General features: G+C 39.0%; 57 protein-coding genes and 1 pseudogene (1 of these 58 running past the window's edge). 30 read left to right on the forward strand and 28 right to left on the reverse strand.

The genetic code is table 11. From position 1 onward, the window contains the following. From KV40_RS32090 to KV40_RS10580, 4 genes and pseudogenes are all read right to left on the reverse strand, one after another. A pseudogene (locus KV40_RS32090) lies at positions 1-1027 on the reverse strand (hypothetical protein); the annotation flags it as partial. A 39-nt stretch (positions 1028-1066) separates the two neighbouring features. Further along, positions 1067-2071: a hypothetical protein gene (locus KV40_RS10570; RefSeq protein WP_216595594.1), complete on the reverse strand. Its 1005-nt coding sequence runs from the start codon at positions 2069-2071 to the stop codon at positions 1067-1069. 182 nt (positions 2072-2253) lie between these two features. After that, the gene (locus KV40_RS10575; protein ID WP_036480914.1) at positions 2254-2784 is read right to left on the reverse strand and encodes a COP23 domain-containing protein; all 531 of its coding nucleotides are present in this window, start codon (positions 2782-2784) and stop codon (positions 2254-2256) included. Between the two features lie 135 nt (positions 2785-2919). Then, the gene (locus tag KV40_RS10580) at positions 2920-3519 is read right to left on the reverse strand and encodes a DUF1517 domain-containing protein (RefSeq protein ID WP_036480915.1); all 600 of its coding nucleotides are present in this window, start codon (positions 3517-3519) and stop codon (positions 2920-2922) included. A gap of 97 nt (positions 3520-3616) precedes the next feature. On the opposite strand from KV40_RS10580, the gene KV40_RS10585 reads away from it, so the two are divergent. From KV40_RS10585 to nadC, 3 genes are all read left to right on the forward strand, one after another. After that, positions 3617-4819, forward strand: coding sequence for a glycosyltransferase family 4 protein (locus KV40_RS10585; protein WP_036480917.1), 1203 nt, complete (start codon positions 3617-3619; stop codon positions 4817-4819). Between the two features lie 131 nt (positions 4820-4950). Beyond that, the gene (locus KV40_RS10590) at positions 4951-5421 is read left to right on the forward strand and encodes a thiol-disulfide oxidoreductase DCC family protein (protein ID WP_036480919.1); all 471 of its coding nucleotides are present in this window, start codon (positions 4951-4953) and stop codon (positions 5419-5421) included. Between the two features lie 36 nt (positions 5422-5457). Beyond that, complete coding sequence (gene nadC, locus KV40_RS10595) at positions 5458-6327, forward strand: carboxylating nicotinate-nucleotide diphosphorylase (protein ID WP_036480921.1); 870 nt, start codon at positions 5458-5460, stop codon at positions 6325-6327. On the opposite strand, the gene KV40_RS10600 is transcribed toward nadC, so the two are convergent. Further along, complete coding sequence (locus KV40_RS10600; protein WP_036480923.1) at positions 6287-6580, reverse strand: hypothetical protein; 294 nt, start codon at positions 6578-6580, stop codon at positions 6287-6289. The two genes, nadC and KV40_RS10600, sit on opposite strands and share 41 nt — an antisense overlap. A gap of 142 nt (positions 6581-6722) precedes the next feature. On the opposite strand from KV40_RS10600, the gene KV40_RS10605 reads away from it, so the two are divergent. Next, positions 6723-7298, forward strand: a complete 576-nt coding sequence (locus tag KV40_RS10605) for a Uma2 family endonuclease (protein WP_036480924.1) — start codon at positions 6723-6725, stop codon at positions 7296-7298. Positions 7299-7332: 34 nt separating this feature from the next. On the opposite strand, the gene KV40_RS10610 is transcribed toward KV40_RS10605, so the two are convergent. After that, entirely contained in the window at positions 7333-7815 is a 483-nt protein-coding gene (locus tag KV40_RS10610; protein ID WP_036480926.1) for a CYTH domain-containing protein, read from the reverse strand. A 147-nt stretch (positions 7816-7962) separates the two neighbouring features. Between KV40_RS10610 and KV40_RS10615 the strand changes: the two genes are divergently transcribed. From KV40_RS10615 to KV40_RS10630, 4 genes are all read left to right on the forward strand, one after another. After that, positions 7963-8301 carry a P-II family nitrogen regulator gene (locus KV40_RS10615; protein ID WP_036480928.1) on the forward strand — a complete coding sequence of 113 codons (339 nt, stop codon included), beginning with the start codon at positions 7963-7965 and terminating at the stop codon, positions 8299-8301. Between the two features lie 50 nt (positions 8302-8351). Continuing rightward, the gene (locus KV40_RS10620) at positions 8352-8906 is read left to right on the forward strand and encodes a sterol desaturase family protein (protein WP_253274226.1); all 555 of its coding nucleotides are present in this window, start codon (positions 8352-8354) and stop codon (positions 8904-8906) included. A 76-nt stretch (positions 8907-8982) separates the two neighbouring features. Continuing rightward, complete coding sequence (locus KV40_RS10625; RefSeq protein ID WP_036480930.1) at positions 8983-9591, forward strand: Crp/Fnr family transcriptional regulator; 609 nt, start codon at positions 8983-8985, stop codon at positions 9589-9591. Between the two features lie 130 nt (positions 9592-9721). Further along, complete coding sequence (locus KV40_RS10630; protein WP_036480932.1) at positions 9722-10261, forward strand: DUF3122 domain-containing protein; 540 nt, start codon at positions 9722-9724, stop codon at positions 10259-10261. 9 nt (positions 10262-10270) lie between these two features. On the opposite strand, the gene KV40_RS10635 is transcribed toward KV40_RS10630, so the two are convergent. Continuing rightward, positions 10271-10789 carry a GrpB family protein gene (locus KV40_RS10635; RefSeq protein ID WP_036480937.1) on the reverse strand — a complete coding sequence of 173 codons (519 nt, stop codon included), beginning with the start codon at positions 10787-10789 and terminating at the stop codon, positions 10271-10273. A gap of 163 nt (positions 10790-10952) precedes the next feature. Between KV40_RS10635 and KV40_RS10640 the strand changes: the two genes are divergently transcribed. From KV40_RS10640 to KV40_RS10690, 11 genes are all read left to right on the forward strand, one after another. After that, entirely contained in the window at positions 10953-11495 is a 543-nt protein-coding gene (locus KV40_RS10640; RefSeq protein WP_036480939.1) for a DUF411 domain-containing protein, read from the forward strand. A 1-nt stretch (position 11496) separates the two neighbouring features. Continuing rightward, positions 11497-12957, forward strand: coding sequence for a multicopper oxidase family protein (locus KV40_RS10645; RefSeq protein WP_036480941.1), 1461 nt, complete (start codon positions 11497-11499; stop codon positions 12955-12957). 59 nt (positions 12958-13016) lie between these two features. Beyond that, complete coding sequence (locus KV40_RS10650; RefSeq protein ID WP_036480943.1) at positions 13017-13286, forward strand: type II toxin-antitoxin system Phd/YefM family antitoxin; 270 nt, start codon at positions 13017-13019, stop codon at positions 13284-13286. Positions 13287-13362: 76 nt separating this feature from the next. Then, positions 13363-13647 carry a type II toxin-antitoxin system VapC family toxin gene (locus tag KV40_RS10655; protein WP_052055538.1) on the forward strand — a complete coding sequence of 95 codons (285 nt, stop codon included), beginning with the start codon at positions 13363-13365 and terminating at the stop codon, positions 13645-13647. A gap of 123 nt (positions 13648-13770) precedes the next feature. After that, a complete protein-coding gene (locus KV40_RS10660; RefSeq protein ID WP_036480945.1) occupies positions 13771-14577 on the forward strand; it encodes a glutaredoxin in 807 nt (268 codons plus the stop codon). A gap of 142 nt (positions 14578-14719) precedes the next feature. Beyond that, positions 14720-16039 (forward strand): hypothetical protein, encoded by a 1320-nt coding sequence (locus tag KV40_RS10665; RefSeq protein ID WP_216595595.1) that lies wholly within the window; start codon positions 14720-14722, stop codon positions 16037-16039. A 21-nt stretch (positions 16040-16060) separates the two neighbouring features. Further along, a complete protein-coding gene (locus tag KV40_RS10670; RefSeq protein ID WP_036480947.1) occupies positions 16061-16855 on the forward strand; it encodes a transporter in 795 nt (264 codons plus the stop codon). A gap of 159 nt (positions 16856-17014) precedes the next feature. Then, positions 17015-17455, forward strand: coding sequence for a heavy metal-responsive transcriptional regulator (locus KV40_RS10675; protein ID WP_036481252.1), 441 nt, complete (start codon positions 17015-17017; stop codon positions 17453-17455). Positions 17456-17505: 50 nt separating this feature from the next. Then, on the forward strand, positions 17506-17853 hold the full coding sequence (locus KV40_RS10680) for a hypothetical protein (RefSeq protein WP_036480949.1): 348 nt from the start codon (positions 17506-17508) through the stop codon (positions 17851-17853). A 52-nt stretch (positions 17854-17905) separates the two neighbouring features. After that, positions 17906-18196, forward strand: a complete 291-nt coding sequence (locus tag KV40_RS10685; RefSeq protein WP_036480951.1) for a hypothetical protein — start codon at positions 17906-17908, stop codon at positions 18194-18196. Positions 18197-18397: 201 nt separating this feature from the next. After that, on the forward strand, positions 18398-19633 hold the full coding sequence (locus KV40_RS10690; protein WP_036480953.1) for a permease: 1236 nt from the start codon (positions 18398-18400) through the stop codon (positions 19631-19633). Positions 19634-19648: 15 nt separating this feature from the next. On the opposite strand, the gene rdgB is transcribed toward KV40_RS10690, so the two are convergent. The 3 genes from rdgB to KV40_RS10705 all read right to left on the reverse strand — a co-directional run bounded on the left by rdgB (position 19649) and on the right by KV40_RS10705 (position 22222). Then, complete coding sequence (rdgB, locus tag KV40_RS10695; protein ID WP_036480954.1) at positions 19649-20218, reverse strand: RdgB/HAM1 family non-canonical purine NTP pyrophosphatase; 570 nt, start codon at positions 20216-20218, stop codon at positions 19649-19651. Between the two features lie 61 nt (positions 20219-20279). Continuing rightward, on the reverse strand, positions 20280-21743 hold the full coding sequence (locus tag KV40_RS10700) for a phosphoglucomutase/phosphomannomutase family protein (protein ID WP_036480956.1): 1464 nt from the start codon (positions 21741-21743) through the stop codon (positions 20280-20282). 131 nt (positions 21744-21874) lie between these two features. Further along, positions 21875-22222, reverse strand: a complete 348-nt coding sequence (locus KV40_RS10705; protein ID WP_036480958.1) for a hypothetical protein — start codon at positions 22220-22222, stop codon at positions 21875-21877. A gap of 240 nt (positions 22223-22462) precedes the next feature. Between KV40_RS10705 and KV40_RS10710 the strand changes: the two genes are divergently transcribed. Further along, the gene (locus KV40_RS10710) at positions 22463-23290 is read left to right on the forward strand and encodes a photosystem II manganese-stabilizing polypeptide (protein ID WP_036480960.1); all 828 of its coding nucleotides are present in this window, start codon (positions 22463-22465) and stop codon (positions 23288-23290) included. A gap of 179 nt (positions 23291-23469) precedes the next feature. Here KV40_RS10710 and KV40_RS10715 read toward each other — a convergent pair whose 3' ends face one another. The 3 genes from KV40_RS10715 to KV40_RS10725 all read right to left on the reverse strand — a co-directional run bounded on the left by KV40_RS10715 (position 23470) and on the right by KV40_RS10725 (position 26836). After that, entirely contained in the window at positions 23470-24090 is a 621-nt protein-coding gene (locus KV40_RS10715; protein ID WP_036480962.1) for a heme-copper oxidase subunit III, read from the reverse strand. Between the two features lie 74 nt (positions 24091-24164). Further along, complete coding sequence (gene ctaD, locus KV40_RS10720; RefSeq protein WP_036480964.1) at positions 24165-25847, reverse strand: cytochrome c oxidase subunit I; 1683 nt, start codon at positions 25845-25847, stop codon at positions 24165-24167. Positions 25848-25879: 32 nt separating this feature from the next. Further along, positions 25880-26836, reverse strand: coding sequence for a cytochrome c oxidase subunit II (locus tag KV40_RS10725; RefSeq protein WP_036480966.1), 957 nt, complete (start codon positions 26834-26836; stop codon positions 25880-25882). Positions 26837-27324: 488 nt separating this feature from the next. Between KV40_RS10725 and KV40_RS10730 the strand changes: the two genes are divergently transcribed. Both KV40_RS10730 and KV40_RS10735 read left to right on the forward strand, forming a co-directional pair. Next, a complete protein-coding gene (locus tag KV40_RS10730; protein WP_036480968.1) occupies positions 27325-28266 on the forward strand; it encodes a heme A synthase in 942 nt (313 codons plus the stop codon). A gap of 178 nt (positions 28267-28444) precedes the next feature. Then, complete coding sequence (locus KV40_RS10735; RefSeq protein ID WP_036480970.1) at positions 28445-29356, forward strand: heme o synthase; 912 nt, start codon at positions 28445-28447, stop codon at positions 29354-29356. Between the two features lie 229 nt (positions 29357-29585). On the opposite strand, the gene petE is transcribed toward KV40_RS10735, so the two are convergent. Then, positions 29586-29945, reverse strand: a complete 360-nt coding sequence (gene petE / locus KV40_RS10740; protein WP_036480972.1) for a plastocyanin — start codon at positions 29943-29945, stop codon at positions 29586-29588. 250 nt (positions 29946-30195) lie between these two features. Between petE and petJ the strand changes: the two genes are divergently transcribed. The 5 genes from petJ to KV40_RS10765 all read left to right on the forward strand — a co-directional run bounded on the left by petJ (position 30196) and on the right by KV40_RS10765 (position 33250). After that, positions 30196-30531: a cytochrome c6 PetJ gene (petJ, locus tag KV40_RS10745; RefSeq protein WP_216595596.1), complete on the forward strand. Its 336-nt coding sequence runs from the start codon at positions 30196-30198 to the stop codon at positions 30529-30531. A gap of 131 nt (positions 30532-30662) precedes the next feature. After that, positions 30663-30887 carry a hypothetical protein gene (locus KV40_RS36680; protein ID WP_081942827.1) on the forward strand — a complete coding sequence of 75 codons (225 nt, stop codon included), beginning with the start codon at positions 30663-30665 and terminating at the stop codon, positions 30885-30887. Positions 30888-31067: 180 nt separating this feature from the next. After that, entirely contained in the window at positions 31068-32246 is a 1179-nt protein-coding gene (locus KV40_RS10755) for a hypothetical protein (protein ID WP_156114011.1), read from the forward strand. A gap of 47 nt (positions 32247-32293) precedes the next feature. Next, the gene (locus tag KV40_RS10760) at positions 32294-32863 is read left to right on the forward strand and encodes a TIGR04376 family protein (RefSeq protein WP_036480976.1); all 570 of its coding nucleotides are present in this window, start codon (positions 32294-32296) and stop codon (positions 32861-32863) included. A 153-nt stretch (positions 32864-33016) separates the two neighbouring features. Next, complete coding sequence (locus KV40_RS10765; protein WP_036481257.1) at positions 33017-33250, forward strand: photosystem II protein, Psb35-related; 234 nt, start codon at positions 33017-33019, stop codon at positions 33248-33250. Between the two features lie 130 nt (positions 33251-33380). Here KV40_RS10765 and KV40_RS10770 read toward each other — a convergent pair whose 3' ends face one another. Continuing rightward, positions 33381-34100, reverse strand: coding sequence for a heme oxygenase (biliverdin-producing) (locus KV40_RS10770; RefSeq protein ID WP_036480978.1), 720 nt, complete (start codon positions 34098-34100; stop codon positions 33381-33383). Positions 34101-34630: 530 nt separating this feature from the next. Between KV40_RS10770 and KV40_RS10775 the strand changes: the two genes are divergently transcribed. Continuing rightward, positions 34631-35371 carry a response regulator transcription factor gene (locus KV40_RS10775; RefSeq protein WP_036480980.1) on the forward strand — a complete coding sequence of 247 codons (741 nt, stop codon included), beginning with the start codon at positions 34631-34633 and terminating at the stop codon, positions 35369-35371. Positions 35372-35396: 25 nt separating this feature from the next. Here KV40_RS10775 and KV40_RS10780 read toward each other — a convergent pair whose 3' ends face one another. The 7 genes from KV40_RS10780 to thyX all read right to left on the reverse strand — a co-directional run bounded on the left by KV40_RS10780 (position 35397) and on the right by thyX (position 50290). After that, a complete protein-coding gene (locus tag KV40_RS10780) occupies positions 35397-36653 on the reverse strand; it encodes an FGGY-family carbohydrate kinase (protein WP_036480982.1) in 1257 nt (418 codons plus the stop codon). Positions 36654-36721: 68 nt separating this feature from the next. After that, complete coding sequence (locus KV40_RS10785; protein ID WP_036480984.1) at positions 36722-39319, reverse strand: CHAT domain-containing protein; 2598 nt, start codon at positions 39317-39319, stop codon at positions 36722-36724. A 75-nt stretch (positions 39320-39394) separates the two neighbouring features. Then, on the reverse strand, positions 39395-42373 hold the full coding sequence (locus tag KV40_RS10790) for a filamentous hemagglutinin N-terminal domain-containing protein (RefSeq protein WP_172657270.1): 2979 nt from the start codon (positions 42371-42373) through the stop codon (positions 39395-39397). Between the two features lie 331 nt (positions 42374-42704). After that, the gene (locus tag KV40_RS10795) at positions 42705-43997 is read right to left on the reverse strand and encodes an NF038122 family metalloprotease (protein ID WP_172657271.1); all 1293 of its coding nucleotides are present in this window, start codon (positions 43995-43997) and stop codon (positions 42705-42707) included. A 969-nt stretch (positions 43998-44966) separates the two neighbouring features. Continuing rightward, on the reverse strand, positions 44967-47609 hold the full coding sequence (locus KV40_RS10800) for a glycoside hydrolase family 10 protein (protein ID WP_036480988.1): 2643 nt from the start codon (positions 47607-47609) through the stop codon (positions 44967-44969). 208 nt (positions 47610-47817) lie between these two features. Beyond that, complete coding sequence (locus KV40_RS10805; protein ID WP_036480990.1) at positions 47818-49545, reverse strand: ABC transporter ATP-binding protein; 1728 nt, start codon at positions 49543-49545, stop codon at positions 47818-47820. Between the two features lie 37 nt (positions 49546-49582). Next, positions 49583-50290: an FAD-dependent thymidylate synthase gene (gene thyX, locus KV40_RS10810; RefSeq protein WP_036480993.1), complete on the reverse strand. Its 708-nt coding sequence runs from the start codon at positions 50288-50290 to the stop codon at positions 49583-49585. Between the two features lie 105 nt (positions 50291-50395). Here thyX and KV40_RS10815 point away from each other — a divergent pair, with 105 nt between their 5' ends. Further along, positions 50396-51061 carry an HAD family hydrolase gene (locus tag KV40_RS10815; RefSeq protein ID WP_036480995.1) on the forward strand — a complete coding sequence of 222 codons (666 nt, stop codon included), beginning with the start codon at positions 50396-50398 and terminating at the stop codon, positions 51059-51061. A gap of 76 nt (positions 51062-51137) precedes the next feature. On the opposite strand, the gene KV40_RS10820 is transcribed toward KV40_RS10815, so the two are convergent. From KV40_RS10820 to KV40_RS10845, 6 genes are all read right to left on the reverse strand, one after another. Further along, positions 51138-52124 (reverse strand): DUF1194 domain-containing protein, encoded by a 987-nt coding sequence (locus KV40_RS10820; RefSeq protein WP_036480997.1) that lies wholly within the window; start codon positions 52122-52124, stop codon positions 51138-51140. A gap of 345 nt (positions 52125-52469) precedes the next feature. Beyond that, a complete protein-coding gene (locus KV40_RS10825) occupies positions 52470-53699 on the reverse strand; it encodes a hypothetical protein (protein WP_036480998.1) in 1230 nt (409 codons plus the stop codon). Between the two features lie 278 nt (positions 53700-53977). Then, entirely contained in the window at positions 53978-55234 is a 1257-nt protein-coding gene (locus KV40_RS10830) for a cadherin-like domain-containing protein (protein WP_036481000.1), read from the reverse strand. A gap of 630 nt (positions 55235-55864) precedes the next feature. After that, positions 55865-56665 (reverse strand): aminotransferase class IV, encoded by an 801-nt coding sequence (locus KV40_RS10835; RefSeq protein ID WP_036481001.1) that lies wholly within the window; start codon positions 56663-56665, stop codon positions 55865-55867. Positions 56666-56668: 3 nt separating this feature from the next. Next, positions 56669-56875: a type II toxin-antitoxin system HicA family toxin gene (locus KV40_RS10840; protein WP_036481003.1), complete on the reverse strand. Its 207-nt coding sequence runs from the start codon at positions 56873-56875 to the stop codon at positions 56669-56671. Beyond that, positions 56872-57075: a type II toxin-antitoxin system HicB family antitoxin gene (locus KV40_RS10845; protein ID WP_036481005.1), complete on the reverse strand. Its 204-nt coding sequence runs from the start codon at positions 57073-57075 to the stop codon at positions 56872-56874. The genes KV40_RS10840 and KV40_RS10845 overlap by 4 nt, the downstream gene beginning before the upstream one ends. Positions 57076-57571: 496 nt before the next feature. On the opposite strand from KV40_RS10845, the gene KV40_RS10850 reads away from it, so the two are divergent. Further along, positions 57572-57671: the 5' portion of an aldo/keto reductase gene (locus KV40_RS10850; RefSeq protein ID WP_036481266.1), read on the forward strand. It continues 944 nt past the right edge of the window; 100 of the gene's 1044 nt are visible here — the first part of the coding sequence; it begins with the start codon at positions 57572-57574; its stop codon lies beyond the right edge, outside the window.

A 57671-nucleotide genomic window follows, 5' to 3' on the forward strand; every position in this document is an offset into this window, starting at 1 on the left:
CAGGGGTTTCGGGAGTCTCAGTTACAGGAGTCTCGGAAGTTCCAGGAGTTTCAGTTACAGGGGTTTCGGGAGTCTCAGTTACAGGAGTCTCGGAAGTTCCAGGAGTTTCAGTTACAGGGGTCTCGGGAGTTCCAGTTCCAGGAGTCTCAGTTACAGGGGTTTCGGGAGTTTTAGTTCCAGGAGTCTCGGGAGTCTCAGTTATAGGGGTTTCTGTTACAGGGGTTTCAGGAGTCTCAGTTACAGGAGTCTCGGGAGTTCCAGGGGTTTTAGTTCCAGGGGTTTCGGGAGTCTCAGTTACAGGAGTCTCAGTTGCAGGAGTTTCAGTTACAGGGGTCTCGGGAGTCTCAGTTACAGGAGTCTCGGAAGTTCCAGGAGTTTCAGTTACAGGGGTCTCGGGAGTTCCAGTTCCAGGAGTCTCAGTTACAGGAGTCTCAGTTGCAGGAGTTTCAGTTACAGGGGTTTCGGGTGTTTCAGTTACAGGAGTTTCGGGAGTCTCGGGAGTTACAGGAGTCTCGGAAGTTCCAGGAGTCTCAGTTACAGGAGTCTCGGGAGTCTCAGTTACAGGAGTTTCAGTTACAGGAGTCTCGGGAGTTTCAGTTACAGGGGTTTCGGGAGTTTCAGTTACAGGAGTTCCAGGGGTTTCAGTTACAGGAGTCTCGGGAGTTCCAGGGATTTCGGAAGTTCCAGGAGTTTCAGTTACAGGGGTTTCGGGTGTTTCAGTTACAGGAGTCTCGGGAGTTTCAGTTACAGGGGTCTCGGGAGTCTCAGTTACAGGAGTCTCGGGAGTTACAGGAGTCTCGGCTACGTCTGGGGTGTCGCCACTACCGATGTTGTCTTGCTCTTGAGGAGTGCCTGAGGTGTCGCCTCCTGAATTCGTTTCAGGGGTATTTGGTTCGGGTACTATTTCACCTGGATTGGGAAGCGTAACATCCGACATATTGCCCGATTGAGAACGAACTGGAGCGATCGCAATTAAAGACCAATTAAGAAATATGCTGATATTTAAAAGTAGCCGAAATAACTTCATATTTTTTTACTTTATTAAAAAATAAAATTACCTTAAAACTTAATACGAGAAAGAATATCCCACGCCAATTACAAATCTAGCTCCGTCTCCTGCCGAACCCGTGATATCTGTAACGGCAGGTACTATTACTATTGGCAACTTTTTGAACGGAACTATTGAAGTTCCAACAGTTAAATCCTGACCCGTCCATTCGGTCACGATGTTGATTGGCTCGATCGCTCTAACAGCAATGCTGCTAAACACACCTACAGTTTCATCTCCATTTTCGATATCAGATTCCGAACGAAATTGTCCGCCACCAACGCCAATAGATGTGTAAATTTCACTAAATGGCTTAGTTACATCTTGACGCAGAGCAAATCTTTTAGTAACAACTCCATAGACAGAAGAACCACCGTCCGTATTCCCCCAGGTTGTCGCTCCCTGAACTCCAGCTGCCACAGCAAAATTACTGGGTAAGCGACGATGTAGCTTGAGATTAAACGTACCATCGCGAAAAGGCGCACTGACATCGACCAGACTGACTCCAACTTGTAAGCCAATGTTTTCGCGAGGATTTCCCAATCCAAAACTCAAACCAATTACTCCATCCGATTCGCTGCGAAAACGCGCTCTTTGTTGAAACCCTACACCAATACCAACACTTCTCCAAGAAGCACCATATCCCGAAGGATTAATGATGGTAACGCTAGGAGATGACCGATAATTCCTGTTAGAAAAAGTAGGAACGCGCAAAGGTATTCTTTGTGGTTCAAACTGCTCTTCTCCTTCTGATGGTTGACGGCGTAAAGCTGGTACTCCTTCGCTATTATTATTCTCGGTTTCTTGTGGCTCGGCAGCTATTTTCATACCTATTAATACAGGAAAATTGCGCTGTAATTGTCGGTTGTTATGGCGATCGCCTAAATCCAGGTTATTTACTCTTAACTCTCGGAGATTTTGGTTTATTGCTTGAGCTTGAGCTGACTGATTCAAGGCTAAAATAAATTCAACACCAGCAACTAATAAACAAACTCCTCCTAGCAATATTTTTTTATATGTCATTCATTTCGATCTCGAACAGATTTTTTTATTCGCCTGACTATAAAAAGCGAATGTGAATGTTATTTATAGCCAATAGTTTTGACTCTGGAATATTCTTTATTGCCCGATATAAATTATTTATTTGCGATTGCCGAAGGCAGCGCGCAAAGCGCGATTGCCAGAAAAACTATTAGAAGTGTCAACTACCAGGGCCACCAGCTAGGCTGATAGGGAGTATCAATACTACTGTAAACACCTCTAACTCTACCGAGAGCGACACATTCTAAGGGATCGCGATTGTCGAGAACGCAGGGAGCGTCATAGTTAGGATTGATGCTAAATAATTCTTCGCTGTCATCAGAGGAACAGGTTGCGTCTTTTTCTGATACCGCACAAACCAATGAGCGATCTCCTTGTAGCTCGGTTTTCAGATAATATTCTTGTTTTTGCTCTGCTTGTTGTCGATTAATTTCTTGAAGCTTAGTTGCCGTTTGTTGACAGACTTCGGTGGCTGACTGGTCTGGTAATAGATATTCTTGATGCCAGCTAATTATTGGAGTAAGCTTGACATTTCCAGGAGTAAAAGCGAACATAGTAGGCGTTTCAATCTCCGTGGCACATACAAAGATAGTGTCGCTAGTATTTTGACTGTAGCTTTCTTTCGCCTGTATGGATGTTGTACTCAGAGCGATCGCGCCAGTAACAATTGCCAGGTAAAGATGTTTATTATTCATCACACTGTAAGTGTTGGTATTTTTTGTAGATTTCTGTCTAGGTATTTTTGACGAAACTACACTGTATATTGTTCATTATTTCACTAAATTTGTGAAGCTAATACAAACTATTAAATTTTGTAGTTTAATTTAACACTAAAGTGGTACTAATTCGGGAAAATTAACCAATAACTGTTCGTCATTGAGTTCGTCTCCTAACTTTGCAGGAGAAAAATGAATTTGAATTGCTCTCAATTTTTCTTGGTAGTGAAGGTCGATTAAGGCTTTGAGCCCGTATTCTAAGGCTTCAATGTCTGCTAGATTAGTTTCCAGGTCGGCTACTTCTCCTTCGTAAGCTACAACCAATATGACTACTAAGTTTTTCGTTACTGGTAATGATAGAGGTTCATCTGCTTGTAGTTGAGTAAAATCTACTTCACTAAGATATCTTTGCCCAGAGTCGGTAAATAACTCGTTAATGTAGTCAGCAGCATCTCCTTCATTCCAGAAAACATCTCCTTCATTGCCCGCAGCTTGCCAATAAGTATTCATTTGTAAAAGATTTTGACAAACTGTTACTAATCCTTCACCTAAAACTTCCAAATCTCCATCGGCATCTACTGTTTCTCTAGCAACTTGATTGAAAACCCCTAGCAATGGTGCAATTTCTTGTCCTGCCAGATGAATAAACAGACGAGAAACGACAAAGCGGGTTTTGCCGCTAAAATGATTGAAGCGATCGCGCCAGGAACTCATACTTTTACGAAAAATCGAACACTACTAATTTCTTATCATAGTTGGCAGATTTTAATTATTTAAAATAATTTGGTCGTAAATAGTAAATTTTTCGGTTATGCGTATCTTATTTCTCCATCCCAACTTTCCCGCACAGTTTCGTCATTTAGCTGCCGCTCTAGCCAAAGAAGGCAAACATCAAATCGTGTTTGGCACCAATCGCCGCGAAGGACAAATGCAAGGAGTCGTTAAGGCAATTTACGAAAAGTCTCGTAATGTCCGACCAGAAACCCATCATTACGTAAGACCTTTAGAAAGTGCGGTTTTAGAAGCGCAAGGTGTATATCGCATCGCTCAAAAACTCAAAGACGAAGGATTTATTCCCGATATTGTTTACGGTCATTCGGGATGGGGACCGACATTATTTATGAAAGATATTTTTCCCCAAACCAAACTACTTTGCTATTTTGAATGGTTTTATCGCGCACATGGTTCCGATGCCAGTTTTGACCCTAGCGATCCGATAAATGCCGATGATGAAGCACGAATTAGAATTAAAAATGCTCCCATATTAATAGATTTATATAGTTGCGATCGCGGATTGTCCCCTACTAATTGGCAGCGTTTGCAGTTTCCCGTTGAATATCACAGCAAGATAAAAGTACATCATGACGGTATCGATATTCAATATTTTCAACCACAGCCTGGAGCAAAATTAGTTTTACCGCGAATTAATTTAGACCTATCGGCAGTAGATGAAGTTATTACCTATGTAGCCAGAGGCATGGAACCCTATCGCGGTTTTCCCCAACTAATTGAGACTATTGCGATTTTGCAAGCAAAAAGACCCCAATGTCATTTTGTTATTGTCGGGCAAGATCGAGTCGCCTACGGTAAGTCTTTGCCCGATGATAAAACCTATAAAGAGGCGATGCTAGAAAAATTTCCTTTAGATCTTAGTCGGGTACATTTTACAGGATTACTACCGTATGGAGAATACTTACAGGTATTACAAGCTTCTTCAGTTCACGTATATTTAACCCGTCCTTTTGTCCTGTCTTGGTCGATGTTGGAAGCTTTATCTGCTGGATGTTTAATCGTGGCTTCCGATACCGCACCAGTAACAGAAGTTATTGAAGATGGAGTTAATGGTTTACTCGTCGATTTCTTTTCTCCATCACAAATTAGCGATCGCGTTATCGAAGCTTTGGATAATCTTACTAAAATGGCAAAAATCCGCGCTGCTGCCCGACAAACCATCGTCGATCGCTATGATATTAATAAGCTACTTCCCCAACACTTGGAATGGATGAAAAAATAAAGGAAGAAGAGAGAAGAAGATTTTTAGCTCGATCTAATTTCAATAAACTTATTTCTTATTTTTTCTTAAATAAACTTTATACAAACGCTACGATTAATAAAGAGAGCAAAATATATACTCAAATTTTTTTAATGACAGCTTCTAAAACTAAATCGGAACTAAAAGATATTTCTAATCCACAATGGAAAATTAAACTTTTATATGACGGTCAATGTCCGTTGTGTATGCGTGAGGTTAATTTTTTACGCCAACGCGATGCAGGGAGAGGGATTATTAAATTTGTCGATATTGCCGATCTCGACTACGATCCAGAAGCTAACGAAGGTGTCGATTTTGCTACGGCAATGGGAAGAATACATGCTGTTTTACCAGACGGTATGGTTATTAGAGATCTAGAAGTGTTTCGGCGCGTTTATGAAGAATTGGGGATTGGTTGGGTGTACGCTGCGACCAAACTGCCTATAATTGGTAAGATTGCTGATTGGATTTACGGTATATGGGCTAATTGGCGGCTAAAATTGACAGGCAGACCAGATTTATCAACTATCATTGCCGAACGCGAACAACAGCAGTGTCAGTCTGAAAGATGTCGCTTGGACTAACTCGTACGGACGTTTCGCGAAACGTCTTCTACTTTTATGAAAAACTCTACTGCGGTACTGCCATCATTTTTATTGCTCGATCGCACTCTTGAAGATTGGCTGCGAGAAGATATTGGACGGGGCGATCGCACTACCCAAAGTTTGCTAAATTCCAATGAAAATCGGCAAGCTTACTGGATTGCTAAAGAAGCGGGTATCATTGCTGGATTACCCATAGCAGCAAGAGTTTTTCAGATACTCGATAAAGATATTAAGTTTAAACCTTTAGTCGCAGAAGGACAGTATTGCGATCGCCAGCAGAAGTTGGCTATTATTGAAGGCTCTTTAGCTGGATTGTTAATGGGGGAAAGAGTAGCAATAAATTTAGCAATGTCTTTAAGCGGTATTGCTACTTTAACCAATAAATTCGTTACCGAAATTGAAGATTTACCAACACAGCTAGCCGATACTCGTAAGACTACCCCAGGATTGAGAATATTAGAAAAATATGCTACTCAGGTAGGCGGTGCAATCAACCAGAGAATGGGTTTGGATGACGGCGTAATGATTAAGGATAATCATATCGTTGCCGCAGGAGGAATAGCCCAAGCGATCGCCCAAATTCGTCCTCGCGTCCCTTATTCTTTAAAAATTGAAGTAGAAACCGAAACTCTAGCGCAGGTAGAAGAAGCCTTAGAACACGGTGCGGATTTGATTATGCTGGACAATATGACTGTAGAGATGATGCAACAGTCAGTAAGATTAATTAAACAGAAAAGCGATCGCGTTAAGAGCGAAGCTTCGGGTAACATTACTTTAGATAATATCCGCGACGTTGCTGAAACAGGAGTTGATTATATATCTAGCAGTGCGCCTATTACTCGTTCTAGCTGGTTGGATTTAAGCATGAAAATGGTTGCCTCCTAAATTTCCCAACAATGGGGAACTTTTCTATAAGTGCCATATATTTATTAATTTGAGCTTTGATGCGTTCTAGTTCTTTATAGCGAACGCCAATAACTCGCATATATTCTTGTTCAAAAGCATTTAATTCTGCTTGAAAAGTCGCCAGATTTAACTCTTTTTCGGCTAGTTCTGTTTCTAATGTTGCTAGTTCTAGCTTTTTCTTTTCCAGTTCTTCTTGTTCTGGTGTAAGTTTGTGTACAATTCCATGTTCCATAATCTGTAGAGACTAAAAATGCAGTGTCTCCACAATCTTAATTTCCAAACCTACCTGTAGACTTCCGTAGAATCTGCTAAGAGAATAGATCTTGCTTCGATCTTTTAAAATACAAATAAATAGTTTTTGGGGAATAAATCCCATGACTGCGATTACAGTTAACTTCAACTCCATCATCGACATTAGCGAGGAACAGTTCTATCAACTGTGTATTCATAATCCCGATACCAAATTTGAACGTAATGCCGATGGAGAAATTATTGTCATGTCACCTCCTGGCGGAGAAACAGGAAAACGAAACGCTAAATTAATTGCCAAATTCATTGTTTGGAACGAACGAACTAAGTTAGGAGAGGTGTTTGATTCGTCAACAGGTTACAAACTACCCAACGGTGCCAATCGTTCTCCCGATGTTTCTTGGATTGAACGAGAACGCTGGAATAGTCTTACCTCAGAACAAAAACAAAAGTTTATTCCTCTCGCACCTGATTTTGCATTAGAATTAATGTCTCCTAGCGATTATTTAGTTAATACGCAAGCAAAAATGAGTGAGTATCTCGCTAATGGAGTTAGGCTAAGTTGGTTGATTAATCCTGAAGCCAAACAGGTAGAAATCTATCGCTTAGAGCAAGATGTAGAGTTATTAAATTCGCCTCAGACTTTATCTGGTGAAGATATTTTACCTGACTTTGTATTAGATTTATCTAATATTTTTTAACTTATCGGTGCAACGTTTCAAGTCGCATACATATTTACATTATGTTCTGTTTTTCTTGCCATTGACTATAGGGATGTTTGGCTAAATTTGCATTAAAGTATTTAGGGTCGTCTACTTCGCGATCGATCCAGTCTGGTAAGTCTATAGTTTGTTGTTCGTCTAGCAGTTCTACTTCAGCAATAACCAACCCTTCATTTTCGCCAGCAAATTCATCTACTTCCCAGACAACATCATCTACAGGTATTTTATATCTAGTTTTTTTAATTAACGGGCGATCGCACAAAGTATCAAGAATTTCAATTGCATCTTGATAGGGGATGGAATATTCAAACTCGGCTCTCGAAATCCCCTCACGAGGTCCTTTAATAGTTATAAAGCCGCGATCGCCAACAGTTCTAACTCTAACGGTTTGTTTGCCCGTAGTAGAAATATAGCCTTGAGAATATGGAACTCCTTCAGATAGCTTACGCCAATCATTCCCTTTAACTAAAAATTTACGTTCGATTTCTTGCGGCATTGTTAATATTTAAAAATACAAAACTAAAAAACACTATAGGCTAAAAAATAGAAAAGTTAAATAATTAATACATATAATCGAATTTTATTATTATTTTAATAAACTTTGGTAAGAGAATAACAGCAATAATATATAAGGAAAAGGCAATTGAAAAAAGTAGCGGCAATAATTCATTCACATAAACTTGACGACGTTAAACTAGCTTTAGTTAGTGCGGGAGTTATCGGTATGACTATGTCTGAAGTCAAAAGTTTTGGTCGTCAGAAAGGACTGACAACTCGTTACCGAGGTCAAGAATATCAGTCTGAATTTATTACTAAAATTAAAATAGAAGTAGTAGTAGAAGACGAACAAGTAGATTTAGTCGTGCGAGAAATTTCTTCGGCAGGGCGTACTGGTGCTATTGGAGATGGTAAAATTTTTGTTTCTCCAGTTGCCGAAATTATTAGAATTAGAACTAAAGAAACTGGAACTGCGGCAATTTAACTTAATAGTAATAATAATTTAAATTGCTTTTAAATAGGTCTTAACTTGAAGTGACTAAGCTAGCGTCTGTATTTGAGGTGTTAGCTGTGATTTTACTTAAAACTTTTTCTGTTGCTCTATCAATATTATTAATAGGAGACTTTTTATCGACCTTTTTGTACCACGTTCCCGAACACGTTTTTGGCAAATTTCATAGTATTGTTCATCATGGCAAAAATCGTAGCTTTATTCATTATGCGGTATTAACCAAAAACCCATTAGTGCTTATAGATGGTTTTTTAGGCGCGTTACCTTATTTTGTTTTTCTTCCTTTTAGCTGGCAAATATCTCCAATTGGTTCGTTATTAGGAATAATTTTAGGTGAGCTACACGTAATTTGGCGACACGTTTCAATTATTAATTGGCAAACCCCTAAAGCGATCGCCATAGCCTGTAAACTGTTGTTTATTACTACTCCCGAACAACATTGGCTGCATCATCAAGATGCTAACTTAGCTTATGGTGATATTTTTACTTTCTACGATCGCCCCGCTAGAGTTTGGATGAAATTTTTGCTAACTATTAAACGAAAATACTATCGGCATTCTAAGATATCCAAAGCTTAACCAAAAGATTGAGTTTTGTTTACCTTGATTACTTAAGCTCGATTGATAGAGGTAACTGCGAAACAACACAACTATCATGCTTCTATCAGAGAAACTTGTCTCAGATCGTTATTTCAAAGCTAAAAAACAAGATCTGCTCCTCCAGCTATACGAGAAGGGTGAGGAAGTACCTCTTTCAGATACTGGAATTTGGCAAGTTTATCGCGGCGTAGTTCAATTGAGTAGAATTAGCCACAGAGGTAAAGAAGTAATTTTGGGATGGGCAACTGTTAATTCAGCTTTCAGTAGCTTGGGATACGAGAACCAGATCTATCGTGCTGTTGCGCTTAGCAATGTCTATGTTCGATATTACACACCCCAAGAGATCGGAAAAAACCCTCTTTTGTCCCGTCAGTTATTAGCTCAGTTAAGCGATCGCCTGATTAAATCTGAGGAGTTGCTGGCGATCGTTGGTTTGAGAAAAGTAGAAGATCGTTTGTGGGAATTATTATGTCTTCTCAAACAAGAAATAGGACAAGCTGTAGCTGAAGGTACGCGCATCCAAATTCGTTTTACCCATCAAAATTTAGCAGATATTATCTGTACTACTAGAGTAACTATTACCAGAGTTTTAGGCGAAATTTTAGATAAAGGCTGGATCGATATCGATGGCGATCGCCATATTGTCGTTAAGTCTAAACAATAGAAAAAGGCAAGAGCCAAGAAGCAAGACGCAAGAGGCAAGATAAATTTTCTCATGAATCATTTGGGATTGCTATATTTTTAATTAAAGGTGCAAATCGTACCTTTTTTTATTATCAAAATGACCGTAATTTATGTCGGTGTATTTATTGAAAGCAATTAAATTTTGTTTGGTTCGACTCAAAAAAGTTTTTCTTGCAATTGGACTGGCGTTATTAATTTCTGTTACTGCTTCAATGTTTTGTCTGCCAGCAAACGCAGTCTTGAGACAACACCACGAAACGCCTGGAGTATTGCGCTATCACGCCCAAGATTCGCTGAAAGACAAACAGGGTAATGCTTGGCAAGTAGTCTTGTTTCCCGACAAACAGGCAGCAACTAAATATTATTTACGTTTGGTTGGCTTTCCTGGGTTGGTAAAATTCGCTCATCCGCGATCGCTAGAAATTATTACTTCTGAAGGTAAAGTTTTAACGGCAACCGATGCTTATGCTAATTCTGCTCCCGCTAACAATGTCGGTCAATACGACGTAACCGAGATAATATCGCAGTTTCCCCAAAAAGGCAGTTTAAAATTAGTCATTACTCTCCAAAGCGATCGCGATTTGTCTTTAAAAATTTCCCAACAGATATTAACTGAGTGGCAACTGTTAGCTAAAGAAATTGAAAGTTAATTATTTAGTTTAGCGATCGCCATACCATTTAACTGCCTTTTTTTCGATATCTTTAATAAATCTATCTTTGCCATCCATATATCCTTCTATGTCTTCAGGATATTTTTGGGCTAGTTTACGCTTGAGAGCGCTGTATTCCCAAGCAACTTGAGGATAGGCGATAAGATAATCTCGAAATGCTAAATGTCGCTTTACTTCTGGCGAGTTTACTTCAAAAATATGAACATGATGGGTTCTAATGCCCAATAAATTATGCTTGCGGAAATAGCGACGATTTTTTATACCAAATTCTCCCATCGCTTCATATCCCAACGCTTCCATTTCCGTATTACGTTCATCTACTAAAGCAAGATCGCTAACTTCTACCAAAAAATCGATAATCGGTTTGGCGTAAATTGTAGAAATAGCGGTGCTGCCAATATGGTGAATGGTAATAATGTTTTCACCAATAGCTTTAGCTATCTGCTTTGACTCAACTTTAAAAGCATTTTTCCATTGAGGGTTATGGGGAACGACTTCTACTTTCATAAGTCGAAAAAATATCGATTGAGAATTGTTGGGCGATCGCCAGAGTGTTTTTAGACTCAAGTATATATTACAGATATTCGATCGCTCGGTTGACTCTCTAGTTGGCTATAGAGTTTAAGATAGACATTTAATTTGGTAAAAAATTACTTAGAGAGCAAATAATATGTCAAAACTTTGGAAAAAGCGATCGCTATTAACAATATTAGGAATTGCTTTAATAGCAACCTTGGGAACGGGTTATTTTTCTGCTGAAAGTAATGCCAATAGCAATACAGGCGATCGCGTCAACGTTTGGGATCGAGAAACAGTATCAGATTATCGGGGAACATTAGATATGACCGTATATCGTAGCCCTAACTGTGGTTGCTGCGGAATATGGGTCGAACATGCCCAAAAACACGATTTTAAAGTTAAAGATATCAAAACTGAAGACATGGAAGCTATTAAGCAAAAATACGGCGTACCTCCCCAGCTAGCTTCATGTCATACGACTATTATCGACGGCTATGTGATGGAGGGACATATTCCTGCTGACGACATCAAACGTTTTCTCGCTGCCCAACCCGATGCAGTAGGTTTAGCCGTACCTGGAATGCCTTTGGGAACACCAGGAATGGAAGCAGGAGATAAAAAACAACCCTTTCAAGTACTGTCGTTTAACGAAAGGGGTGAAGTGCAAGTATTTAAAGAATATCAATCTTATTGATATGGTTAATATAGATCGCCGTCGGTTCGTTATTTTAGGTGTTGCTGGTGCGGGAACAGCTTGGTTGAGCAACTGGTTGTTAAGAGGAACTTCTAATAGTTCAATCTCACAAGCCTCAGACAGTCTGCCACCAGTGTATCAAAGCAGTAACGGACTCTTGGAACTAAACCTGGAAGCCAGGGAATATCCCATCGATTTAAATGGAAAGCAAGCATATTTGTTGGCTTATAATGGGCAAGTTCCCGCACCCCGTTTGGAAGCTAAACCAGGAGACAAAGTTCGCATTCACTTTACTAATAATCTGACTCAACCAACTAATATTCACTTTCACGGGTTGCACATTCCCATTACGGGTAATGCAGATAATGTCTTTTTAAAAATAGAACCAGGTAATAAACATACTTACGAGTTTCAAATTCCTGCCAATCATCCAGCAGGAACCTTTTGGTATCATCCTCATTTACATGGTTTGGTAGCCGAACAGCTATTTGGTGGGTTGGCAGGTTTATTTGTCGTGCGTGGCGAACTAGACAACATTCCCGAAATAAAAGCCGCACAAGAAGAGTTCTTAGTCCTGCAAGACTTTGCATTAGACAATGATGGCAGTTTGATGGGATCGATGCACATGTCTTTGATGTCAGGTAGAGAAGGCGACATCATTATAGTTAATGGCTCGATCGAGCCTACTATTTCATCATCAGCCAAAAGATTGCTACGGTTGCGAATTCTTAATGCTTCTCCCTCCCGTTTTTATCGGCTGGCATTAGAAAAACATTCTTTTTATCAAATTGCTACTGATGGGGGTGCATTAAATAAGCCAGTAGAACTTAGTGAATTACTACTCACACCAGGACAAAGAGCCGAAGTTTTAGTAAAAGGAGACAAACCAGGACAATATCGCTTGCTTAATCTACCTTACGATCGCGGCAGTATGGGCATGATGGGTGGTGGTATGATGGGCGGCGGTATGATGGGTAATAACGATTCCGACGAACCGATCGCTCTGGCAACAATCGACTACAAGTCTTTAATTTCAACTACTCTACCTACTAAACTTAATTCCATTGCTAAATTACCAGAACCAGAGGTATTAAGACGCTTTGAACTCAATCATGGCATGAATCCCACTGTAGGCATGGCATTTCTAATTAATGGTAAGCCATACGAGCGCGATCGCACCGATACTCAAGTCAAACTTAATACCATCGAAGATTGGGAAATTGCTAATACAGGAGTAATGGATCATCCCTTTCACATTCACGGTAATGCTTTTCAAGTTATCAGTCGCAACGGCAAACCCGAATCATTACTTGCCTGGCGAGATACAGTACTGGTTAAAAGAGGCGAAACCGTCCGTATCCGCATACCTTTTAATGATTTTGCGGGTAAAACTGTATATCACTGTCACGTTCTCGACCACGAAGATTTAGGCATGATGGGCAATTTAGCGATCGAAGCTTAAGCAAATACCAATTATGTCGCTGATGTTAAACTTAGTTTACAAACTTAGTTTAATGTTTTATGAACGAACCAATTAACATTCATGAGGCTAAAACTCAACTATCAAAACTATTGTCACGAGTGGCTTTAGGAGAAGAATTTACTATTGCCAATCGTGGTGTACCCGTTGCCAAGCTTGTTCCTTATCATCCATCTAAAGACGAAAGCGAAAAGCCTACGGCATGGCTGACGCTACGTGTACCAGGAAGGCTGACTAATCAAATTTATATCAGTGATGACTTTAATGAATTAGATAAAGAAATGATGGGATTATTTTACGGGGAAGAATAAATGAGGTTGTTGTTAGATACTTGTTGCTGGTTATGGTGGTTAGGCGATACTCAAAAACTCAGCCAACAACAGCTAGATGCCCTTATCAGTAGTGACTCTTTGGAAACTAAGTATCAAAGTTAGCAATGGTAAACTAACTATACCTCAACCTCTTAATAAATTAGTAGAAAGAGAATGTCCTCAAGATAATATCAAAATTATAGATATTAAGCCGATTCATGCAATTGATGCTGGCTCTCTTCCACTACATCACAAAGATCCTTTCGATCGCATGATTATTACACAGGCAATCATTGAAAATCTAACTATTGTGACTTCAGATACTATATTTCATAAATACGATGTTTCTGTCTTGTTTTAGTGCGTTAGTAGTAATAACTTCAAATATCTTAGTAAATTTAGTCCGACAAAACGCTTGACTCTATAGTCAACTATAGACTCTAAACTATATTTATCACCAATCAAAACCGTTCTAAGTAAAGCTATGGCTAATTTAGATACTTTAAACGCGCAAAAAGTTAGACTATATCGAATGTTGACCCCCGAACACGAATGTCCCTGGGGAGTAAAAGCAGTTAATTTACTTCAAGATAAAGAAATTGAATTTGAAGACCACAAACTGCGATCTCGTGAAGAAATAGATTCGTTTAAAGCCAAACACAATGTAAAGACCACACCGCAGATATTTTTTGGTGAGGAGAGAATTGGCGGTTATACAGACTTGGCTGACAAATTAGATGTAGAAGTAGAAAGTGATGAAGAAGAAACTTCCTACGTTCCCGTTATTGCCGTATTTTCTACCGCAGGACTGTTGGCTTTAGCTACTACGATGGGCATAACGGGGTTTATGGGTTACTCTCTTTCCCTGCTAGCATCTCTCAAACTAATGGATATCGAATCTTTTGCCCAAGGGTTTGAGAAATACGATTTAATTACCAAAAGAATCAGACCCTATGCCAAAGTATATCCTTTTGCCGAACTGGCGATTGGACTGGGCTTTTTATCAGGCGTAGCACCCTTGGTAACGGGAATAGCTTCTCTAGCAATTGGTGTTAGTGGCGGAATTTCGGTATTTAAAGCAGTCTATATCGATAAGTTAGACCTTAACTGTGCCTGTGTCGGTGGAGGTTCGAGAACGCCATTGGGCATTGTTAGCTTTGCTGAAAATGCGATTATGGCAATTATGGGTGCCGTACTTATTTTTTCTACCACTACGGGAGAAGCAGAATCGGTAAAACACAAAGAAGTCGAACCAAACGCTATTGTTCGCTTGCAGGATGCAAATAATTAAATACCTAAAATTATCGTTATGATTAGAAGCGATCGCCAGTAACAATGCGATCGCTTTGCTCGATCTTTAATCTCTAGTTTTGCTGGAGAATTCTCTACGATCTGTTTTAAAACTCTAAAAAATAGTTGGTTTACTTCTGTATATGCCTAGTTATTTCCTCAATAAAATTGCTAGTAGTGCGATCGCACTATCTTTTTTAGCTACGGGTTTGTTGCCAGCAGTAGCACAATCATCTCACGAACATCACAATATGCAAATGCCGACACGATCGGTTAGGAATTTGCCACCCCTACCAAGCAATCTACCCAAATGGATGAATAATAAGGACAAAAACCACATTTATCGCAAGCGGGGCAAGTATAACGATGATATTTACAATGTTCGTCCTCTGGCTTTAGATTTAAATGCGGTGGCTGTTGGTCATGCTTTTGCTTATGAAGATTTGGTAACTGGTAAAGCCCAAGAATTAGAGACTAAAACCTTTGAGAAGATAGATGGCGTTCTCAAAAATCCTCCTCCCTTTATGCCCGATGAAGCAAATATTTCTCCTACTTTCGGTCGCAAATATGGCGTACTAGAACAGGTATTTGACTGGGCGCATATTCTTCACTTTCAAACAGTGGATGTGTTGGCAAATACGGAAATGACCGATATAGAAAAAGAGGCGGAGATCGAAGCACTCTATCAGTTTTATCTCGACAACGTACCTTATGCCATTACGGGGTTGCCGATGAATATGGGTTATCTCGATTCTCAACCTTACTCCAAAGAATTTCGCGAACAATATCCTAAAGTTAACGGGTTATTTTGGGGTTATCACTGGTTGCAAGGCTCGATGTATGACTTGCTATATGGCAAAACTTTAAAGGAACAACAACAAGCCTATAAATCAATGGGCAAACAGTATCACCAGGTAGAACTATATCGCACAGATCGCCTTTTTATGCCTATGTTTGCCGAGGTTAGTCCGCGTTTTGCCCAACGTTTTCCCGAAATTGCCAATACTTTCGACAATCTCCATATGCTGCACGACATGGTAAACGATGTCTTAGCTTCGGAATGGATGAGCGAGAAACAGCAAGAAGAACAAATTCAACGAGCGATTTGGCTAGTAATGGCTGCCAATCACGAAGGCATGGAAGCTGGCAAAACCTACGGTAACAATAAACTACACGACCATCGTTTTATGGCAGGGATGCCTGGAATGGGCTGGATGGGAGATATTAAAGGTTTTGAACATCAGATGAATCACGGGCAAGAAACCCCTGAGATGATGAACCATGAAGATAATTCTGAGATGAACCACCAGATGAATCACGGGCAAGAAACTCCTGAGATGATGAACCATCAAATGAATCATGAAGATAATTCTGAGATGAATCACCAGATGAATCACGGGCAAGATGATTCCCAGATGATGCAGCATCAAATGACTCCTGCTAAAGACTCAACCCAAAATTAATTACCAAACAATTTGACTTTAATGCCTAGAATAGAATTTTCTTTCTTAGTCTTGCTAGGTGCGATCGCTGCTACCATGTCTGTAGCAGATCGCTCTCTGGCAGTGGATCACAATAATCTTGATGCCAATCGCCCTCTCGATTTTGATGATGCCGACTCCATTGGTTTTCGCGAACAGGCTTTAGATTTGGGTGCAGCTTTGACTATTCCTGAAGGTGAATCTGTAGGAGGTGAATTTGAAATCGAGTATCTCTACGGTTTTGCGCCCAATACCCATCTTAATATTGGGATCGATCCTAGTATTGAAGAAGATAGTGATGAGACAGAATTTAGTATTGGCGATCTATCTGTAGGAGTGTTACATAACTTCAACCGCGAATACAATAATACTCCTGCTTTTGCCCTGCGGGGTGATGCAGCTTTTCCCACAGGAAATGATTCAGAAGGTGTAGATTTTCGCCTGCGAGGAATTGCCAGCAAAACTGTAGGACAGTATAATCGCCTCCATCTCAATTTAGATGCTAATCTTGCTACCGCTACTGAAGATGGCGATCGCTCTTTTGTTCCTGGAGTAATTTTGGGTTATTCCCGACCCATAGGCTATTCGACAAATTTTACCCGTACTTTTTTAGCGCAAGCAGGAGTAAGAGGTAGCGAAGCAGAAGACGATGGTGCAGTAGTTACATTAGGAGTGGGTTTACGCCAACAGATAGGCTATCAAAGTGTTCTCGATTTTGGCATCTTGGGTGACATCGCAGGGGAAGAGGGCGAAACAAATGAGTTACGTTTGGTAGCTGGTTATTCTTTTGCTTTTTAAACTCGTAATTCTTGCCAAGCCTGAGATAAAACTTATTCGATCGAAGTAAATCTCGAAGTTTTTGTTCCAACAGATTAATGTTTATTACACTACTTATACTCTCAAGTAAACTTGAGGGTTTAGTTTAAAATGATGGTAGAAGAAAATACTAAAGTAATCATGAACGAAGCAACTTTTCTGAAAATTGGCGAACTAGCCAAGCAGACGGGTTTAGCAGTGGGAACCCTTCGTTACTACAGCGATTTAGGACTTCTACAACCAGTGCAAAGAGGGGACAATGGATATCGTTACTACAGTCATGATGCCAGTCAACAAGTAGAATTTATTAAAAAAGCTCAAACTCTGGGGTTTACTCTTGAAGAAATCAAGCAAATTTTAGATGTAAGAGATAGAGGAGAAAAACCCTGTAGCTTAGTACAAAGCTTATTAAATAACAAAATAAAGCAGTTAGAAATTCAAATAAAGCAAATGACTTTGTTTAAAGCCGAATTAGAAGAATATCGCAGTGCTTGGACAAATAACCCCAGTCCCGAATCAAAGCCTCAAGAAGTTTGTCCTCTAATTTCTAGTGTATCTTTGCATTCTGCATCACTAAACTAATTCCACTTACCTAAAATGGCTTTTAGTAGTTTTCAATTCGAGGTTAAAAAATGAGTTTTCAGTCTTTAATTGCTCACAATGGAGTCAATCATCAACAATCCAGTCCAACAGAAAAAACCAAACAGTCGCCTACTGAAGCTCAACACGACGATATTAAACATAATTCCAACGATTCTCAAACTGTTACACCTGGCTCAAATTCTGCATCCGAAAAACAGGTTTTAGAAACTCCAGAAACTAAGCTCGACACAGAAAGAAAAACAGAATCTTTAACGTCTACAGAAACATCAAATTTAGACGCTGCAACTTTAGTTACAGGATTTGGAGAGTCTATCTTTACTTTATTAATCGCTAGTCCTTTTTTACTAATCGGATTAAAAAAATGGCTGCATAAATAGCAGAACAAGCGTAAGAAAAAATCGTAAATTTTGTATAAATAAATTATTTTTCATGGCAATTAATAAAGCTCGTTTGCGCCATTTTCACTACATATTGGCTCCACTTATGTTTGTGCCAATATTTTTGACGGCAATTACTGGCTCGCTATTTCAAATAGCAGTAATTACGGGTAAAAGTGACGACTTTCTCTGGCTTTTAGAATTACATAGAGGCAAGTTCGGCAGCATAAATTTAGAATTTGTTTATCCTTTGTTAAATGCTTTTGGAGTTTTGTTTTTAGCTATTACGGGAATTGCAATGTGGTTGCAAATAAATAAAAAAGCTAGAAATTTACGCAAATAAATGGTGGTTAGTTAAGCAACATTTTTGTTCGCAGCGAAATTCATATTAAGGCTTTCACTGTTTTTGTGTAACTATTTCCTAGAGCTTTGGTAAAGATTGACAAAGATTTGGGCAATAGTTAGACATTCCCTTGACTCTATAGTTAGCTATAGAGTTTATGTTGGTTTTGATAGATAATCACAATCGAATTAGTTATTTCTAATGAACGATAGCGGATTTTTAAGTACTTACAGCGAAGCAGTTCTAACTTCTCTAAGCTTTTTCTGGAAAGCGTTGTGGGCGTTTATTCTCGGCTATATTGTCAGTAGCGCAATTCAAGTTTTTGTCACTCGCGAACGCATGAAACAGACGATGGGAGAAGCGGGTAAAAAAAGTATTGCTTTAGGTACGTTCTTTGGTTTTATCTCTAGTTCCTGTAGCTTTGCGGCATTAGCTACTACCAAGTCTTTATTTAAAAAAGGTGCGGGGTTCGTTCCTGCTTTGGCTTTTCTGTTAGCTTCGACTAATTTAGTAATCGAATTAGGCTTTATTATTGCTATTTTTCTTGGCTGGCAATTTGTAGTTGGTGAATATTTAGGTGGTTTGATACTAATTATTCTGACTTGGCAAATTGTGCGTTTTACTCGTCCTAAAGAATTAATTAGAAAAGTTCGCAGAAAGTTAAACGACGAAGAAGGAAAAGAGAAGAATGATAAAGATATTCCCGACTGGAAAGAGAGAATTACCAGCAAGCAAGCATGGAAGCAAGTAGCACGTCATTACTTTATGGAATGGGGTATGGTGTGGAAAGATGTTACTTTTGGCTTTACTATTGCGGGAGTTATTGCCGCTTTTGTTCCTACCGCTTTTTTTCAAACTTTATTTATCGGTTCGGGACAAAATAGTAACCCAGGTTTTTTCGCAATTTTAGAACATACTATTGTTGGTCCTGTAGCTGCTTTTTTTACCTTTATCGGTTCGATGGGTAATATTCCCTTAGCCTCTATTCTCTATAGCAACGGGGTCAGTTTTGCAGGGGTAATGGCATTTATTTTTAGCGATCTGGTAGTTTTTCCAGTAATTCGCGTTAATGCTAAATATTATGGCTGGAAGCTAGCATTATATATTCTCGGTGTCTTTTTAGCAGCATTGATAGCGACGGCGATTATCATGCACTACGGATTTGCTTTGTTTGGCTTATTACCGCAAAATAGTGGCGGACAAAGCGCGGCGCAGACAGAGCGTTTTGCTATTGACTATACTTTTTGGCTCAATCTTATTTTCTTAGTGATAACGGGGATTTTAACCTGGTTGCGTTTCGGTGGTGATAAGCAACAGCAGCATCAACATCATCACCACGGAGGCAATAAGGGCATCGTCGAACAAGTTCTTTTTTATCTGGCAATTCTTTCTTATATCTGGCTAGCTGGCGGTATTATTGTTTCTCTAATTACTTAGACGGATAGGGCGAAATTATAACTCTTTAAATTTGGGTAATAATTGCCCAAAAGCAATACCCCGATGACTTACGCGATTTTTAGTTTCAGAAGGCATCTCAGCAAAGGTTTGTTGCTGTTGGGGAACAAAAAAAATGGGATCGTAACCAAAACCACCGTTACCGCGAGGAGAGTCGATAATTTCTCCCTGACAGATGCCTTCTGTTTCTAATGCGATCGAACCATCGGGACGAGCGATCGCAATAGCGCAAATAAACTGAGCTTTACGGTTGAGATTGTTTCCTAGTTCTTTTAGCAATCTAGTAATTTTTTCTGTATCGCTATTGCCATAACGTGCTGAATAAATCCCAGGTGCGCCGTCGAGGGCATCTACTGCCAAACCAGAATCATCAGCGATCGCCCATTGGTTTGTAGCTTTGGCGACTCCGCAGGCTTTAAGACGAGCATTTTCGCTAAAAGTAGCTCCAGTTTCAGCAATATCTATAGATTTTGGTTTTAATTCTAATTGCCAATCTAATCCCGTTAGATATTCTTGCATTTCATGCAGTTTGCCAGGATTGCCAGTAGCTACAACTAATTTTCTCATTCGATATTCAACATAAAAAATTTTGAAGGAAGTTAAATAGACTTCGCAGGCGATGGTTTGCTTAAGAGTTTGCCCACTCCTTAGCCCATTCTAAAACGCGCTGGACTTCTGACATTGAGGAAGCTTGACAATAGAGACGCAATACTGGTTCGGTACCGCTAAAGCGAATCAACAACCAGGTGTTTTCATCCAGTCTAAATTTATAGCCATCTACATCCAGACAGTCTCGTACTTTTTTACCAGCAACCTCAGTTGGGGCATTATTTTGTAAGCGTTCGAGTAATTTAGCTCTGACATCCATATTTGCCAAAGGCAAATCGATGCGATCGTATTCGGCTTTAAAATTAACTTTGTCACATAGACGACTATAGATTTGCTCTAAACTTTCTCCCGACTGTACTACTGCCTCTAAAACATATAAAGCCGATAATAGAGCATCTCGTTCGGGAATATGGGTACCATAACCAATACCGCCCGATTCTTCACCGCCAATAGTTACTTCAGCTTCTAGCATTCTTTCGGCAATATATTTGTAACCGATAGGAGTTTCATAGACCGAGCGGTTATAAGATTTAGCCAACAAAGGAATTAGATCCGAACCACTGACAGTTTTAACAATTTCTCCCTTAAATCTTTTACGCTCTACTAAATGTTCGATTAAGATGGGAATCAAAATTTGCGAGCTAAGGAAATTTCCTGCTCCATCAACTGCCGCAATGCGATCGCTGTCGCCATCAAAAACTAAGCCTACTCTAACAGTATCTGATTCTTTTTTAGCCTCAGCTTTAATCGTGCTAAGTATATCGGGCAAGTTTTTAGGTAAGGGTTCGGGCGCACTACCGCCAAACAAGGGATCGCGATCGCTGTTAATTTCTTCAATGGGGCATCCTAAAAGACGTTCTAATCCTGTAGCTGCCGCTCCGTGCATTACATCGGCAAATACTTTAACTTTTTCCGCAGAAATTGCAGAATTGATGCCAGCAATATCGACTTTAGAGCGTAATTCCTGACAGTAACTCTCCCAGGGGTCGAAATATTCTATTTTTCCAGGCGCTTTACTTGCAGACAGTGGTTTATCCAAAACCGCTTCGATTTGTTTGGTAACTTCTGGCGACACCGAACCACCATAGGCACTTTTTACTTTTAAGCCCAAATAAGCTGCGGGGTTGTGCGAGGCAGTCATGACAACTGCTCCCAAAGCATTACGGCTTTTTGCCGCCCAGCTAAAAGCGGGGGTAGGAGCGTAAGATTTGGATAGTAAAACGTCGAAACCAGCTTCTGTTATTGCTTCTGCTGCTACTTTGGCAAAATCTTCAGCCATAAAACGGCGATCGTAACCTACAATAACGGTGCGATTACCCGAAGGGTACGCTTCGCGAACGCTTGCTACGTTACTGTAGTTGTCGGCTAAAACTTTAGCTGCCAGAGGAGCCAACATAGCTACTCGTTCAAAGGTAAAATCAGCAGCAATTACGCCACGCCAGCCATCGGTACCAAATTTAATCGGATTGACAGTAAAAGCCATAATCTCAAATATAAATTGTTTACAATAACCACTTCAGATTAACTGTTTCTCAAAGCTTTGCCAATTGTTATCGCAAGTGATATCGCAAGGTACGAGAACCCTTGAAAATTTTCAAAATACCTACAATTAAATTAATTTGCCGTCGATGATTGTGTATCGCCCACAACTTCTGGTTCATTTGGAGAGATTTGTTCGATTTTTATTAGTAAATCGCGTAGTTTCATTCTCTCTATGTAAGGCCATCCTCCTTGTTCTTCAATGTCTTTGACCAATTGATAGAGAGCATTTCGAGTTTCTGGTAGGGATGGTTCAAAAATCTCAGTGCGAATTTGACGATGAATTGCTTCCAAATTGCGTAATAAAAATAAAAGAAACAGAGTATCCTGTCGATGTTCTTCTGCCAAAGCCCAGATATCGTTGGTAGTTTTTTGCAATATAGAATCGGAATTGCTGGCACTTGTAGTTTGGTTTTGATTCATGCGTCCAAGATCGCTTATTAAAGATCTACTTTTTTGCAGTTTAACTCTATGTTATTGAGTTTCGATACACAATTGCAGTTATCGAGATTCGCTTTGTCAATCGGTATGAAATTGCATTATGGGTAGTGCTTATTTGGTACAGTAGATAGCATCTATAAAAATGGCTAAATTTTACATATTAGCCTATTACTACATTTGTACTTAATGTTTAGATCGAGAATTGACAAAACGAGGTTAACCATGCGGTATCGTACTATAATTGCTGCTTTTCTAGCAGTTTGTTTGGGTTTGCTTACAGCCTGTGGCGAAAACCCTAAAAATATTAACAGAAGCGAACTAACATACGATGACATTTTAAATACTGGAATTGCTAATACCTGTCTGCAACTGCCAGATAGCAGTCGCGGTTCGATCGCTATCGATCCAGATCGAACTTATACCTTACGCGATTTATGTTTAGAACCTAAAGAATATTTTGTTAAGGAAGAAGGAAACAGAAGACAAGAAGCCGGGTATATTCAAGGTAAGTTATTAACTAGATATACTTCTACTCTAGACCAGGTTCGCGGTACGGTTGAATCGAACGAAGACGGAAGTTTGACTTTTACCGAACTTGACGGCATTGATTTCCAAGCTGCTACCGTTCAGCTTCCTGGAGGTGAAGAAGTACCTTTTCTGTTTACAATTAAAGAGCTAGTAGCTACTTCTAAATCTGGTTCTAGTTCGATCGACTCTTCTACTGATTTTGAAGGAGAATTTAGTGTTCCTTCCTATCGCGGTCAAGTTTTTCTCGATCCTAAAGGACGCAGTTTGGCTAGTGGTTATGATAATGCCGTAGCTCTACCTGCAAGAGCCGACGATGAAGAGTTTACTCGGGCTAACGTCAAAGAGTTTGTATCTCGTAAAGGTCGTATGTCTCTTAACGTTACCAAAGTAGATACCGAAACTGGTGAGATTGCTGGCGTTTTTGAAAGCGAGCAGCCTTCTGCTACCGACTTGGGTGCAGAAGAACCAGAAGAAGTTAAAGTTCGCGGTATTTTCTACGGAAGAGTCGAACCTAAAGTATAATCGTTTGACTATTACAGAACTAAGATTTTTAAATAAGCTTTAACTTATATAGTCATGTGTCAACCGCAACTGGCGATCGCCAGTTGCGGTTTTTAATAGAAAACCGTTACTAATAAAAAATACGGTCATTTTCTAATAAAACAACCGTATCGAAATACTATACGTAAATATTTATCTGTTTAGTTAATTAAATATACCAACACAAACAGTACCAACCAAATTACATCAACAAAGTGCCAGTAAATCTCAGCGGCTTCTACACCAAAATGATCGCTACTAGAATAGTGACCTTCTTGGCGCGATCGCCACAGCACGGATAAGATTAACAATACCCCTACCGTAACGTGCAGACCGTGAAATCCAGTTAACACATAAAAACAACTGGCAAATAGGTTGGTTGTCAAGCCAAACTCAGCATTGAAGTATTCAAAAGCTTGTCCCCCCAAAAAAATAGCACCCATTAACGCCGTTAGTCCGAACCACACCTGTAAACCTTTAACATCATTATTTTTAAGTGCGGTTTGTCCTCGGTGCATTACAAAACTACTAGCTACCAGAATTGAAGTATTAATAATTGGTACTAAAAGTTCCAACTCGGGCATTCCTTCTGGAGGCCAGACGGGCATCGTAGCGCGATAAATTAATAGCGCAGCGAAAAAGCCGAGAAAAGTCATGCTGTCGGATACCAAAAAAACATAAATACCAAACATTCTATGGTCTGGATGTCCGTGATGACCCGCTGCTTCCTGATGAGAATCGATCGCGATTTGAGATTGATTGTCTAAAGCTGAACCTTGCATAAAAACTATTGCTAATTAACTATAGAAATTTTTTGTAGGGACACTTTATTTGTAATTAGTCGTCCCTACCAAATTTACTGCCCTTCGGAACTTACTGCTGCTAGCATCTCGTCTAAATCTTCGTCACCGTCGATACTTTCTTCATCGATACCATATTCATAAGGTCCAGCCCACAATACTGGTTCTTCTTCAAAGTTTTCGATGATTGGAGGAGAACTGGTTTGCCATTCTAAAGTTAAGGCACGCCAGGGATTGCGGCTAGCTTTTTTGCCTTTAAGCAAACTCCAAACTACGTTAATAATAAAAGGAAAAGTAGAAAGAGCCAAAATATACGAGCCAATAGTACAAACCATGTTTAAAGTTTGGAACTGGGGATCGTAAAGGGCAATACGGCGGTTCATTCCCTGCAAGCCCAACTGGTGCATGGGTAAAAAGGTAATATTAAAACCAATAAAAGTCATCGCAAAATGAAGACGACCCCAGGTTTCATTGACCATACGTCCAGTCATCTTGGGAAACCAGTGATATACTGCGGCAAATAAGCCAAATACCGAACCACCAAACAAAACATAGTGGAAGTGAGCGACGATAAAGTAAGTATCGTGGACGTGAATATCAAACGGTACCGAAGCTACCATTACGCCACTTAAGCCCCCGATGAGGAAAGAAGAAAGAAAACCGACACCAAATAGCAAGGCACTGTTAAGGTCGAGTTTGCCGCCCCAGAGAGTAGCACACCAGCTAAATACTTTGATCCCAGTCGGTACGGCAATAATCATCGTGGTTGCCATAAAAAACATCCGCAGCCAGCCAGGAGTACCGCTAGAAAACATGTGATGCGCCCAGACAATTAAGCCCAGAAAACTGATTGCCAAACTCGAATAGGCGATCGCTCTATAGCCAAAAATCGGTTTGCGAGCGTGGACGGGTAATACTTCAGAAATTACGCCGAAAAAGGGCAAAATCATAATGTATACCGCCGGGTGGGAATAGAACCAGAACATATGCTGGTAGACAATGGGATCGCCTCCTCCCGAAGGGTTAAAGAATGCCGTTCCTGCAATCAGATCGAAAGAAAGCAAGATTAAAGCGGCTGCCAAAACGGGGGTACCGAGCAAGATCAACCCCGAAGTAGCCAACATCGACCAACAAAACAGAGGCATACTGTGGATATCCATTTCGGGCATCCGCATCAGCAAAATGGTAGTCAAAAAGTTTATCGCCCCAAAAATTGAGGATGCTCCCAGAAGTAAAAGACTTAGTATCCAAATTTCTTCTCCCGATTTACCGCTAACTAAGCTCAAGGGCGGATAAGAAGTCCAGCCCGCTTGCGGTGCGCCGTTATAGAAACTACTCATTAAGAGAATTCCAGCAGGAGGAATCATCCAAAATGCCACGGCATTGAGACGGGGAAATGCCATGTCTTCTGCCCCAATCATCAAGGGGATTAGGTAGTTGGCAAAACCTGCCCCTGCAGGAATGATCCATAGAAATAGCATAATCGTTCCGTGCATGGTCAAAAGCTGATTGTAAAACTCAGGCTGCACGAAATCGGGATCGGGGGTAGAAAGTTCGGTACGCATTACTTCAGCTAACGCGCCACCGATGAAGTAGAAGAAAAAAGCGGTAACTAAATATTGAATGCCAATTACTTTGTGATCGGTGCTAAAGCCAAAGTAATCTTGCCATTTTCTTTGAGGATGGACGCTTTGTCCATTCTCGGTTGCAGTGGTATTTGCTTCTGCTGTGGTACTCATATAATTTTTTAATCTCGTTGCGTTCGGAGGAATTATCTTAATTGAGCTAGTGTATCTACCGCCACACCAACTTCAGTAGCGTAGCGAGTTAAAAACTCTTCATCAGATTGCTGGCTGGGGTTAACCGCTAAAGATTTTTCGTCATCGTTGGCTGCATAAGTATTTTGCTGAACCCATTCTTGGTATTCTGCTTCGGTTTCAACATATAGCTGGGTTTTCATCCCACCATGATATGCCCCGCACAGTTCGGCACAGACAATAGGGTATTTGCCCACTTTACTGGGAGTAAAAATTAATTTAGTTTCTCTACCAGGAATTACATCTTGCTTGATCCGAAATTCTGGGAGCCAAAAAGCATGAATAACGTCACCAGCAGTCATATTCAATTCTATGGGTCGATCTACAGGAACGTGCATCTCTCCCGAAACTACGCCACTATCTCCATAAGTAAAAATCCAAGCGTACTGGATACCATTAACGTTGATTTGTAAAGGTGTTCCCTCTTGAGGACTATCGGGAGTTGCGCCCAAACCCAAAGCGATATCTTTGTCGGGGTTTAACGCAACTAACTGCTGATGGTGTCCGTGACTATGAGCGAGCTTTTGCGGTCCTGGATCGTTAGCAACCATAGGATCTAGCCCACCCATAGTATTGTAAACTTCAAAGCTATAGATAGATAAGATTAATACAATAACTGTAGGGATAGCGGTCCAGAGTATTTCTAAAGGAACGTTGCCTTCTATAGACGGTCCGTCGGTTGTATCTCCTTTACGCTTGCGAAACTTAACAAGTGAGTAAACTAATACTCCTTCTACTAGTAAAAATAAACCCGTGGCAATGGTCATCATTAAATTGAAGAGTCCGTCTACATCGTCTGCCTCCGCAGAAGCAGCAATAGGCAGCAGTCCGTGGTTTTGACCATACCACAAACTAATTAGGGTCATAGCGATCCCTGCTATGAGGGTAATGATATTGCTAGGAATATTCACTGTTATTGATGGTTGGTAGTTTTTATCGATCCTAAAACGCGATCGCGTTATTTGTAATACTTTACAGCCGCTCTTTAAGTAACAACTGTAGTTTCAAATGCGATCTTCTGCTAAAGAATAGCTTCAACAGTGTACTAGGGTTTTTTCTACTTACTAGGTTAAACAAATTACAAATAGATAGGCAAATCACCCAAGTAAATAAAAATTTCTAATGTCGGGCGTAGAATTTCAGACTCGCTCGATTAATTAGTATTAGTAGCGCGATGCTCTCTACAACTTGCCGAAACTTAACTTTCTTTTATACAGTGTTAAATTTTATTAAGGGATTTTTAAATCAATCTGAAGAATACTGCAAAGGAGCAAACTCTTAGAAAAACGTCGCTACAGTGATAGATAGGTTAATAAAAAGTTCTGCAATCTCGTTAGAATTTGACTCAACGGAGCGATCGCTCCGCTCCAATCGATAAAAGTTTATCTATCTATGTACCATGACCGAATCAGTTTTCAAACCACAGATTCATCAACAGCAAGAAGCTAGAGACACATTTTCACCTGTAGTATTAATTCGTCGCCTGGTTTGGAAAATGGCGTTTGCCACTCTATTATTAATGGCGGTTGGCAGTGCCACAAGAGTGATGAATGCAGGTTTAGCCTGCCCAGATTGGCCGCTGTGTTACGGTCAACTCATACCGACCCAACAAATGAATCTTCAAGTGTTTTTAGAGTGGTTTCATCGTTTGGATGCGGCTTTGATTGGGATTAGTGCGATCGCTTTTGTGGGTTTATCCTGTTGGTATCGAAAAGTTTTGCCAAATTGGTTGCCAGGAGCGGCAATTTTTGCCTTATTCCTCATTGTTTTTCAAGGAGTCTTGGGAGGACTAACGGTAACTCAACTATTGCGCTTCGATATTGTTACTGCCCATTTAGGTATGGCACTGCTATTTTTTAGCACTCTAGTAATTATTGCTACTGCCCTGATACCTCACAAAGGAACCCAGGCAGCAGGCAAATTAAGCTGGATTGGTTTGACAGCAGCAATTTTAGTTTATTTACAAAGTATTCTAGGTGGTTTAGTAGCTTCTCGTTGGGCTTTGCATCAGTGTTTTGCTGGTTTTCAGCTTTGTAACGTCATGAACGGTCATATTTTAGGCGTATTACCACCTACAGCAGCAACAATAGCTTTAGTTTGGTTCGCCTGGCGGACACCAGGATTGCACGCTACCTTAAGAAAGTTGGCTAATGCTGCTGCGGCATTAGTGACATTGCAAATTCTTCTCGGTATTGCTACATTTAAGCTTCATTTACAAGTAGAACCGCTAACCGTGACCCATCAAGCTGTAGGAGCCAGCTTACTAGGTGTATGTATTGCTTTTACCGTTTTATCACTGCGCGATCGCACCAGACAAACCGCTTCATCAATGAACAATTAGCAATGAGCAATAAGCAATTACCTCTCCTTAAACAACGAACGACGATCGGTTTGAGGATAGTAAATGAAAAATTGTTCATTGCAGTTCTGTTCATTGCTCATTGATAAAATAGCAACACTTTTCGCTTTTTCTCACTTAACACAATCCACAATCAAAGTATATTAGGAACACAATCGTTATGCTCGGGACAGGTATCGTCCGCAATCAAAATTGGCTTCAAGTTGTCAACAGCTACTATCAATTGACCAAACCGCGTATCATTCCCTTACTGCTAATTACGACCGCAGCCTCGATGTGGATCGCTTCGGCAGGAAGAGTAGACCCGATTTTGTTGTTAGTTACTCTTATAGGGGGAACTCTCGCCGCCGCTTCGGCGCAGGTACTCAACTGTATTTACGACCGCGACATCGACTACACGATGACCAGGACTCGCAAACGTCCCATTCCTTCTGGGAGAGTCCAGCCTTTACATGCTTTGATTTTTGCCTTAGTTTTGGGAACTTTGTCCTTCGTACTGCTGGCATTTTGGGCTAACTTGCTGGCAGCTTTATTAGCTATGTCTGGCATTGTAGTTTATATGCTGATTTATACACACTGGTTAAAACGCCATACAACTCAAAACATAGTTATTGGTGGTGCGGCAGGTTCGATTCCGCCTTTGGTAGGTTGGGCGGCAGTTACAGGAGAGATCGGCTTGACTCCCTTGCTACTATTTGCAGTTATTTTTCTTTGGACTCCTCCCCATTTCTGGGCTTTAGCATTGATGATTAAAGATGACTATGCAGAAGTAGAAGTCCCTATGCTGCCAGTAGTAAAAGGAGAAATAGTTACGGCAAACCAAATCTGGTTCTATACTTTGCTGGTAGTTCCCTTTACTTTTTTATTCGTCTATCCCCTGCATCAGTTAGGAGTAGTTTATGGGGCGATCTCGCTTTATTTAGGATATGTCTTTATTCGCAAAGCTTGGCAACTCAAACAACTACCGCAAGATAAACAACTGGCTCGTTCTCTGTTTAAATACTCAATTTTCTATATGATGTTGCTATGTACGGGAATGGTTGCCGATCGCTTACTATACGTAGTTTGGTAGCTAAAATTAAAATCGATAAAACGCCACTAAATATAACTAACTGGTTATGGCTAAATGGTACAAACTATTTGGCGTAAAAATATAAATATAAAAGGGAAGTAAAGTCTATATAGAGCTACCGACATTACTTCCCTTTTTAGTCTAAAAAATAATTAATTGCGGCAGTTGCAGCATTTCTCGTACCATACAGCAAACCGCCGCTAAATCAATTCAAAAATAGCTTCTCATTCTATTGAACGATAACTTTACCTACCATTCCAGCACCACGATGGGGTTCGCAGTAATAAGAATATTCTCCAGCTTCTTTGAAAGTGGTTTCAAAAGAATCTCCAGGAGAAAATGCTAGCTGTTTGTGAGATTTTACTTGATCGTCAGAAAAAACAACGTTATGAGGAGCCATTTTGTTGTTGACCCACTTAACAGTGTCACCTTCACTAACAGTTACTGTTTCAGGTTGAAATTTTAACTGACCCGTATCGGTACCCATTTTAACTTCATGAGTGTCTGCCGCTGCGGGGTTGACGTTAAAGCAAAAACTAGCGATCGCTATGACAACGATGGACAATATTAAACTTAGTTTCTTAGTCATTTGTGCTTGAATCTCTACAATCTATATCAGTTTTTTTACTTGATGTTCTAATAATTTAAGAACAAAAGCAGTACAAAACTAATTACTACTTTTTTTAAATGGGCTTTCGCTATCGACGTTAGCCCTATAAATAATACTACTACAGAAGTTTGACCTATTGTCAAACTTTGACAACTCGTCTTTTGACCTCACCTTCGATCTTTTATAAGAATGTAGAGTCGATCGGCTTAAAAAATTATGAGGAGAAAAGATGTTGCGTAAACTAATATCATTAGCTGCCGTATTGCTAATAACTGCTGTATTTACATTTGCTACTCCCGCTTTAGCAGGTGATGCTGCTAATGGTGCCAAAGTATTTAGTGCTAACTGCGCGGCGTGTCATGCTGGCGGTAAAAATGCCATTCAAGGAAATAAAACCTTGCAAAAAGATGCTTTAGAAAAATATGGCATGGACTCTTTAGAAGCTATTACCAACCAGATTTACAACGGTAAAAATGCTATGCCAGCTTTTAAAGGGCGTTTAAAAGACCAGCAAATAGAAGATGTAGCTACTTACGTCCTTTCGCAAGCTGAAAAGGGTTGGTAAAATTCACCCTCACTCTCAAATTTCCAAAAATTGTTTGTTAACCCCTAACTTCTATCTTGTAGTTGGGGGATTATATTTTTACTGTGAAACAATAAAAATATAACAATACTGTTTGATTAGAGGCAAACCAGATGGATAGAGGCAAACTACTAGCGATTATTACGGGGGCAATTTCAATTTTGATTGCAGTTGCTTACTTAATCGTGGTTCAATTACTAGATTTTCGCGGTGAGATGATTCCCGCACCAGTGAGTTATAAACTGCCCTTTACCGAACGGACTGCAAAGCTTACAACTAAGCAAACACCAGCTATTCGACTAGCCGATGTCGAAGAAGATGAACTTATAATTATTTAAGTATATTTGGGTGATTATACTAGCTGTTCGATCGCATAGTTGAGTTGAATTTCTGAGTAATTACTATGGCAACAACCCAAAGTTCGAGTTTATTTTGTATGAGTTAGAGAAGATCCGTGTAAACGCACGGAATTTCTTTTGACTTTGTGAATTTTCATAATTGTGACTCAGTAAATAACTTTGGATGTCAAACGCCGATTGGTAATGGAAAAATTTTCCTTCGTTTACAACTTGGCTTTATCTAGTTCAGCAAATTTTTGGCGGCGAGATAAGCCCGAAGGGGAGGGCTCGTCTGCTGATGCTCCATCAGCAGGCTCTGGAGAGCCTCGCCTTCGCGATTACGCGAAGACGGCACGCTCCAGCGTGCATGCCGCCCGTCATCCGCTTCGCGATCGCCGATTGCAAACTAAGTCTTTCGGACTTAGGCAGCGTGCAGAACGAGATTGCCAAAGACAACGGGCACAGCGCGATGTAGTTTCTAATTTAGATTCTCAAGCGATTTCAGATCGGCAAGAACTTCTAGCTGAGACGCTCTCAGAAGACTGCCAACGTTCCGATTATGACTCGTCTTCTGCCCTAACTAGATCCGAAACACCAGTTTCTACAATTGCCACACAGTGGTATCAATCGGAGTCATCAACAAATTTTTATGCTCTAGATTTATCAGAAGTAACTTCTGCTTTTCAAGCAGAACCAACTGACGAACCACCTCAACCGAAACTTAACTACTTAGGTAAAATTTTGTTAGTTGCTTCTTTAAGTTATTTAAGTTTAGTTGTCTGCTGGCTATTTAAAGATCGCAGCGGATATTTACTAGCACAACTAACAGGGAAACAACAAATAGTTTTGTCGAAGTCAGATGCCGAATTTATCGATTACATGGAGCGATCGCTCTCGGCAATAGACAGTACCAGCCAACAAGATGCCGCTGCTAAAGAAACCGCAAAAGAGCGAGTAGTTTATGTCCCCGTATTTACTCCTCAAACTCCTGTAGAAAACCAGCCAACAGCAATTCCTTCGACACAACCGCCAGAACCACTAGAAGTAGTTAAAATCCCCTCACCGCCACCCTTGCCAGCACCAACACCCGTACCAGAGTCGCCATCCGTTAAAACTTCAACTTCTCAAGCGGCAACAGCAAAGATAGAGCAACCAGTAGTCGAGCATACTCTAATAGGTGTTTTGGAGTTAGGTAGTAGATCGGCAGCTTTATTTAAAATTAAGGGAACGACCGAGCAAATTTGGCAAGGTGAAGAAATAAACGGTAGCGGTTGGATTTTAGACTCTGTAACCGACCAAAAAGCCCAAATTAACAACCAGGGTGAAGTTCGTTCTCTTAGTATTGGCGAAAAGTTTTAAGATATGAATTAAGCAGTGCCAAATCTAAGACTTCTAACAACATTACAATGGGTTTATTTGACGATCTCGATCGCTTTCTCGAAGAACAACTGGATGAATTTTTACGCAAAAATCCTCATTTAGAATTTCAAGCACTAGAGGAACAGTTAAAAGAACAGGAACGAGACGCTCAAAAAATTATTACCGAGTTGCAGCTAGAAGAAAAAAGTTTGCAAGACGAAATTTTAGCGATCGCCCGAGATATTCAAACCTGGCATAGCAGAGTCAGCAAGGCTCAAACTGCCAATCGTCCCGATTTAGCTAAAGCCGCCCAAGAAAGAGAAGCAGCACTATTGCGACAGGGCAATCAAGTTTGGGGACAGATGCAGGGTGTTAAAAACCGCATCGTTCAGGCACAAGAATTGCTCCAGCAAGTCAAAGCCAAACGTCAGGAAGTAGCCACTCAGTCGTCTCAAGCAAAGGCAGAACGATATACAACTAATGACAGCAGCTACACCGTTGGTTGGGATCGAGGTGCAAACAACTATAGTCGCTCTAGCGATCCTTTAGAAGCAGAGTTTCAAAAATGGGAGTTAGATGCAGAACTAGAGGAAATGAAAAAAAACCTCAACAGTTAAAAGTACAACAATAATTTAAAGAATTTAACAACTTAAGATCTTCGATTGGGCAATTTACAGCATTTTGTCAATTGCCAAGTTGCATTTTTAACTATTTTTTGTTACATTTATTTACATAAAGAAAAAAAACTTAACAAAGACAAGAGGTTTATTATGACTACATTACTAATTGCTGTATTTGCAATGGGCTGGGTAGCTGCAGCAGTTATTGGTACTCAAGCTTATTTTAGAGGCGAACAAACCAAACCAATCCACGAACGCAATCTAAAGTCTGAGTCTTTTGAACGGCTGGCAAGAACATTTACTGGTAGCGAAATCGATTATGCCGAACGTATTCCTGTAGTTGCTATGGATACTTATACCAGTCGCAATCTTCCTAAAAAATAAAATTTAATTGAAGTATTACAATAGCCAAACAACAAACAACCCTGGATGCTCGATAACGATCTTTACTGACCGAAACCCAGCCTTCAGGGTTGTTCTTACTAGTAAAAAATTTAAACAGAAATAGTGGCTTTTACTGTTCGGCAGTAACCAATTCAGTGCTACCGCGAGAACGACGGCGAGTCAAAGTATTAAACAGCATCATACCAATTGCTTTAATCAAATTACCTTCTAGCTCTTGAAACATTTCCATATTTTTGCCAAAAGCATCATTTGCTTCATCAACAATCCGTTCGGCAGTTGCCATATCTACAGGTAACTCGTTTAAGGATTGGCGGTATTCATTTTTAAAGGCTTTTTCATCTGAAATATTTTCAAACTCATAAAAAGCGGTTCCTTCGCCATCGCTGAGATTCATCGCACTTTGTGAAATCTTTTTGAGAATTTGTCCGCCAGAAAGATCTCCTAAATAACGAGTATATGAATGACCGACAAGTAATTCTGGTTCGGATTTTGCTATTTCTCTAATACGATTTACATAGTCTTTTCCCGCGGAAGAAAGCTCGATTTTTTCTTTCCAGTCAGAACCAAAGTAAAAATAAAGATCTTTTTCTAGACTTTCTTTGCGGTTGAGTTCTGGATAGTAAATTTTGGAAATAACAGGATGATCTTTTAATCTTGTCATTTCTTCTTCCATTGCCGAGTAAACAAAATAAAAGTTGCTTACCAATTTGCGATAAGATTTTTTTTCGACTACACCTTTGAGAAAACATTTGACAAAGCCGACATTTTCTGCCATTGTGTGAGACTTTTTCGTCCCCTCACGCAACATTGTGGCTAAATTTACACTCATGTTAAATTTCCTTCCGCTGTTATTAATTTGGTCTGCTTGCTGAATTTAGCAGCAGATTAAAAATATGCCTAGTTTGCTAGATTAAACTGATTTCATGAGAGTTTTCATTAAGAATTTTTACACTGTCCGAGCCGTTAAAGTATTCCAAGACTCAGAGTTTAGTTTGTCAACATAAATTATTAAAACTTTTTAGTAGGTAAAAAGTAGATGTTTTATTGTTTGACATAACCTACTTTGATAAACTCTCAATTTAAATTAGTAAATGCTATAGCTAGCATTTTTAAAACTAGCCAAAAATTTCAACTGCACTCTTAACTTTATCAATAAGGGCAGAAATATAACAATATATCAAAATTTGCTTAAATACACAAATAGTCAATATTTAGTAAAAAAACTTAAATATATGGAACGTTTTTGCTTATAATCAATACAGGATTGTTTAAAATATCCTACATTTTTTTAATTTGACTTTATATAAAGACCAGATTTCGATCGACTGAGTTATAAAACCAACTATAGACCATAGAGCAATGCCAAGAATACTTGTAATTGATGACGACCCCGCAATAGCAGAACTGGTTTCAATTAATTTAGAGATGGCTGGATATGATGTCAATCAAGCAGAAGATGGTATAAAAGGGCAAGCTTTAGCAGTACAGCTACAACCAGATCTGGTCATGCTAGATTTAATGCTTCCTAAAGTTGATGGATTTACCGTCTGTCAGCGGTTGCGTCGAGATAACCGCACTTCTGATATTCCAGTTTTAATGTTAACTGCACTAGGGCAAACTCAAGACAAAGTAGAAGGTTTTAATGCTGGCGCAGATGATTATCTAACCAAGCCATTTGAAGTAGAAGAAATGTTGGCTAGAGTAAGAGCATTACTGCGACGAGCCGATCGCATACCTCAAGCAGCCAAACATTCTGAAATTCTCAACTATGGTCCTTTAACTCTGATACCAGAACGGTTTGAAGCAATTTGGTTTCAACGTACCGTCAAGCTAACTCATTTAGAATTCGAGCTATTGCATTGTTTGCTCCAGCGTCACGGACAAACAGTCGCGCCCCCTGAAATTCTTAAAGAAGTATGGGGTTACGATCCCGATGACGATATCGAAACTATTCGCGTTCATATTCGTCATTTACGCACTAAGCTAGAGCCAGACCCCAGACACCCCAGCTATATTAAAACGGTGTATGGTGCTGGTTACTGTTTGGAGTTACCTAGTAGTGAAGAAATGTCTGCCGAACCAGATAGAGCTTCAGCATAGAAATTTTAATATTTATAATTTCAATTTAGCTACAGAGCGATCGCTTTGCTAGTAAAGCGGTTCCGTAAGCGGCTTCAGGTATAGATGCAGACAGTACGGGCAAATTTAAATATTGCTGGCGAATTTGCTGCCAGACTTCATTTTTCGCACCGCCTCCAGCCGTGTATATTTTTTGTGGCTTACTAGCACCCAATTCTAATAATTTCTGATAACCCAAAGCTTCAATACGAGCTATACCTGCTAAGAGTCCCTGTAAAAAATTGCGATTGCCTGCAGGACGAGGGGTTAATTTTGGAGGCAGATTGAGATCGTTAATAGGAAACCGTTCGCCAGGTTGGAGTAGGGGATAATATTCAAAAAGACTTTTGCTATCAGGATCGATCTTTTGAGATAGGCTATCTAACTCTTCGTCTGTAAAAAAATGTTTTAAAACTGCACCACCCGTATTAGAGGCACCGCCAGTCAGCCATAAGTCTCCTAGTCGATGACTGTATACACCATATTCTGCTGCTTCAACTCTAGTTTTACTAAGTAACTTTAAAACCAAAGTCGAACCTAAAGAAGTTACTGCTTCTCCTACCTGAGATGCGCCGCTAGCTAAAAAAGCGGCAATACTATCGGTAGTTCCAGTACAAACTATACAGTCTTTAGGTAAAGCAAAGCGATCGCTTATTTCTGGTGTTACTTTATCGACGGAAGTACCAGGAGGTAATACTTGAGGATATAAATGGCTAAAAGACAAATCTTGCAGCCACTGAGGATAGCTTAAATCTTCAACATCGTATCCCAGTTTGAGAGCGTTATGATAATCGCTAATGCCTAATTTACCGTGTAACAAATAAGCCAACCAGTCAGCCTGATGTAAAAAATATCTCGCTTGAGAAAAGAATGGTTGCTTTGCATACCAAAAAAGTTTGGTCAAACTCGATGTCGCACTAACTACTACTGAATTTTCGGGTGCGATCGCTCGTACCTTGTCTAATTCGCTTTTGCCGCGATCGTCATTATATAAAATTGGTTCGTCAATTGGTTCGCCATCAGCATTACAAAGCATTACCGTAGAAGAAGTACCGTCAATCGCGATCGCTTTAATTTGTTGACTTATTTCTTGAGGAATTTGAGACAAAAGAGCAGATAAAGCCGTTTGCCAGCTATAAATTAATTTATCGGCAGCTATCTTGTTAAAAGAACATTTTACGGTCTTTTTAACTGTTTGCTCATCATCAATAACAATTCCTCTCGCACCAGAAGTACCAAAATCGATTCCTAAATAGTAAGACATTACTAGATATTCTTATCAATCCCATTTTAAGTCTCTCGTAAATGCACGAAAATTGATACAAGATATTTTTACAGCCAATTTCCTAACATAATAAAACCCGACCAGTAAAAAGGATGGGTAAATCTAGAAGAGTTAATCATAGCCAATTGTGTTTGACGTAAAGTTAAAGCTTTGTTTGTTTTATTCTCAGAGTTAGTAAGTTGCCGATAAAAATTGTTCATTGCCACAGCAGTAGACTCGTCATATACCGACCATAAAGTAGCCAGCGTAGTTTTAGCTCCAGCTTTTACCGCCATTCCAGCTATACCCAAAGCAGCTTGCTTATCTCCTGTAGCAGTCTCACAAGCACTGAGTATTAGCAATTCAACCGATCGACGATCTACTTCTGGCTGTTGCAGAATTTCTTCTAATTCCTTGATGTTAATATTATCGTCCCACGCTAACAAAAATGTATCTTCTAGATTGGAACTAAACTGTCCGTGAGTGGCAATGTGAACTACTTTAAACCGTGACGATTCAATTTTTTCTCTTAGTGTATTTTTAGTAAATTCTTCATTTTTAAGTACGACACTATTAGTTTGCTCTCGAATGTTTTCCAGTTCGTTGTTGACATACTCTAAACCATAAAAACCCCTTCTTTGTAAGGTAATTCCTGCTGCCAGTGTACGCATTTTTGTTGTTTTTAAAGGTATTGGAGCGAGTAGATGCAAACCTGAAGTGAGTGCCACACTATACTGCTCGATTAAAAATCGATCGCCATCATGAAACATGCTCGGAGGAATATTGCGTAAAGAACCGTCAGGAACAAAAACTAAGGTTTTAATGTTGTTTTCAGCAAAATCTTTTAAAGCAGGGCGAATTATCCAATCGTATAATTGTTGTGCTGGCTGATAGAATTTGCGCCGACTGCGAATTTGAACGGTTTGTCGTAGCTCCTCAATAACCGTTTCTAGCTTTGCCTGCGAGATTTGCTGGGAGTAGTGACGTAGGGGTTTCCCTGGCAAACTAATAATTACTTCCAGGCGATCGCTTAAAATAATTGGATAGATTACAGCAGCTTGAGGATCGATATTTTCAATTGACTTTGGTTCGGTTTCCAAACAAGCTTCCCGAAAAAAATTGTTTAATTCGGCTAGACGCAAAGCTTCAATTGTATTTCTCGCCTGTATTAAACGCTCTTGACTTACTGCAAGGTTTTGTTGCGGTTTTAACAACAAACTGACTAACTGGCGGTACACTGGTTCGACACTTTCGCTGAAAGAAAATTGAAGATTGTTATTAGTAAGTATTAAATCGCTACGTAGAGATTCTAGCTCTTTAACCGCTTCCGAATAAGCGGCGATCGCACCATAATTATTATCTTTAACTGCCAATAACCTTCCTAACTGCCACTGCCATTGATAGCTGAGATTTGAATCATTGACTACTTCTGCAAGCTGTAAAGCTCGTTCGGTATATTTTTTACTAAGCGACCATTGTTGCTGTCGTTTGTAAAAATAACCCAAAATGCCAGAAGCATAAGACTCGGCTTGAATATCTTTGAGTTGCCGTGCTTGCGCGATCGCAGTTGTTAACAACTCATCAATCGCCGTAGTATGTTCTCGAATACCAGGTTTTGCTGCCAGGTCAATTAGATTTTTGGCAAAATTAACGTTGGCATATATCGAACGTCGGCTTGGTGTAGAAGATAGATTGGTAACGTTGGTTTGAATTTGTGGCAATAGTGTTTTTATTTGTTGCCATCGATCGGTAGCAATTAACAGACTGAGTTGATTTAATAGAGCTTCAGTCTTTAGCAATGGCTGCGATGTAGTAGTAGCTGCCTGTAGATAAAATGCGATCGCGCTTTCTCTCTCGTTTAAAGCTCTAGCGGTATTACCCAAACTAAATAATGTCGTGCTGGTTTCTTCAGGCAAATTTAGCTTTTGAGAAATTGCCAGACTTTGGTGTAAGACTTCCCTTGCGCGTTCTAAATCGCCAGTAACTTGTAAAGTGATGCCCAAGCTACGCAGTGCCGTAAGTTTTAGTTTGAGATTTGCCTGTGCTTTCAGGCGATCGCCAATCTGCTGTAGTGTCTTTTGAGAGCGGCGATAAAGACCCAAGCTTTGCCAAGCCTGAACTTGATTGATTTGACTGCCAAGCATACCCACTTCATCTCCCACCTGTTGATAAACTTTGGCTGCTTGTTGCCAACTTTCAAGCGCGGCTTCTGCTTTACCCATTGCCAGCAAAATTCTACCTCGCGTGTTTAATACTCTAGCTAGTATTGGTAAATTTTTCTCTTCTAAGGTGTGTCGTTCTAATAGTTGCACACTTTGTGAGATGTATTGCTCGGCTTGAGGCAAGTTACCGAGTTTGTGATTGTTCAAACTTAAATAGTTAAGGCTAATAGCTTGTTCTATAATATTGTCTCGCTCTTCAGCTTGTCTGTAAGCCTGTTGCCAAATTTCATCTGCTTTTACATATCTTCCAGCTTCATAGGCAGCTTTACCTTGCTCTAGTAAATTTGGTCTATTTGCTACACTCAAATTGCTTGAATTTTCTATTACTGCTGAAGGCAGTTTAGCTAATGCTGGCGTTACTAGAGCGATCGCACTAAAACCTAGCAGTATCGACCAAAGACTAAAATGAATTAACTTTATTTTCTTATTCGGCAATTTATTCATTTTAAGCTTATCGTCCTTGGCTATCTAGACATTGATTTAGAAAGATCGAACTAAAAAATTGCTGTTGACCAAAGGTCAGGGTGTGTGATGATGCGATTGCCGTTGTACCTTTTTCCGACACTGATTGAATAATTGCCAGTAATCTCGGTCGTTTTGTTGAGGAAGATGGGCGAGTAATTCGATGTTTCCTTGTGAGTCAACCTGCCATCCTTTAGCTTCAACAATTTGAGAAGAGCCATCGCCATACTTGGCAGGATTTGACGATTTATCTCGCTCTGCGAGAGATAAAGCTCGTAAATCTTCCCAAACCGATTCACCTCTAAGACTTTGACTGGGATTTTCCAACAAACCACCTTTGCCAGTAACTGCCATAACGTCACCTTCTTCTACAAGACAAAGGCTCGAAATCAAAGCAGTAGGATCGACAATATTATCGGGTAACTGTACCATGCCGATTTGTTCGTCTAATTCTAAATTATTGATGTTTACTACTCCATCTAGTCCTAGTTGAGAACTAGCATCGATCTCACTATCAAGAGAAAGTAAGGCGACTTCTGAATCAATATCTATATTGCCGCCAGTTCCTTTAACTGCATTAGCTCTAATATCACTATTGCGATCGGCAATGATATAGTTGCTGTCAATAAAAATGTTACCCCCACCGCCAGTGTTGCCTAAAACGCTGCTGCTGAGTTCGCTGTCGTTATCTAAATATAAAAAATCTGTTACTAAATTAATGTTGCCACCTCCAGCCTGAGTAGCGGTGGTAATAATTTTGCTGCGATCGAGGTTTACTGTGTCGGCATCGATCTCTATACTGCCAGCATCACCCAGACCATTACTGCTAGTAGAAACCAGGGCGCGATCGCTTAAATTAAAATTTTTAGCAGTAATTGCAGTGTTTCCACCGTCGCCCGTAGCAGCATCTTTTACTTCGCTAAAAACACCGCTACCTAAACCTGAGAAAGTAATTGTATTAGATTTAATGTTTACTCTACCAGCATTGCCTTCTGCTGAAGTGCTGGTATTAACCAAGCCACTATCTTTTAGACGCAAGGTATCGGTAAAAATTTCTACACTACCGCCATCACCTTTACCTCTGGTTTCTGCTGAAATTTCGCTGTTGTTACCGAGAGTGAGTTTTTCGGCAACTTTTAGAGTAATATTACCTCCCCCACCGCTATTGGTAGCAGCAGTAATGCCACTAGCAATATCTGAAGTAGTGCTGTTTAATTCTACAGAACGAGCGGTGAGGGCAATATTACCTGCCTTACCTTTTCCTGGTATACCTGTTCCCAAACTTTGAAAATTACTGGCACTAATAACCGCTCCGTTTTTGATAGATAATCTATCAGTAATAATATTTAAATCGCCACCATCACCAATATCTTGAAATGTGCCAGCTAGTAAACCACTGCGACCAAACTGATTAAAGCCAGATAATTCTATATTTTTAGCATTAACTATTAAATTTCCTGCGGTTGCTGAACCCGTTGTAAATACCGAAATTTGACCTCCATCAGCAACCTGCAATTTTTCTGCTTTTAAATTCAAATTTCCTCCATTTCCCATACCAGCATCTAAAAAAGCCGCTACAGGTTCTGGCAAAGTTGGTATTTTAACAACCGTAGAAGCAAGATTACTTGGACCAAATTTAGTTCCACCAATTACTTGAATATCCTTAGCTTTTATATTTAAATTTCCCCCTTTGCCAAATCCGAAAGTAGTTGTTAGAATTTGACCGCCTTCAGCAATTTTTAGACCGTCTGTTTCAAGATTTACATTACCTCCATTTCCTCTTGCTCCTGGAGCAACAGCAGCAAACAAGCCACTAGGACCAAAAGAAGATATGCCGCTTGCTTTTATGTTTTTGGTTGTAACATTTAAGTTGCCGGCATTGCCCAAACCAAAAGTGCTGGTTGATATTTGTCCTCCCTTACTTATTACTAAGCGGCTAGCTTCAAGATTTATATTTCCACCGTCACCCGTAGCTTCTAGAGTAACTTCAGCAAATAAACCACTAAAAATCGGGGTTTGAGAGGAAATTCCGCTTACAGTTAATGAATTTGTAGCTTTGACACTCAGATTTCCCCCCGAACCGCTTCCTAAAGTATCTGTTAGTATTACCGAACCATCTTTAATGGCAATGTTTTGTCCGCGAACTATAGTATTGCCACCAGCACTACCACTTGTGTCTATAGAAGAGGCTTTGGAAAGGAGGATATCTCGATAGCTGAGATTTTCTGAAGTAGCATTAATAATATTTAACTCATCACGATTGAGGTCGAGCGATAAATTGCCCCTATTAACCGACCATAATTCAACATTGCCCTCTGATGCTGTTAGGTTTCCACCTATTAGCTTGATGTTGTTACCAACTAAAGCTAAACTTTTGCCATTAGGTACTTGAATTCCAGAAGAACGATTGCTTCTATTTAAAGAAGAATCTCGATTGATGGCTAGATTATTACCCGTTCCACGTACAACTATTTTTCCCGCGTTGGCTCCAATTTGCAAGCCGATAGGAATGCTGACAGTTAATAGCGGAGAAGCGGCTTTTGTAGAACTACTAAATTCACTACCATCTTGAAATTGAATACTATTAGCAGTGCTACCTACAAAGGAACCTCCTATATCTAAAGCTGCATTACTCCCAAAAATAATGCCATTAGGATTGATTAGAAATAAGTTAGCAGTACCATTGGTACGAATCAAGCCATCGATATTAGATATAGAATTTCCCGTAACGCGATTGATAATGTTTTCAACATTTAAAGCATTGTCAAAAAGAACTGTTTCGCCTGAAATAACCGAAAATTCTTCAAAACTATGAAATAAATTGGTGTCTGCTCTCGAACCACCAGTAATAGTCGTAAGATTTTTGGTAGAGTCAACTACAGAATTATTAGGAAGAGTGCGATCGGGAACGACTTGCGCTAAAGCAATTTTATTTATTTCTAAGATTGAGAGTAGAAAAACCGCTGGCAACAACCAATATTTCTTTAATTGCTCTAAAAACCTTGAACTGTAAAGAAGAATATTAAGCTGCTGCATATAACATTTATGAAATCTAGCTTGATTTTCGCGTCTATGCGCAAAACTAAACATAAGATTCCCAAAATTTTGTCAAAAATAACAAGCAACCAAAAAAAAATTCGCTTCTATTAAGTTCAAAATAGTAATTTAAAAAAAAGTGGCTAGTAACGATAGTTCAAAAGATGTTTTAGGAAATTTGCCTATTTACATGAACTTATTAATATTCCGTTACGTGTAATTAACCTAAAATATAGCAATCCTGAGTGAATCGTGAAATCTTTGTTCCCTATTCTCTGTTCCCTATACAGAGATTTGACTGTTCACAAATAATTTAGGATTACTATATGGTTTAGCTGAAAGTAATAGTTTGTCCATAAGGATTCCACCACCCCCAACCATAAGGATTCCACCATCCCCAATTGTAGGCTTTACCACCATTGTAAACTTCGCCACTGTCAATAAGCATTTCTACTACTTGCTCGTTGCGATCGTCGTAACCATTGCCGTCAATGTCTACAAATTCTGGCGTTAATATTTCTGCGCTTTCATCAGGATTAGCTGTCATCCAATCTAAGCTCACCTCCATTTTATCGGCTAATAAAGTTTGAGCTTGAAGATATAAAGTAGTTATATTAGGTTGTTCTGTATTTTCAGTCTTTAGATCCCAACCGATCGCATCAAAAAGACTCAAATCTAATTGGGTAATTTCTCTTCTTTGACCAGTTTTCAGACGCGGATCCATAATGCCAATTGCTTCGTCCATCGCTTTCCAATGACTAGCTTGATAACCATCGCCACCTAGTTCTGTATCTACGCCAGTTGAAAAGTAAGCTATTGCTTCTCCACTCGAACCAGTAAAGGATAGGTATGGGTTGCCACCAACAGACATATCGATCCAGTTTTCGGCACCACTCATGGAATTACTTTCTTGGGAATAACGCAACATATCTACAGGAGTAGCATTATTCAGACTACCTTCCAGTTTGTCGTAGTATTTAGCTTCTTTTTTACTTTTTTTGAAATCGCTAGTTGTAGTCAACCATCCATCACGATCTACACCGCTAACAAATCCTAAAACGTGACCGACTTCGTGAATGGCAACACTCAAAAAGTCGAGGCGATCGCTACCTACAGAACTATCAGTATATTCGTAGTTCCAAGCCAAGCTTTCCAAACCGCTTTCGCCAGAACCATCGAGGTTGCGAGTTACGATATAACCATCTAGTTCTGAACTGTCTCCATTAATCAAACCCAAAGCCTTAGCATTGGCGCGAGTCATTTCCATATGTTGGTTATTTTCAACTTTATAACCAGTTAAATCCTCGAATTGACTATCAAAATATGCAGTGTAACTATTTCTATCTAGCTGCTGATTGTTGTTAATCAAAGTATCGACTTTGGAAGTAATGTCTGCTTCTAAAGCGTTGCGAAAATCACTATACAATACATTGTCTTCAAAACCTGGTAAAGCACCGCCAATGACATTTTCAGGGAGTGCATCGCTGATTTCTACAAAGATATTAATACTAACGTTGTCGCTAAGATGACTCGACCAGAATTGCCCTGCGAGTTCAAAACCAATCATTTGCTCGAAACTTACGCCAGGAGCATAAGTAAAGTTAAATTCAGTACCAATATTCATTTCTTCCATGTTTTTACCTCATTAATACTGTCAGAAAAATCGATAACTGTTTGTTCTTTATTTAAATAAATCGTATTTCTTCTGCTGTTTTTTTAGGTAAAGAAGAATTAAATTTTTGATTGTTAAAAATAAAAATTAAGTAAAAAAAACAACTATTATTTTTTGTTTGTATCGTAGAAATACTTAAACTAAAAATAGTATTAGCATCGAAAAAACTAAACTCCGTCTATATAGAAAACCGTAGTTTTTRAATCGGAGATGAAACAAGTAGAACAGCAGAATATAATTGCTACTTGCCCTTCGGGAGGTACGCGTTCCCTTGCGCGATAAAATCGCGCGGGGTCGCACCGCTAACTTAAAAACTCCTCATTTCAATGTCGATGCGGTTTAGACCAAGCAACTACGCAACCTAAATTTCAACCAACGAAGTATTAAAGTAAAATATTTATTTACCTATAGTTGCAGCTATTTTAAAAAAATAGTTTAAAAAATAAGTCTTGATATTTGTAATATTTACTGGCGAACTAAGTACGACAATTGTGGCGCAATCAAAATAAATACAAAATTATAGTTGCTATTACCTTACAATCGAACAATTTTAAAATAAAATTTGTCAATTCATCCGTGTTTTTACTGCAATTACTATTTTGTCTCGAATAAAATAGCTAATGCTGTCTATTCGTTAATAAAAACGGGAGTAATGAAAAATTGTTCGCTGTTCATTGTTAAATACTTACGAGCAAGTAAATCAACTCGTCTTAACCAATCCAAGTACTGCGATAATATTTGATGTCAGTCTATAGATGCTTGCCGCTATCGGCTTTGCCGCTGGCTGAGTCTACGACTTGCTACGCAACCGCCAATCGCGACAAAAAAATGGCTGAAGCTTGTTAGATAATTCAGCTAATATTTAACAGCAAAATTTTTCGTTGAAGTATGTTAGATAAAAAAACTAACCGAGCGCGATCGCTAATTAGAAAAAGTTTGTTCTTCGCTGTCTGGTAACTTTTTTTCTCCATAACTCAAAAGACGATCCAAAGTATTCAAACGATTTTGCCAAACTTCTGCCTGATAGGGAGCAATACTTTTAGTTTCTTTCATCCATTGAGAAAATTGGCGGCGAAACGAGGCAAGAGCTACCTGAGAAGCAAAAAGATTTTTGGTAGAAGGTTCTTCTGCTAGCCGTTCTAAATCTATAGCTAGTTCATCAGCACTTTCTCCCCACTGCTTGAGAGTTATAGGTTTGATTGCCAGGCGATCGTTGTCGATAGTAAAATTCCACTCTCTTTGCAAACTTTGATAGCGAGATAGAGTTGCTTGAAATGGCTGACGAAAAGGCAGTGGTTCTGAATCGGTGTTAGAACTTTTATTGGTGCGACTAAAAACACGTTCTAAAGTAGGATTTAAATTTTCAGCAGCAAATAGAGCGAAGCCTTCTGTTGACATTCCTCGCAATAATTGAGTTTGATCTACCGCTACTACATTAGGAACGTTGAGTAAGCGAATGCCTGGTAGTAATAATGCTTTGCTGCGGTCGTAACTATCGACGACAGAACCAGCTAGTTTTTGTAGCCTTTCTGTATCTAAGGCATAAGTCATAGGAACTAACATATCGATCCAGCCTTGTTCGATCCATTCTTCCCAATTCTGCTGAATTTTGTTTAAGCGTTCCAAACGTGGCATGGGAAATACTGCTGTAGAAATAATAAGTTCGGGACGCTGTTGCTTGAGTTTTTGAGAAGCAGAAAAAATAAAGTTATCGATCTGTCTGATGCGAAAACCCGTCCACTGCGACCACAGGCGATCGCCTGGTTGCAGCGTCATCGGATCTACTCCCGTCTGCTGAAAAAATTGCTGTCTGGCAGCCATACCATAGCCATAGGTGAGTGTTCCCGTAGGACTTTGAAAAGGATAACGTACGTAGTCGAGATGAATACCGTCAACTTCGTAGCGGGTGGCAATTTCTTCTAGTAATTGAGAGAGATAGAGCTTGACCTGTGAATTAGCAGGATCGAGAAAGACCTTACCAGAATTATAGTGAAAACGTTCGCCGCCGCGATCGCTTGTCGCCCAGTTGGGAAATCGAGATAATATGGGACCAAGATAACGTTCTGGTAAGTTGAGAATGACGTTATGACGTTGATTTACGGCAGCAAAAGCCCATACCCAGGCATGTAATTCCATGCCTCTTTCATGAGCTAGTTCGACTGCTGCTTGTAGCGGATCCCAATACTTAGTTAGCGGATTTTGTTCGGGAGCAACTTGACTGGGATAAATCGTATATCCGGCGTTAACAGTTTCAAAAAAGACCGTATTGATACCTGCTTGTGCCATGCGATCGAAAACTCTGGCTAAATCTGACTTAGATTTGGCTTTGACGATAGTACCGCGATCTAACCACATCGCTCTGACTTCAGTTTGCGCTAAATGTCTGTCGGTTGGGTAGTTATCCCATAGAGCATTTCTGGCATCCAACCACAGTTGTTTGGCTTGAGTGTAGTTACGTTTCTCTATTAGGTAGGCAAACTGCTGCAAATTATCTTTAGCTGTTTTTAATACTCGGCTACTTTGGCGATCTTTAGCGAGCGCAGATCTTTCTATATTTTTAGTTTTTCTGCTGAGTAACTGTTCGATAACTTTGCTGGTAGAAAGATCGATATCGCTTTCTCTGGCGTTGGCAGTTAAAAGAGAAGCTTCAAAACGTCCGATCAATCCAGTCAGTTCGCTTGTCATCTCTGTAACTTGCTCGTCAGAAAGAGCGGGTTCCAAACGGAAACCAAAGCGAGATTCTGGTAATAAAGACTGCGTTGGTTCCTGACTGGGAAACAAAAGCGGTTTACTAGTTTGACACGGCTTTGGTTCGACAAAAGATGTAGGAACAAACAGTCGATTGGTTTCAATATCATAGCGATCGAGAGCAGCTGTTATCCAGGCGCGATCGAGACTGGCGGGGATCGAACTATCTCCCCACTGCCAACCGAGAAAGATACTATTTTCGGTAACTACTGCTGCTGCTGGCTCATCTACTGTTTTCCAAATTGCAGCCGTTTGACTATTATTAGTAGGTATCAATTTTCCGCCGCTAAAAGTACGGGCTAATGGCGATCTACCATACCACTCTACTGGTGTGTCGGCAGTAAGTCTTAAAGGAGCAGTAGCAAGATCGGATTGCCAATAAGCACCAAACAAAGAGTGTAACTGCTCTTTAACGGAAAAACTCGATGAATTACCCGTAGCACCAGCGACAATTACTTTTCCGCCTCGATTCATCCATTGTTGCAATGACTCTGCCTGTAGGTTATCAATAGTTTCTACATTAGGCAATAGTAATGCTTCGACATCGCCTAAATCTTCGAGCGATTGCCATTCGCGAACATCTACAGTACAGTACTTTACTCCCGACTGATGTAAGCGAGCGGTTATTTCTTGCCATCGATTCGCATTTTCTTGACTTTTAACTACGCCAAGCACTTCATTTGCTGCTGAAGCGGAATTAGCAGACAAGAGCCAGGGTATAAAAAAAAAGAAAGGTTTAAGAAGTATACTGTTTTGTTTGGTAAAAATATTTAGCTTTAAGTTAAATAGCTGTTGCTGTTTGGCATTTTTTAACACAAAATACTCCCTAAAACCTAATGATTTGTGCTTTTTTTAGCTTAACTTGTATAAAAATAAAACATACAATCACTTATTATAGTCATGCTAGTCGCGAGTCTGTATCGGTAATCTTGACCATAAAACTTTTACCATATAACTTTTAAACTGCTAGATATTACGGGAAGCGAGCGCAATTATTGGAGAAACGTTTTATGAAAAGTCTCTACTAACTTTGAAATTGTCTTGCATAAAAACGAGCATATATACCATTGTTTGATAGAAGTTTTTCGTGTTTGCCAACTTCTACCAGGCGACCCTTTTCTAATACTAAGATGCGATCGGCATTGCGAACTGTAGCCAGACGATGGGCAATAACAAATACGGTTCTATTTTGCATAATTCGCATCATTGCTTCTTGTACTAAAGCCTCAGATTCTGAGTCTAAAGCTGAGGTGGCTTCATCTAAAATTAGAATACGTGGATCGAGATAAACTGCTCTAGCGATCGCAATTCTCTGTCTCTGTCCACCCGATAGACTTACACCCCTCTCTCCAATATAAGTATCGTATCCTCTAGATAATTCGCTAATAAACTGATGGGCATTAGCTATTTTTGCTGCCGCTGTTACTTTTTCTAAATCGAATTTTGGTTGTCCAAAAGCAATATTTTGGGCAATCGAACCAGAAAATAAAGTAGTTTCTTGTGGTACTATGCCAATTTGTTGTCTGAGGCTTTTTAAAGTGACATCGCGAATATCTATACCATCAATTAAAATTTGACCGATATTAAGATTATAAAAGCGAGGCAAAAGGTTTACCAAAGTTGATTTTCCCGCACCCGAAGCACCAACTAAGGCAATAGTTTCCCCAGGACAGACAACGAGATTAATATTTTGTAATACTGGTTTATCAGCTAAATAGCTAAAACTAACGTCAATAAATTCGACTTTTCCCGTTATAGTTTTTAAGGTAGCTGCCGACTCTTTTTCGATAACTATGGGCTTAATTGCTAACAGTTCAAAAATGCGATCTACTGATGCCTGACCCTGTTTGAATTCGTTGTAATTGCTGGTAAGGTGACTAATAGGATCGATAAGTAAAGCCACACCAGCTAGATAGCTTACGAACTCACTACCTGTTAAATTTTCTTGGGAAATTTGCCAGGCACCTAATAAAAAAATAAAGACCACGCTCATTGCCAATAAAAAACCGACAACTACAAACTGTACTGCTTTAGCCTTTTCTGCTAAATATTTGGCTTGTCTATTTTGCGTGGCTTCGTGGCTAAAACGCTCTAGTTCGTAATCTTCAGCAGCATAAGCTCTCACCAAACGAATACCACTAAACACTTCTGTTAACAGAGAAGATAAATTGGCGATACGGTTTTGGCTGCGACGAGCATATTTTAATAGTTTTTCGCCAAAAGCACCAATAACCAAAGCCATTAAAGGTGCGAGAATTAAAGTAGCTATAGTTAGTTGCCAGTTGAGATAAAACATATATCCCAAAACCACAACTAGCTGCAAAACGCAGGGAATAAAGTCGTGAAAGAAATTATTGACAACTTCGCCAATGCGATCTATGTCTTCGGTCAAACGATAGGATAAATCTCCCGTTTTAGCAACTTCAAAAAAGCTCAAACTCAACTTTTGCAAGTGTGCATAGATAGACTTGCGTAATTCTAAAGCGACATTTAAAGCCGCCTTTGCCATTAAAGAATCTTGTCCGTATTGTGCTATGCCTCTTACCAAAAAGATAATTGCCGCCAATCCTGCCAATTTGGAAATATTACTGACATTTCCCTGTCCGATAAACTTTGCCATTTGTCCTGCCAGCCAAGCCTGAATGGGCCAAAAAGCTGTAAACAACAAAGTACAAATAAACGCTAGAGAAATGGTTAGATACTGAGAGCGAATATAGGGTAGGAGTTGCCAGTAACTAAAACGAGTTTTCAATGCGATCGCCCAAATAGTTTTATGTCATAGTTTACATTTAAAATTGTCCTTCATAATCCGACCAGGCTTTTATCGCTACAGGAACGATAGGCAGAATTAATTCTGTAATGGCACTAGCATACATCCCAATTTCGCTTTGTGCGCCAGCACCACGACGCAGACCGATAAAATGCAGCAAAGCTTGTAGACTAACCGTCCACACCCAGGAAGTGTATACCGCAGGAATTAGAACTCCTCGCGCCTGTTCTCGTCCCACACCTAAATCTAACAAAGCTTGATATGCCGCATAGCTATTTTCACACTGTTGCCGATAAATATATAATGCTTTATCGTTATCTACTGCGGACAAACTGCCTTCTGTAGCTTGTTTGTTATTTGCAGATTGTTGCCTAAAAGTTGGGGGAATATAAAATTCATTGTTGTCATCTATTGCCACATAGCGGAAGCTTTTTTCATTCCAACCTAACTGTTCTTCGTTGTGATTGCTGGCAATAACATGTTTCCACCATTGCCTACAAATGTATAAGGGAGCTTTTACTTTAAACTTAAAGACTACACCGCGAAAAGGGCTTGTATGCTGATGTTTTATCAAATAATTAATCAATTTAGCGTCTTTTTCGCTTAATTTTACCGAGCTTTTCTCAAAACTCGCGCGAGCATCGTTAACTATGCTTAAGTCGCTTCCCATATAATCGATTAGCTCGATACGGCTTTTTCCATCCTGTAATGGATCTATCCAAGTCATGATTATCTTTTTGTTGCTCGATCTTTATCAGTAAATTATTATTAGCTTGAAATCACAACTAGGTAAAGTAAAAGCGATCGCTTCTAGTAAAACTTCATTTTTTTTATGCAATATTTAGCTTTAGCTAGCGATTATGACGGTACTCTAGCAACCGATGGCGTAGTAGATCTTTCTACTATCGAAGCTCTATTAGAACTCAAACAGCGAGGAATTAAGCTAATTTTAGCTACTGGAAGAAGAATACCTTCTCTATTAGAGATATTTGACCATCTAGAATTATTCGATCTAGCGGTAGCAGAAAACGGTGCGCTAATTTATTATCCTCAAACCAAAGAGTCTCAGTTACTCTGTCAACCAGTTTCTCAGGAGTTTTGCGATCGCCTCAAACAGCAGGGAGTTTCTAAGGTTGCTATGGGAGAAGGAATTATCGGTGCCTGGCAAGAAGATCGCACCATAATTGAAAACACAATTCGAGAATTGAATCTACCTTTACAAATAATTCCCAACAAAAGAGCATTAATGATTTTACCAACTGGTGTTAATAAAGCTTACGGTATGAAAACGGCTTTGGAACAGTTGCAAATATCGCCAAAAGCTGTAGTTGGCGTGGGAGATGCCGAAAACGATTTGGATTTATTAGATTTGTGTGGTTTGGGGGTAGCTGTGGGCAATGCTCTACCAGAAGTTAAAGCTCAAGCAGATCTTGTAACCGAAGGAGAAAGAGGTTTGGGAGTGGAAGAATTAATTAATAAATTAATTTATGAATTGTAATTGTATTAATTAATCTTATCATTAAAAGAGATCGCTTGTCAGTAAAGCGATCTCTTTTCTTTGATAAACAAACCAATTAATCAGCAAAAAAACAATTTAAATCTTGAATTTCACAACTTATTTTTTGGGTAATTGCTTGAGAGAAAGTTTCAAAAGTAGCAGTTATATAAAAAGCATCGTCTCCACCAACAACATTGTTTTGATAGTATCGATCTACTTCGTCTTCTCTATCTGCGTTAGAAGATGTTGCGACAATAGGTAAACCATTTATTTTGATACCTGCATCTACCGCAGCCTTTCTTGCTTCTAAAACTGGAGGACAAAAAACGTGTTTGACTTCAACTTCGTTTGCTTCTACTTTGTCTCCAATATGCCCGTAGTTACATTTAGTTCGACCCGTTAAATAATTACTAATACTTAAATTGTTATTACTAATGTACGTATCAACGTAAGCTATATCATCACTATCAATAGGCGTATCATCAGCAAAACCATCACCAGATACATCGATAACCGAATTATCTCCCGTATAGTTGTTACTATCGAGCAGTTCTTTTGATGCTGTAATAGCATGAGCGAGATCGGTTCCATTTTCTATTACTATAGTCTCTGTGCCGATAGTAATTCGGTTTTCGTCACTTATTACTTCTCTACTAATGCTTTCTAATTTACTAACAAATTCTGGTAATCCGTCTATTGTGCCGCTGGAGTTTTTAGCTAGTTTATACCAACCAATATCATACCTCGATACTTTTGCATTTCTATTAGAACTCCAAAACATCATAGTAACAGCTAATCCGTTGGGTAATTCTTTAATAGCGTTTTTAACTTCTTCACTTTTAAAAGCGTTAATATAGCCGTTATGCTGCAAACCAAATTCTGTAGCGTTAATGCTTGTAGAGACATCCACTGCCAAAACTAATTCAACACTAACAGGAGTTACACTGCTGGTAACATCTGTGGCGAAACTTAGGGAACTCTTACTAAAAGAACATGAAACTGTGGCTACAGCAGATAATAAAGCGATGGTAGTTAGTTTTTTCAAATTAATATAGTTAAGCATCTTATAAATTTTTTGATATTTATAAATGGTTTTCGATATTGTCTTTTAATAGAAAAACAAATATTTTTAGCAAGTTTCAAATTTATATTTGAGAATAGATCGGTTTATTTTAATAGCAGAGTTGTTTCAAGACCGGCTAAAATTATTCGATACAAATATAAAGTTGCTATTGCTTGTTTTTTAATAAAATTGCAGCAAATTTATCATTTATTTTTTGACAGAATTTAAATCATGGTTAATTTATTGCTACTATTATTATTTATCGTTATTTAGCTGGAAAAAAGTAAGTGCTTTATAGTATGTAAATTGCTATTTCCCATTACAGATACTAACTTCGACCGAAAACTAATCGGCAAAGACACATACTTTTTCTGCTAATGCGTCTAAAACTTCTTGTTTTTGAGCTAAAGATAAACTATTGTACTCGACATCTTTATTATCAATAGCCATATCCATACGTTGACTCAATGAGTTACCAGGATTAGTCATATCAAAATGTCCAGCTACATTAATGCCATTATCTGTAGTAACGTTTACATACGGATCGTTACCATGTCCATTATTTCCGTCATCTAAACTACAAGCAAAGCTTAAAAATGGCTCGTCTCCAGGAGCATCATCGGGTATAAAAATTCCGCCACTAGAAATTAAATCTAGTCCGCCTTGTCCCGAAGAAGAATCAGTGTTTAAAGGAAAATCTGTAAGTCCTACTAGATCGTTGCTTGAATTGATATCATTAGGAAAAACGGCATAACCATAAATGATTTGGTCGGCAATAATTCCTAAAGAAGCAATAGAAACAAAAATACCATTGATGTATTGTGTGCTGACACTGTCATCAGTTAGTCTGGAACTACTCCAAGCTGATTGATTCTGAAAAACTGAGGTATCTAATTTAATTTCAGACTGTCCCCAAGTGTCTTTAGAAACGCTAATTAAATTTCCAAACTTGTTGGGATTACCATTTGCATCCATACCAGTAATAGCTGCAATTTTAAATGGATCGTTGCCGCCGCGTTCTAAAAGTAAAAACCCAGTATTGTTGACATAATTGCTGGTGGCTTTAAAGCCATCTTCGACGATAAAATCGACTCTTTCTATATTATTGTAATTTACGGCACCAGAAGAATTGTTAGAAAAAACATTATCTGTTCCACCGTTAATAAATTCACTTCTTACTGCTTCTTCCATTGTAGATATGGCAGAACTAGCTATGGAACCATTGGAATCTTCTTCTAAAAAATATATATGTCTTTCGCCAGTAACAAAATTATTGTCTTTTCTTTGAAATTTAACTTTATCTACAAGTTCAAAAATTTTATAGTCGCGATCGCCAACTGTAAAGCCATTAAGTTTAATATTTTTTCCAGTACCAAAATTACGAGAGCTACAATTACTTCCATTTTGATCGCAAACATCTAAAGTCGAAGATGTAGCATTTTCTTTAGATGTATCTAAAGAATCAATTCCTACTGGTGCGGTAGACTGCGATCCTGCTGGTTGGGTAAAGACAGAACCTGTCATTAGTAAACCAACAAAGCTAGCAGAAGCTATTTTTTTAATAGAATCAGACATATTTTAAGTTTGTTTTTAGATTCAAAATGTATTGAAGTCATTAATTACAAATACAGGGTTTATTATTGGTTGCAATCGATATAGCTAAATCTAAAGTAGCAATAAATATTAGAGTTAGTAAATTCAGGAAAATACTAACTTTTATTATTAAATAATAATTAAAACTAAGTATATAAATTAAGTTTTTAATAAAGAAAATAAAAATTATAAAAAAAGCGATCTTTTTTAGGAGATCGCTTTAAAAATTAAGTAATTTAGTGTTTTAATCGTGGTCAGTACTAGTCAGTAGGAATAACTTTAATATTGACTGTAGCTGTACCAATACCATCTTTTGGATCGACAGCAGTATACTCAAAACTATCATCACCATAAAAGTTTGCATTGGGAGTATATCTAATTTTTTTAATACCATCGTGATTTTCAACCACAGCAGTTCCATTAATGGGAGTAGTTACTTTTCCATTTTGTATGTTTAAGATGTCTCCATCAGAGTCGCTGTCGTTGGCTAATACATCGATCAAAACTGAGTTATTCATTATTGTCTCAGCGCTATCGTCTACTATACCAGGAGGGTTGTTAGGATCGAGATCGAGATTCGTATCTGGAATAACTATTCCTCTCATTAGTTGTTTGTTAGCAGAGAAAGTATGGTTATCTGATTCAAATTTGGCACCACTACCTGTTAAGGTTTCAACAACAATTTCGTCGTATGCTTTGTCATTGAAAAATAAGTTGACAAAAGAAAATGGTTCTTTTAGGTGTCCGTTGTTACCGTAACCACCGTTAGGATTGCCATAGTATGCCTGGGTATCTTTGACTCCAGAGCTATTAATAAAGTTCACTAAGTCTTCTGTTTTAAAAACAGCAACCTCTTTTCCATCATTTTTAAAAGTTATTTTATTGTAAGCATCCCCTGCCGACCACCAAAAACCGAAATATCTTTGATCTTGGTTGACTGTTAAACTATAGCTTCTCTGACCAGAAGCCTGGGTGATATATTTTGAACCATTAGCACCACCCCATTGATCTCTGGTTTTAATCTCTAAGCCTCCATTGTATTGATAAGTGGTGGTACCATTAGTTTTACTAAACCCTGCTGTTCCAGAAAGACTGTTAAAATCAACTACATAATAGTTATTACTCGATAACTGACTAGTTTGAGTTTTAGGAAGTTCTATTGTAACTACAATATCCGCACTAAGACTACAGCTTTCATCTTTTTTGTAATCGTAGTTCCCTTTATTAATCATTTCTATTGCTGTGGAAATGTCACTGGGCTTAGTCAAGCCAGCTTTTTTCAATATTTTGGTGAGCTTGTCTCCGTTACCAGGGTTGCTAGGGTCAAATTTTTCTATAGTATATTGTCTCGACCCAATGGTAATATTAATATCGCAGTTATTTCCGTGACCATTATTATTATCAATTATCTGTGCGTTAGCTGTATTAAGACTAGACTGCGAAATTAAGGCTCCAGTTAAAGCAACACCAACTAAAGTATTGGCAGTAAATTTTTTAAGATTAATAAAATTAGACATGTTTGTGGTTCCTTTTGAAATTTGATATGTGTTTTGAAGCTATTAAATTTGTAATTTCGATTTAGAAGTTAGTTTTAGTGGTTTGATTTAAATCAAGAATAGCAGTGGTAAATAACATTAGTAAATTCAAGAAAACACCGATTTTTGATTATGAAGCAGTGATTAAAGCTAGGTAAACAAAATGAGTTTTTAATGAAGATAAAAACTAAAGCGAATAAATAATTGATTTAAATTGCTTAGTTTTTTCCGTTCTATTTACTTCTATCAAGATATTTTTTTTGTAGCTGTGATTTGATACCAGATAGCGAAAAAATAATTAAATAGCAAAAGATAAATAATACTGGTTCGGACTTTTTTACCCATACAAATTGACATTAGATTGCTTAAAAACCAAGTATTCTCAATATTTTAAAAATACCCTTGTACAGTTGTATTGCTGTATTATGAAATGCTTTAAAGCTACAAATATAATGATTTTAGTAATATTTGAGAATTTATAAAATTACAGCGATCGCGCTATTTTAGTAATACTAAATTATCGTCATGTAGGTTACTTTTGTAACGCCCCCTAAATCCCCCAACTTTGGGGGACTTAAAGAAGTTTTTGCTCGACTGTAAAAATGATTTATACTAATCGGGTTTAGTAAGGCTCAAAAAATAGCTGCGTAACTGTTCGTATATCTGGTTTTTAGCGAATGTCCGATTGCATTCACCCGTAACACTAAGAATGGGAACAACTTCTGCTACACAGTTACTATAGGCGAGTGCTTGTAAACCACGAACAAACTCAAGAGTCCAGATGTTTTCGCGAACGGCGATATTTTGCTGGCGGAGATAGTTTAATAGTTGCGATCGGGCTATTCCTGGTAAGATACCGCTAGCTAAAGCTGGAGTGTACCAACAACCGTCGTGCCAACCCCAAAGATTGCCCGTACTGGTTTCCAGCCAATTACCGTTAGTGTCTATTAATATTGCTTCTTTAGCACCGTGTTTATTTGCTTTTTGTAAAGCTAAGTACGCGCCTAAGTAATTACCCGTTTTGTAAGTAGCAATGTCGCGACGAAATAAATTGTCTGCTGCTAACCAAGCGGTAATTCCCTGTTGGCGTTGGGTTAAGTCTAAAGGCAAATTACGCCCGACAATTAGTTCGCGTCCATTGGGAAATATAGTTATTCTCAGGACGGGAAACGAAGCTAATAAAGTTTCTACACCTTGTTGTAAATGCTGCCAGTTTGGTTGTTGCCAATTGAAAACTGTTAGGCTTTGTTTGAGGCGATCGCAGTGAGCATTCCAATTAGTGAGAGGATGGCTTAAAGACTGTTGGTAAACCCGCATTGTGGTAAAAACAGTTGCGCCGTAGAGTAATCCAGGTTCATTAATGTGTAGTTGTAAAGTATCTTGTTGACTCAGCTTGCCATCGTACCAATACATTATTTACAACTCGTCTTCAGTAAGCTGTGCTACTTTCAAAAAATGCTTTAACAAGCCAGTTTTCAAAGCTTTATTACCATAAATTGGAACAGAAATTCGTTGTGGATTATCAGATTTTCCGTAAATATGATGACTGCCATTGACTCTCAGCAATATCCATCCATGACGTTCGAGTAGTTTAGCAAATTTCTTGCCGCTAATAGATTTCATACCGCAATCTCTAAGATTTGAGCATTAGTATCTAATTTAAGCTCGGCTTCATCAATAGACAAACATCCTTCTACTGCCTCATAAATATTTTGCAGTAATTCTTCAAAAGTATCTCCTTGAGTAGCACAGCCAGGAATTGCAGGTACTTCTGCCCAAAATCCACCTTCTTCTGCTTGATGAACAATAACTTTTAGTTTCATAATTATTACGTTCGATGCAACATCATAAAAATTATATCTATATGTTTGTTGTAATCTAAAAAATTCAGAGTTTTGCTATTGATTTACTAGCGATCGCCAGTTATTTATTAATTTGATTTGACGTAACTCAAACAACCGACATCTACACTCGCTTCAAAAACGAAAAATAATAAAATCATCATTCTTAAGACGTATATTTTGTTAATAAATTAAAAATATTGATAGACAAAACAAGGCAAGATATTTGAGCTAGACTACTTCTAACTAAGTTCGTGTTATAGATAAATAATATGAGAAATCATATTTAGCAGTGCAGTTTGACTCAACACTTGCTTCATCTATAAAGCGATCGCTCTAAATTGATAATGACACTTTAGTAATATCGACTTTGTTAAGTATATAGATAAAAAGCCATTTGACTATTGTTTTAGCGAGAAAAATTGTTACGGCTAATTATTTTTTATCAGCATTAAAAACGAACGGAAAAAGAAAAATAATGAACATTGGTAGACGAAATTTAATTAAGTTTGCTTCTGCATCGAGTTTAGTTGCCGCAGGTTTGGCAGCTTCAAGTAAATATACGCCACTTTTTGCAC

This window comes from Myxosarcina sp. GI1 (genome assembly GCF_000756305.1).
Classification (GTDB): Bacteria; Cyanobacteriota; Cyanobacteriia; order Cyanobacteriales; family Xenococcaceae; genus Myxosarcina.

Coding starts and splice junctions, on each gene's coding strand:
- KV40_RS10775 (WP_036480980.1), top strand. CDS start 34,631: ATGCCAAGAATACTTGTAATTGATGACGACCCCGCAATAGCAGAACTG.
- KV40_RS10700 (WP_036480956.1), bottom strand. CDS start 21,743: ATGGCTTTTACTGTCAATCCGATTAAATTTGGTACCGATGGCTGGCGT.
- KV40_RS10610 (WP_036480926.1), bottom strand. CDS start 7,815: ATGCCGCAAGAAATCGAACGTAAATTTTTAGTTAAAGGGAATGATTGG.
- KV40_RS10840 (WP_036481003.1), bottom strand. CDS start 56,875: ATGAAATCTATTAGCGGCAAGAAATTTGCTAAACTACTCGAACGTCAT.
- KV40_RS10630 (WP_036480932.1), top strand. CDS start 9,722: ATGTCGGTGTATTTATTGAAAGCAATTAAATTTTGTTTGGTTCGACTC.
- KV40_RS10690 (WP_036480953.1), top strand. CDS start 18,398: ATGAACGATAGCGGATTTTTAAGTACTTACAGCGAAGCAGTTCTAACT.
- KV40_RS10825 (WP_036480998.1), bottom strand. CDS start 53,699: ATGTCTGATTCTATTAAAAAAATAGCTTCTGCTAGCTTTGTTGGTTTA.
- KV40_RS10830 (WP_036481000.1), bottom strand. CDS start 55,234: ATGTCTAATTTTATTAATCTTAAAAAATTTACTGCCAATACTTTAGTT.
- ctaD (WP_036480964.1), bottom strand. CDS start 25,847: ATGAGTACCACAGCAGAAGCAAATACCACTGCAACCGAGAATGGACAA.
- KV40_RS10600 (WP_036480923.1), bottom strand. CDS start 6,580: ATGGAACATGGAATTGTACACAAACTTACACCAGAACAAGAAGAACTG.
- KV40_RS10590 (WP_036480919.1), top strand. CDS start 4,951: ATGACAGCTTCTAAAACTAAATCGGAACTAAAAGATATTTCTAATCCA.
- petE (WP_036480972.1), bottom strand. CDS start 29,945: ATGACTAAGAAACTAAGTTTAATATTGTCCATCGTTGTCATAGCGATC.
- KV40_RS10770 (WP_036480978.1), bottom strand. CDS start 34,100: ATGAGTGTAAATTTAGCCACAATGTTGCGTGAGGGGACGAAAAAGTCT.
- KV40_RS10660 (WP_036480945.1), top strand. CDS start 13,771: ATGGCTAATTTAGATACTTTAAACGCGCAAAAAGTTAGACTATATCGA.
- KV40_RS10685 (WP_036480951.1), top strand. CDS start 17,906: ATGGCAATTAATAAAGCTCGTTTGCGCCATTTTCACTACATATTGGCT.
- KV40_RS10815 (WP_036480995.1), top strand. CDS start 50,396: ATGCAATATTTAGCTTTAGCTAGCGATTATGACGGTACTCTAGCAACC.
- KV40_RS10635 (WP_036480937.1), bottom strand. CDS start 10,789: ATGAAAGTAGAAGTCGTTCCCCATAACCCTCAATGGAAAAATGCTTTT.
- KV40_RS10735 (WP_036480970.1), top strand. CDS start 28,445: ATGCTCGGGACAGGTATCGTCCGCAATCAAAATTGGCTTCAAGTTGTC.
- petJ (WP_216595596.1), top strand. CDS start 30,196: ATGTTGCGTAAACTAATATCATTAGCTGCCGTATTGCTAATAACTGCT.
- KV40_RS10625 (WP_036480930.1), top strand. CDS start 8,983: ATGCTTCTATCAGAGAAACTTGTCTCAGATCGTTATTTCAAAGCTAAA.
- KV40_RS10795 (WP_172657271.1), bottom strand. CDS start 43,997: ATGAATATTGGTACTGAATTTAACTTTACTTATGCTCCTGGCGTAAGT.
- KV40_RS10665 (WP_216595595.1), top strand. CDS start 14,720: ATGCCTAGTTATTTCCTCAATAAAATTGCTAGTAGTGCGATCGCACTA.
- KV40_RS10820 (WP_036480997.1), bottom strand. CDS start 52,124: ATGCTTAACTATATTAATTTGAAAAAACTAACTACCATCGCTTTATTA.
- KV40_RS10790 (WP_172657270.1), bottom strand. CDS start 42,373: ATGCAGCAGCTTAATATTCTTCTTTACAGTTCAAGGTTTTTAGAGCAA.
- KV40_RS10670 (WP_036480947.1), top strand. CDS start 16,061: ATGCCTAGAATAGAATTTTCTTTCTTAGTCTTGCTAGGTGCGATCGCT.
- KV40_RS10585 (WP_036480917.1), top strand. CDS start 3,617: ATGCGTATCTTATTTCTCCATCCCAACTTTCCCGCACAGTTTCGTCAT.
- thyX (WP_036480993.1), bottom strand. CDS start 50,290: ATGACTTGGATAGATCCATTACAGGATGGAAAAAGCCGTATCGAGCTA.
- KV40_RS10845 (WP_036481005.1), bottom strand. CDS start 57,075: ATGAAACTAAAAGTTATTGTTCATCAAGCAGAAGAAGGTGGATTTTGG.
- KV40_RS36680 (WP_081942827.1), top strand. CDS start 30,663: ATGGATAGAGGCAAACTACTAGCGATTATTACGGGGGCAATTTCAATT.
- rdgB (WP_036480954.1), bottom strand. CDS start 20,218: ATGAGAAAATTAGTTGTAGCTACTGGCAATCCTGGCAAACTGCATGAA.
- KV40_RS10580 (WP_036480915.1), bottom strand. CDS start 3,519: ATGAGTTCCTGGCGCGATCGCTTCAATCATTTTAGCGGCAAAACCCGC.
- KV40_RS10570 (WP_216595594.1), bottom strand. CDS start 2,071: ATGACATATAAAAAAATATTGCTAGGAGGAGTTTGTTTATTAGTTGCT.
- KV40_RS10655 (WP_052055538.1), top strand. CDS start 13,363: ATGCCCTTATCAGTAGTGACTCTTTGGAAACTAAGTATCAAAGTTAGC.
- KV40_RS10710 (WP_036480960.1), top strand. CDS start 22,463: ATGCGGTATCGTACTATAATTGCTGCTTTTCTAGCAGTTTGTTTGGGT.
- KV40_RS10765 (WP_036481257.1), top strand. CDS start 33,017: ATGACTACATTACTAATTGCTGTATTTGCAATGGGCTGGGTAGCTGCA.
- KV40_RS10640 (WP_036480939.1), top strand. CDS start 10,953: ATGTCAAAACTTTGGAAAAAGCGATCGCTATTAACAATATTAGGAATT.
- KV40_RS10785 (WP_036480984.1), bottom strand. CDS start 39,319: ATGAATAAATTGCCGAATAAGAAAATAAAGTTAATTCATTTTAGTCTT.
- KV40_RS10650 (WP_036480943.1), top strand. CDS start 13,017: ATGAACGAACCAATTAACATTCATGAGGCTAAAACTCAACTATCAAAA.
- KV40_RS10835 (WP_036481001.1), bottom strand. CDS start 56,665: ATGTATTGGTACGATGGCAAGCTGAGTCAACAAGATACTTTACAACTA.
- KV40_RS10645 (WP_036480941.1), top strand. CDS start 11,497: ATGGTTAATATAGATCGCCGTCGGTTCGTTATTTTAGGTGTTGCTGGT.
- nadC (WP_036480921.1), top strand. CDS start 5,458: ATGAAAAACTCTACTGCGGTACTGCCATCATTTTTATTGCTCGATCGC.
- KV40_RS10780 (WP_036480982.1), bottom strand. CDS start 36,653: ATGTCTTACTATTTAGGAATCGATTTTGGTACTTCTGGTGCGAGAGGA.
- KV40_RS10705 (WP_036480958.1), bottom strand. CDS start 22,222: ATGAATCAAAACCAAACTACAAGTGCCAGCAATTCCGATTCTATATTG.
- KV40_RS10715 (WP_036480962.1), bottom strand. CDS start 24,090: ATGCAAGGTTCAGCTTTAGACAATCAATCTCAAATCGCGATCGATTCT.
- KV40_RS10730 (WP_036480968.1), top strand. CDS start 27,325: ATGACCGAATCAGTTTTCAAACCACAGATTCATCAACAGCAAGAAGCT.
- KV40_RS10680 (WP_036480949.1), top strand. CDS start 17,506: ATGAGTTTTCAGTCTTTAATTGCTCACAATGGAGTCAATCATCAACAA.
- KV40_RS10575 (WP_036480914.1), bottom strand. CDS start 2,784: ATGAATAATAAACATCTTTACCTGGCAATTGTTACTGGCGCGATCGCT.
- KV40_RS10760 (WP_036480976.1), top strand. CDS start 32,294: ATGGGTTTATTTGACGATCTCGATCGCTTTCTCGAAGAACAACTGGAT.
- KV40_RS10605 (WP_036480924.1), top strand. CDS start 6,723: ATGACTGCGATTACAGTTAACTTCAACTCCATCATCGACATTAGCGAG.
- KV40_RS10675 (WP_036481252.1), top strand. CDS start 17,015: ATGAACGAAGCAACTTTTCTGAAAATTGGCGAACTAGCCAAGCAGACG.